47 protein-coding genes (2 of these 47 only partly in view) are annotated in these 57,671 nt (G+C 72.9%); 16 read left to right on the top strand and 31 right to left on the bottom strand.

The window, feature by feature from the left end; all coding sequences use genetic code 11:
• The 3 genes from GPA10_RS30640 to GPA10_RS30630 form a co-directional block, all read left to right on the top strand.
• Positions 1-856: the end of an acyl-CoA dehydrogenase gene (locus tag GPA10_RS30640; RefSeq protein ID WP_157168294.1), read on the top strand. The gene continues 971 nt to the left of window position 1, outside the view; the window shows 856 of its 1,827 coding nt (coding positions 972-1,827); the start codon falls outside the window, past its left edge; it ends in the stop codon at positions 854-856.
• Positions 857-1,179: 323 nt separating this feature from the next.
• On the top strand, positions 1,180-2,484 hold the full coding sequence (locus GPA10_RS30635) for a M18 family aminopeptidase (protein ID WP_157168293.1): 1,305 nt from the start codon (positions 1,180-1,182) through the stop codon (positions 2,482-2,484).
• Positions 2,485-2,562: 78 nt separating this feature from the next.
• Positions 2,563-3,060, top strand: coding sequence for an LURP-one-related/scramblase family protein (locus GPA10_RS30630; RefSeq protein WP_157168292.1), 498 nt, complete (start codon positions 2,563-2,565; stop codon positions 3,058-3,060).
• Positions 3,061-3,079: 19 nt separating this feature from the next.
• Here GPA10_RS30630 and GPA10_RS30625 read toward each other — a convergent pair whose 3' ends face one another.
• Positions 3,080-3,883 carry a carbon-nitrogen family hydrolase gene (locus GPA10_RS30625; protein WP_343041498.1) on the bottom strand — a complete coding sequence of 268 codons (804 nt, stop codon included), beginning with the start codon at positions 3,881-3,883 and terminating at the stop codon, positions 3,080-3,082.
• A gap of 167 nt (positions 3,884-4,050) precedes the next feature.
• Here GPA10_RS30625 and GPA10_RS30620 point away from each other — a divergent pair, with 167 nt between their 5' ends.
• On the top strand, positions 4,051-4,875 hold the full coding sequence (locus tag GPA10_RS30620) for a maleylpyruvate isomerase family mycothiol-dependent enzyme (RefSeq protein ID WP_058850126.1): 825 nt from the start codon (positions 4,051-4,053) through the stop codon (positions 4,873-4,875).
• 72 nt (positions 4,876-4,947) lie between these two features.
• Here GPA10_RS30620 and GPA10_RS30615 read toward each other — a convergent pair whose 3' ends face one another.
• Both GPA10_RS30615 and GPA10_RS30610 read right to left on the bottom strand, forming a co-directional pair.
• Positions 4,948-6,291, bottom strand: coding sequence for an MFS transporter (locus GPA10_RS30615; RefSeq protein WP_157168291.1), 1,344 nt, complete (start codon positions 6,289-6,291; stop codon positions 4,948-4,950).
• Positions 6,288-6,968 (bottom strand): GntR family transcriptional regulator, encoded by a 681-nt coding sequence (locus tag GPA10_RS30610; RefSeq protein WP_058850190.1) that lies wholly within the window; start codon positions 6,966-6,968, stop codon positions 6,288-6,290. Before GPA10_RS30610 ends, GPA10_RS30615 begins: the two co-directional genes overlap by 4 nt.
• A gap of 324 nt (positions 6,969-7,292) precedes the next feature.
• On the opposite strand from GPA10_RS30610, the gene GPA10_RS30605 reads away from it, so the two are divergent.
• A complete protein-coding gene (locus GPA10_RS30605) occupies positions 7,293-8,198 on the top strand; it encodes a D-alanyl-D-alanine carboxypeptidase family protein (protein ID WP_157168290.1) in 906 nt (301 codons plus the stop codon).
• Between the two features lie 128 nt (positions 8,199-8,326).
• Here the strand turns inward: GPA10_RS30605 and GPA10_RS30600 are convergent, their stop codons facing one another.
• From GPA10_RS30600 to pdhA (GPA10_RS30590), 3 genes are read right to left on the bottom strand one after another with little or no spacing between them, the layout of a single operon-like run.
• Positions 8,327-9,832 carry a dihydrolipoamide acetyltransferase family protein gene (locus tag GPA10_RS30600; RefSeq protein WP_343041497.1) on the bottom strand — a complete coding sequence of 502 codons (1,506 nt, stop codon included), beginning with the start codon at positions 9,830-9,832 and terminating at the stop codon, positions 8,327-8,329.
• Positions 9,833-9,844: 12 nt separating this feature from the next.
• Positions 9,845-10,825 carry an alpha-ketoacid dehydrogenase subunit beta gene (locus tag GPA10_RS30595; protein WP_157168288.1) on the bottom strand — a complete coding sequence of 327 codons (981 nt, stop codon included), beginning with the start codon at positions 10,823-10,825 and terminating at the stop codon, positions 9,845-9,847.
• 2 nt (positions 10,826-10,827) lie between these two features.
• A complete protein-coding gene (gene pdhA, locus GPA10_RS30590; RefSeq protein WP_343041496.1) occupies positions 10,828-12,093 on the bottom strand; it encodes a pyruvate dehydrogenase (acetyl-transferring) E1 component subunit alpha in 1,266 nt (421 codons plus the stop codon).
• A gap of 358 nt (positions 12,094-12,451) precedes the next feature.
• Here pdhA (GPA10_RS30590) and GPA10_RS30585 point away from each other — a divergent pair, with 358 nt between their 5' ends.
• Both GPA10_RS30585 and GPA10_RS30580 read left to right on the top strand, forming a co-directional pair.
• Positions 12,452-13,111, top strand: coding sequence for a response regulator (locus tag GPA10_RS30585; RefSeq protein WP_058850120.1), 660 nt, complete (start codon positions 12,452-12,454; stop codon positions 13,109-13,111).
• Between the two features lie 223 nt (positions 13,112-13,334).
• The gene (locus GPA10_RS30580; RefSeq protein WP_157168286.1) at positions 13,335-13,766 is read left to right on the top strand and encodes a pyridoxamine 5'-phosphate oxidase family protein; all 432 of its coding nucleotides are present in this window, start codon (positions 13,335-13,337) and stop codon (positions 13,764-13,766) included.
• A gap of 125 nt (positions 13,767-13,891) precedes the next feature.
• Here the strand turns inward: GPA10_RS30580 and GPA10_RS30575 are convergent, their stop codons facing one another.
• Positions 13,892-15,496: a protein kinase domain-containing protein gene (locus tag GPA10_RS30575; RefSeq protein WP_079086676.1), complete on the bottom strand. Its 1,605-nt coding sequence runs from the start codon at positions 15,494-15,496 to the stop codon at positions 13,892-13,894.
• Between the two features lie 415 nt (positions 15,497-15,911).
• Between GPA10_RS30575 and GPA10_RS30570 the strand changes: the two genes are divergently transcribed.
• Positions 15,912-17,588, top strand: a complete 1,677-nt coding sequence (locus tag GPA10_RS30570) for a protein kinase domain-containing protein (RefSeq protein WP_157168285.1) — start codon at positions 15,912-15,914, stop codon at positions 17,586-17,588.
• 79 nt (positions 17,589-17,667) lie between these two features.
• Here the strand turns inward: GPA10_RS30570 and GPA10_RS30565 are convergent, their stop codons facing one another.
• From GPA10_RS30565 to pdhA (GPA10_RS30520), 9 genes are all read right to left on the bottom strand, one after another.
• Positions 17,668-18,210 (bottom strand): bacterial proteasome activator family protein, encoded by a 543-nt coding sequence (locus GPA10_RS30565; protein WP_157168284.1) that lies wholly within the window; start codon positions 18,208-18,210, stop codon positions 17,668-17,670.
• Between the two features lie 164 nt (positions 18,211-18,374).
• Positions 18,375-18,824: a hypothetical protein gene (locus GPA10_RS30560; RefSeq protein WP_157168283.1), complete on the bottom strand. Its 450-nt coding sequence runs from the start codon at positions 18,822-18,824 to the stop codon at positions 18,375-18,377.
• Between the two features lie 396 nt (positions 18,825-19,220).
• Positions 19,221-20,213: an NAD(P)H-quinone oxidoreductase gene (locus GPA10_RS30555; protein WP_157168282.1), complete on the bottom strand. Its 993-nt coding sequence runs from the start codon at positions 20,211-20,213 to the stop codon at positions 19,221-19,223.
• 139 nt (positions 20,214-20,352) lie between these two features.
• The gene (locus GPA10_RS30550) at positions 20,353-21,465 is read right to left on the bottom strand and encodes a potassium channel family protein (protein WP_058850113.1); all 1,113 of its coding nucleotides are present in this window, start codon (positions 21,463-21,465) and stop codon (positions 20,353-20,355) included.
• The gene (locus tag GPA10_RS30545; RefSeq protein ID WP_246260080.1) at positions 21,462-23,195 is read right to left on the bottom strand and encodes a molybdopterin molybdotransferase MoeA; all 1,734 of its coding nucleotides are present in this window, start codon (positions 23,193-23,195) and stop codon (positions 21,462-21,464) included. The genes GPA10_RS30550 and GPA10_RS30545 overlap by 4 nt, the downstream gene beginning before the upstream one ends.
• Complete coding sequence (locus GPA10_RS42945) at positions 23,192-24,496, bottom strand: DUF6457 domain-containing protein (protein WP_425505838.1); 1,305 nt, start codon at positions 24,494-24,496, stop codon at positions 23,192-23,194. Before GPA10_RS42945 ends, GPA10_RS30545 begins: the two co-directional genes overlap by 4 nt.
• A gap of 54 nt (positions 24,497-24,550) precedes the next feature.
• Positions 24,551-26,254 carry a dihydrolipoamide acetyltransferase family protein gene (locus GPA10_RS30530; protein ID WP_157168281.1) on the bottom strand — a complete coding sequence of 568 codons (1,704 nt, stop codon included), beginning with the start codon at positions 26,252-26,254 and terminating at the stop codon, positions 24,551-24,553.
• Positions 26,254-27,258: an alpha-ketoacid dehydrogenase subunit beta gene (locus tag GPA10_RS30525; RefSeq protein ID WP_157168280.1), complete on the bottom strand. Its 1,005-nt coding sequence runs from the start codon at positions 27,256-27,258 to the stop codon at positions 26,254-26,256. The genes GPA10_RS30530 and GPA10_RS30525 overlap by 1 nt, the downstream gene beginning before the upstream one ends.
• Positions 27,255-28,397: a pyruvate dehydrogenase (acetyl-transferring) E1 component subunit alpha gene (gene pdhA / locus GPA10_RS30520; protein WP_157168279.1), complete on the bottom strand. Its 1,143-nt coding sequence runs from the start codon at positions 28,395-28,397 to the stop codon at positions 27,255-27,257. Before pdhA (GPA10_RS30520) ends, GPA10_RS30525 begins: the two co-directional genes overlap by 4 nt.
• Before the next feature lie 200 nt (positions 28,398-28,597).
• On the opposite strand from pdhA (GPA10_RS30520), the gene GPA10_RS30515 reads away from it, so the two are divergent.
• Positions 28,598-29,098 (top strand): Lrp/AsnC family transcriptional regulator, encoded by a 501-nt coding sequence (locus GPA10_RS30515; protein ID WP_198351745.1) that lies wholly within the window; start codon positions 28,598-28,600, stop codon positions 29,096-29,098.
• A gap of 6 nt (positions 29,099-29,104) precedes the next feature.
• On the opposite strand, the gene GPA10_RS30510 is transcribed toward GPA10_RS30515, so the two are convergent.
• Both GPA10_RS30510 and GPA10_RS30505 read right to left on the bottom strand, forming a co-directional pair.
• A complete protein-coding gene (locus GPA10_RS30510) occupies positions 29,105-29,695 on the bottom strand; it encodes a TetR/AcrR family transcriptional regulator (protein ID WP_058850108.1) in 591 nt (196 codons plus the stop codon).
• Entirely contained in the window at positions 29,692-31,206 is a 1,515-nt protein-coding gene (locus GPA10_RS30505; RefSeq protein WP_157168278.1) for a 3-hydroxyacyl-CoA dehydrogenase, read from the bottom strand. Before GPA10_RS30505 ends, GPA10_RS30510 begins: the two co-directional genes overlap by 4 nt.
• Before the next feature lie 195 nt (positions 31,207-31,401).
• Between GPA10_RS30505 and paaN the strand changes: the two genes are divergently transcribed.
• Positions 31,402-33,093, top strand: coding sequence for a phenylacetic acid degradation protein PaaN (gene paaN, locus GPA10_RS30500; RefSeq protein WP_157168277.1), 1,692 nt, complete (start codon positions 31,402-31,404; stop codon positions 33,091-33,093).
• Positions 33,094-33,192: 99 nt separating this feature from the next.
• On the opposite strand, the gene GPA10_RS30495 is transcribed toward paaN, so the two are convergent.
• The 3 genes from GPA10_RS30495 to GPA10_RS41885 all read right to left on the bottom strand — a co-directional run bounded on the left by GPA10_RS30495 (position 33,193) and on the right by GPA10_RS41885 (position 36,934).
• Positions 33,193-33,966, bottom strand: coding sequence for a TrmH family RNA methyltransferase (locus tag GPA10_RS30495; protein ID WP_343041495.1), 774 nt, complete (start codon positions 33,964-33,966; stop codon positions 33,193-33,195).
• Positions 33,967-34,442: 476 nt separating this feature from the next.
• The gene (locus tag GPA10_RS42940; protein WP_246260078.1) at positions 34,443-35,846 is read right to left on the bottom strand and encodes an HTTM domain-containing protein; all 1,404 of its coding nucleotides are present in this window, start codon (positions 35,844-35,846) and stop codon (positions 34,443-34,445) included.
• Positions 35,825-36,934: a DUF5819 family protein gene (locus tag GPA10_RS41885; RefSeq protein WP_198351744.1), complete on the bottom strand. Its 1,110-nt coding sequence runs from the start codon at positions 36,932-36,934 to the stop codon at positions 35,825-35,827. Before GPA10_RS41885 ends, GPA10_RS42940 begins: the two co-directional genes overlap by 22 nt.
• Positions 36,935-37,268: 334 nt before the next feature.
• Here GPA10_RS41885 and paaA point away from each other — a divergent pair, with 334 nt between their 5' ends.
• The 6 genes from paaA (at position 37,269) to GPA10_RS30450 (ending at position 42,630) form a co-directional block, all read left to right on the top strand.
• Positions 37,269-38,399 carry a 1,2-phenylacetyl-CoA epoxidase subunit PaaA gene (gene paaA, locus GPA10_RS30475; RefSeq protein ID WP_246260076.1) on the top strand — a complete coding sequence of 377 codons (1,131 nt, stop codon included), beginning with the start codon at positions 37,269-37,271 and terminating at the stop codon, positions 38,397-38,399.
• Positions 38,396-38,686 (top strand): 1,2-phenylacetyl-CoA epoxidase subunit PaaB, encoded by a 291-nt coding sequence (gene paaB / locus GPA10_RS30470; RefSeq protein ID WP_058850103.1) that lies wholly within the window; start codon positions 38,396-38,398, stop codon positions 38,684-38,686. The genes paaA and paaB overlap by 4 nt, the downstream gene beginning before the upstream one ends.
• A gap of 89 nt (positions 38,687-38,775) precedes the next feature.
• Positions 38,776-39,444 (top strand): 1,2-phenylacetyl-CoA epoxidase subunit PaaC, encoded by a 669-nt coding sequence (gene paaC, locus GPA10_RS30465; protein WP_157168331.1) that lies wholly within the window; start codon positions 38,776-38,778, stop codon positions 39,442-39,444.
• Positions 39,438-40,037, top strand: coding sequence for a 1,2-phenylacetyl-CoA epoxidase subunit PaaD (paaD, locus tag GPA10_RS30460; RefSeq protein WP_246260074.1), 600 nt, complete (start codon positions 39,438-39,440; stop codon positions 40,035-40,037). Before paaC ends, paaD begins: the two co-directional genes overlap by 7 nt.
• The gene (gene paaE / locus GPA10_RS30455; RefSeq protein WP_157168276.1) at positions 40,037-41,104 is read left to right on the top strand and encodes a 1,2-phenylacetyl-CoA epoxidase subunit PaaE; all 1,068 of its coding nucleotides are present in this window, start codon (positions 40,037-40,039) and stop codon (positions 41,102-41,104) included. Before paaD ends, paaE begins: the two co-directional genes overlap by 1 nt.
• A gap of 311 nt (positions 41,105-41,415) precedes the next feature.
• Positions 41,416-42,630, top strand: a complete 1,215-nt coding sequence (locus tag GPA10_RS30450) for an acyl-CoA dehydrogenase family protein (protein ID WP_343041493.1) — start codon at positions 41,416-41,418, stop codon at positions 42,628-42,630.
• Positions 42,631-42,674: 44 nt separating this feature from the next.
• Here the strand turns inward: GPA10_RS30450 and GPA10_RS30445 are convergent, their stop codons facing one another.
• The 10 genes from GPA10_RS30445 to aepY all read right to left on the bottom strand — a co-directional run.
• A complete protein-coding gene (locus GPA10_RS30445; protein ID WP_079086672.1) occupies positions 42,675-43,022 on the bottom strand; it encodes a rhodanese-like domain-containing protein in 348 nt (115 codons plus the stop codon).
• Between the two features lie 233 nt (positions 43,023-43,255).
• On the bottom strand, positions 43,256-44,278 hold the full coding sequence (locus GPA10_RS30440; protein WP_343041492.1) for a J domain-containing protein: 1,023 nt from the start codon (positions 44,276-44,278) through the stop codon (positions 43,256-43,258).
• A gap of 49 nt (positions 44,279-44,327) precedes the next feature.
• Positions 44,328-45,965: a DUF2252 domain-containing protein gene (locus tag GPA10_RS42935; RefSeq protein WP_246260071.1), complete on the bottom strand. Its 1,638-nt coding sequence runs from the start codon at positions 45,963-45,965 to the stop codon at positions 44,328-44,330.
• A 126-nt stretch (positions 45,966-46,091) separates the two neighbouring features.
• On the bottom strand, positions 46,092-47,153 hold the full coding sequence (locus GPA10_RS30425; RefSeq protein WP_157168275.1) for a hypothetical protein: 1,062 nt from the start codon (positions 47,151-47,153) through the stop codon (positions 46,092-46,094).
• Positions 47,140-48,522, bottom strand: coding sequence for an MFS transporter (locus tag GPA10_RS30420; RefSeq protein WP_157168274.1), 1,383 nt, complete (start codon positions 48,520-48,522; stop codon positions 47,140-47,142). The genes GPA10_RS30425 and GPA10_RS30420 overlap by 14 nt, the downstream gene beginning before the upstream one ends.
• Entirely contained in the window at positions 48,519-49,436 is a 918-nt protein-coding gene (locus GPA10_RS30415; RefSeq protein WP_157168273.1) for a hypothetical protein, read from the bottom strand. The genes GPA10_RS30420 and GPA10_RS30415 overlap by 4 nt, the downstream gene beginning before the upstream one ends.
• Before the next feature lie 60 nt (positions 49,437-49,496).
• A complete protein-coding gene (locus GPA10_RS30410; RefSeq protein WP_157168272.1) occupies positions 49,497-50,807 on the bottom strand; it encodes a biotin carboxylase N-terminal domain-containing protein in 1,311 nt (436 codons plus the stop codon).
• A gap of 90 nt (positions 50,808-50,897) precedes the next feature.
• Positions 50,898-56,402: a non-ribosomal peptide synthetase gene (locus GPA10_RS43835; protein WP_157168271.1), complete on the bottom strand. Its 5,505-nt coding sequence runs from the start codon at positions 56,400-56,402 to the stop codon at positions 50,898-50,900.
• A gap of 27 nt (positions 56,403-56,429) precedes the next feature.
• Positions 56,430-57,590 carry an iron-containing alcohol dehydrogenase gene (locus tag GPA10_RS30400; protein WP_157168270.1) on the bottom strand — a complete coding sequence of 387 codons (1,161 nt, stop codon included), beginning with the start codon at positions 57,588-57,590 and terminating at the stop codon, positions 56,430-56,432.
• Positions 57,580-57,671, bottom strand: partial view of a phosphonopyruvate decarboxylase gene (aepY, locus tag GPA10_RS30395; RefSeq protein WP_343041490.1) — the 3' end only. Its footprint extends 1,159 nt past the window's final position; only the last 92 of its 1,251 coding nucleotides appear in the window; its start codon lies beyond the right edge, outside the window — the gene reads right to left on this strand; it ends in the stop codon at positions 57,580-57,582. The genes GPA10_RS30400 and aepY overlap by 11 nt, the downstream gene beginning before the upstream one ends.

Below are 57,671 nucleotides of genomic sequence, written 5' to 3'. Positions count from 1 at the left end.
CGTGCAGGGCCCCGACCTCGCCCAGTTCATGGACAAGGCCGCGCCTAAGGTGACGATCACTCACCACCCGGACGTGCGCCGCTCCCTGATGACGCAGAAGGCCTACGCGGAGGGCATGCGGGCGCTCGTCCTGCACACCGCGGCCGTGCAGGACGAGATCGCGGTCAAGGAGGCGAACGGCGACGACGCGTCCTCGCTGCACGCGCTGAACGACCTCCTCCTGCCCATAGTCAAGGGATACGGCTCGGAGAAGGCCTACGAGCAGCTGGCGCAGTCGCTCCAGACGTTCGGCGGCTCGGGGTACCTCCAGGAGTACCCGATCGAGCAGTACATCCGCGACGCCAAGATCGACACCCTGTACGAGGGCACCACCGCCATCCAGGGCCAGGACTTCTTCTTCCGGAAGATCGTCCGCAACCAGGGCGCCGCGCTGAACGGTCTCGCCGAGGAGATCAAGAAGTTCCTCGCGGTGGGCACCGGCGGCGAGGAGCTCGCCGGCGCGCGGGAGGAGCTGGCCAAGGCGGCCGTCGAACTGGAGGCCATGGTCGGCGTCATGCTCACGGACCTCGCGGCCACGGAGCAGGACGTGAAGTCCATCTACAAGGTGGGCCTGAACACCACGCGCCTCCTCCTCGCCTCCGGTGACGTGGTCGTCGGCTATCTGCTGCTGCGGGGTGCCGCCGTGGCCGCGGAGAAGCTGGCGGGCGCCGGGGCCAAGGACCAGGCGTTCTACCAGGGCAAGATCGCCGCCGCCAGGTTCTTCGCGGCGAACGTCCTCCCCGGGGTCGCCACCCAGCGCGCCCTCTCCGAGGGAGTCTCCCTGGACCTGATGGAACTCGACGAGGCAGCGTTCTGACCCTCCCGGGCAAGCGACCCGCCGGTGGGCGGGACGGCAATCCCGCCGTCCCGCCCACCGCCCTGCCCGGCATCCGCCGACGGCGGGAAACCCCCACAGGGGGCGCCCACCGCACGGCGGGCTGGAAACGGGCGGGCGGGCGGGAAGGAATCCGCCGCGAAGCGGAGGGACAGGACACACCCAGCACCCGCCGACGGCGAGGAACCCCCACGGGGGGGCGCCCACGACACGGCGGGCCGGAAACGGGCGGGCGGGCGGGAGAGAAGACCCCCCACCGCAGGTGGGCCACGCAGCGGGCCCAGGGGCCTGACTAGGCTGCAGCCATGAGCACTCGCCCCCGCTTCGACCGCGGCCACACCGACGACCTCATCAGCTTCCTCGCGGCAAGCCCCTCGCCGTACCACGCCGTGGCGAGCGCCGCCGAGCGGCTGGAGAAGGCCGGCTTCCGCCAGGTCGAGGAGACCGAGGCGTGGGACGGCGGCACCGGCGGCAAGTATCTGCTGCGCGGTGGCGCGATCGTGGCGTGGTTCGTGCCGGAGGCCGCCGCCGCCCACACCCCGTACCGCATCGTGGGCGCGCACACCGACTCCCCGAACCTGCGGGTGAAGCCGCTGCCGGACACCGGCGCGCACGGCTGGCGCCAGGTCGCCGTCGAGATCTACGGCGGGCCGCTGCTCAACTCCTGGCTGGACCGCGACCTGGGCCTGGCCGGCCGCCTGTCCCTGCGGGACGGCACGTCGCGCCTGGTCAACGTGGACCGTCCGCTGCTCAGGGTGGCGCAGCTGGCCATCCACATGGACCGTTCGGTGCACACCGAGGGGTTGAAGCTCGACAAGCAGAAGCACATGCAGCCCATCTGGGGGCTCGGCGGGGACGTCCGCGAGGGCGACCTCATCCGGTTCGTGGAGGAGGAGTGCGGCCTGGCGCCCGGCGACGTCACCGGCTGGGACCTGATGACGCACTCCGTCGAGCCGCCCGCCTACCTGGGCCGCGACCGTGAGCTGCTCGCGGGCCCCCGGATGGACAACCTGCTGTCCGTGCACGCCGCGACGGCGGCACTCGCGGCCGTGGCCACGGCTCCCGGGGCGGACGCGCTGCCGTACATCCCCGTGATGGCCGCGTTCGACCACGAGGAGAACGGTTCGCAGTCCGACACCGGCGCCGACGGGCCGCTGCTCGGCACGGTCCTGGAGCGTTCGGTGTTCGCACGCGGCGGTACGTACGAGGACAAGGCGCGGTCCTTCGCGGGCACCGTCTGTCTGTCGTCCGACACGGGCCACGCCGTCCACCCCAACTACGGCGAGCGCCACGACCCGACGCACCACCCGCGGGCCAACGGGGGCCCGATCCTGAAGGTGAACGTCAACAACCGGTACGCCACGGACGGCGGCGGCCGGGCCGTGTTCGCCGCCGCCTGCGAGAAGGCGGGCGTGCCGTTCCAGTCGTTCGTGTCCAACAACGCGATGCCCTGCGGCACGACGATCGGCCCGATCACCGCGGCCCGGCACGGCATCAAGACGGTCGACGTGGGGGTCGCCATCCTGTCGATGCACAGCGCCCGCGAGCTGTGCGGCGCCGACGACCCGTACCTCCTCGCGGAGGCGCTGCGGGCGTTCCTCGAGGGCTGAGACCCGGGGGAGGCCGAAACCCGGCCGGAACGGGCGGTCGCGCGAGCGGCTCGTCCGTTCCGGGGTACTCATGGCCGCATGAAGCTACTCGTACGCGACCGCGTGTTCGGCATCGGCGACGACTACTGGATCGAGGACGACCAGGGCCGCAAGGTCTTCCTCGTCGACGGCAAGGCGATGCGCCTGCGGGACACCTTCGAGCTGAAGGACATGCAGGGGCGGGTCCTCATCGACATCCACGCGAAGATGCTCTCCCTGCGCGACACGATGGTGATCGAGCGCGAGGGCGAGCCGCTGGCCAAGGTGAAGCGCAAGCGGCTCTCCCTGCTGCGCAACCACTACCGCGTGGAGCTCGCGGACGGCTCCGAGCTGGACGTCAGCGGCAAGATCCTGGACCGCGAGTTCGCCGTCGAGTACGACGGCGAACTGCTCGCGGACATCTCCCGGCGCTGGTTCAGCCTCCATGACGCCTACGGCGTCCAGATCACCCGCGACGACGCCGACCCGGCCCTCCTGGTCGCGGTGGCGGTCTGCGTGATCCGCCTGGCGGAGAAGGAGAGGGGCGTCGGGGACTGAGGCGGGGGCGGGCCGGGGCCTACGGCAGCCTGCGGTCCTTCAGGGCGGGGAACTGTTCCCGGGTCTCCGCGACCCTGCGGAGGTCGAGGTCCACGGTGAGGACCTCCTCCTCCGCCCCGGCCGCCTCGGCGAGCACCTCGCCCCAGGGATCGACCACCACGCTCGCCCCCGCCTGGTCCACCCCCGCGTGCGTCCCCGCGGTCCCGCAGGCCAGCACGTACACCTGGTCCTCCACGGCCCGCGCCCGCGCGAACAGCGACCAGTGCGAGCGCCGCCGCGCAGGCCACCCCGCGGGCACCACGAACACCTCGGCCCCCGCGTCGACAAGACCCCGGAACAGCTCAGGGAAGCGGAGGTCGTAGCAGGTCGCGAGGCCGAGGACGGCCTCGGGAACCCGGACGGTGGCCAGCTCGGCGCCCGCGCCCATCAGCACGGCCTCGCCCTTGTCGAAGCCGAAGCGGTGGATCTTGCGGTACGAGACGGCGAGCTCGCCCTCGGGCGAGAAGACGAGCGAGGTGTTGTACAGGGCGTCGCCCGCGCCGGAGTCCGAAGCGGCCCGCTCCGGGATCGACCCGGCGTGCAGCCACACCCCGGCGTCCCGCGCGGCCTTGGCCATCACCTCGTACGTGGGTCCCTGGAGCGGCTCGGCCTCGGCGGCGAAGGACTCGTACGCGAACGCGCCCGTCGTCCACAGCTCGGGCAGCACGATCAGGTCGGGGCGCTCCCGCTCGGCGACCTGGCGCACCAGCGAAGAGACGCGCTCCCGCCGGGAATTGACTGGTTCGTCATCATCTACGGCGATCTGGAGGAGAGAGGCGCGCACACTACCACCGTCCTGGCATTCGAGCCGTCAACTAGGCCTACGATCGTCACACGAAAGCACTGCCGGGGTGCCCGCGGGCAGCGTACTGTGCCTTTCCGGGGGTACCCCCCGGGCCCCCGAGCATCCCAAGACACCCACCGCCCGCGTACGACCGCCCGAGGGGTCCCGTGAGTCTCCATCCCAGCCTTCAAACCTACGCCGATGCCTGGACCCACGCAGTGGAAGCGATATCCGAGCTGGTCTCACCCCTCGTGGAGAGTGAGTGGAACCGCGCGACCCCCTGCCCGGCCTGGTCGGTGCGGGACGTCGTGTCCCACGTCATCGGCATGGACTGCGAGATGCTGGGCGACCCGCGGCCGATCCACACGCTGCCCCGGGACCTGTACCACGTACAGACCGAGAGCCAGCGGTACATGGAGATGCAGGTCGACGTCCGCCGCCATCACACCGCGCCGGAGATGACCTCCGAGCTGGAGTACACCATCATCCGCCGCTCCCGGCAGCTGCGGAACGAGAACCGCGACCCGTCGACGAAGATCCGCGGCCCGCTCGGCAGCGAGCAGACCCTGGAAGTGGCCTCGCGGGTGCGGGCGTTCGACGTCTGGGTGCACGAGCAGGACCTGCGCACGGCCCTGAACAAGCCGGGGAACCTCGATTCGCCGGGCGCCTACGTCGCCCGTGACCTGCTGCTCCAGGGCCTGCCGAAGGTCGTCGCGGAGAAGGCGGGCGCCCCCGCGAGCTCGGCGGTCGTCTTCGACGTCGGCGGACCCGTGGAGTTCCTGCGCACCGTGCGTGTCGACGCGGAGGGCAAGGCCACCGTCGACAACGCCCCCTCCCTCGGTCCGCTCGCCACCATCGCCATGGAGTGGGACGTCTACTTCCGCCTCGCCTGCGGGCGGGTGTCGTACGCGGCGGTCAGGGACCAGGTGAAGGTCGAGGGCGACCAGGACCTCGGCGACGCGATCCTGCGGGACTTCGCCGTCACGCCGTAGCCGCCGGCCGGGGGTTCCGGGGCAGGGCCCGGAACCCGGCCGTCGGAGCCGGCCCTTCCGCGTCGCAGCGCGTCACACCGGGACGTGCACCGTCTCCACCCTGCTCGCCACGAGCCGCTCCCGCTCCCGCCGCGCCGCCCGGTTGCGCAGCCGCAGGATCTGGCTGACGCCGATCGCCTCCAGGACGAAGACCGCCGAGAAGGCCACGCGGTAGTTGTCGCCGGTCGCGTCGAGCAGCACGCCGATGGCCAGCAGCGTCGTCATCGAGGCGAGGAAACCGCCCATGTTGGTGATGCCGGACGCCGTTCCCTGCCGCTCCGGCGGATTCGCGGGGCGCGCGAAGTCGAAGCCGATCATCGAGGCGGGGCCGCAGGCGCCGAGCACCACGCACAGCACCACGAGCAGCCACAGCGGCGCGTGGCCGGGGTGGGCGAGCGTGGCCGCCCACATGACCGCCGTGGCCGCCACCGTGCCGAGCGCGAGCGGCAGCCGCGCCGCGTGGTGCCGGGCGACGACCTGCCCGTACACGAGCCCTATCGCCATGTTGGCGAGGACGACCAGCGTGAGCAGGTCCCCCGCCGCGCCCCGGGACAGGCCCTGCGCCTCGACGAGGAAGGGCAGGCCCCACAGGAGCAGGAACACCATCGCGGGGAACTGCGTCGTGAAGTGCACCCACAGGCCGAGCCGGGTGCCGGGCTCCCGCCAGGACAGCGCGATCTGCTCACGTACATAGCCCGGACCCGTGCCGCGCGCCCCCACGCCCGCGCCGGGGCGCGGCGCGACCGGCTCCGGCTCGTGGCCCTCCGGGTGATCCTTCAGGAACAGGGCCATCAGGACGAGGACGAGGACACCGGCGAGGGAGCTGCCCGCGAACGCGGCGGTCCAGCCGACCCCGTGCAGCATGCGGGCGATGACCAGTGTCGAGACCAGGTTGCCCGCCATGCCCACCAGGCCGGCGAGCTGCGCGACCAGCGGCCCGCGGCGGACCGGGAACCAGCGGGTGCCGAGCCGCAGCACGCTGATGAACGTCATCGCGTCGCCGCAGCCGAGGAGCGCGCGCGACGCGAGCGCCGCGCCGTACGAGGGCGAGAGCGCGAAGCCGAGCTGGCCGAGGGTGAACAGGACCACGCCGCACGTGAGGACCTTCTTCGTACCGAGGCGGTCCACCATCAGGCCGACGGGTATCTGCATGCCCGCGTACACCAACAGCTGGAGTATCGAGAACGTCGACAGGGCCGAGGCGTTGACATGGAAGCGGTCGGCGGCGTCCAGACCCGCGACGCCGAGCGAGGTGCGGAAGATGACCGCGACGAAGTAGACGGCGACGCCAACGGACCAGACGAGGACGGCCCGGCGGCCCCCCGGCGGATCCCCCGGCAGGCGCCCCGCGCCGGCCGTCGGCGCGCCGGTGGTCATCGTGCCGCTCCCCGCGCGAGGTTCTGGAACCAGCCGACGTGCCGGGTGACCACGTCGACGGCCGCCTCGGTGTCCTGCGCCGTCAGCGCGGCGAGGATCTCCTCGTGCTCGGTGAGGGTCTTGGCGATGCGGTCGGGGTGGGAGTGCATCACGGCGACGCCCATCCGCAGCTGCCGGTCGCGGAGCTGGTCGTAGAGGCGGGACAGGATGTCGTTGCCGCCGCTGCGGACGATCTCGGCGTGGAAGCAGCGGTCGGTGACCGCCGCCGCGGCGAAGTCCCCGGCCGCGGCCTGCTCCCGCTGCTGTTCGAGCAGCTCGGTGAGGCGGGCGAGCAGTCCGGGCGGCGCGGGCACGGCCTTGCGCACCGAGTGGGTCTCGACGAGCAGCCGGGTCTCCACGACGTCGGCGATCTCCTGGGCGGAAACCGGCAGGACGAGGGCGCCCTTCTTCGGGTAGAGCCGGAGCAGCCCCTCGACCTCCAGCTTGAGCAGCGCCTCGCGCACCGGTGTGCGGGACACCCCGACGGCTTCGGCGAGCTCGCCCTCGGTCAGGAGCGTGCCGCCTTCGTAGCGGCGCTCCAGGACGCCCTCCTTGACGTGGGCGTAGACGCGCTCGGCGGCGGGGGGCTGCTTGAGGGACTTGGCGGGGACCGGGGGTGCGGGTGGGGCTGCTGGCATGCGCACAGCATAGATACAAGACGTATACACGGGGAGTGCGGTCCACGATCCGGACAGGGCGCCACTCCACCGGACGCGCAGGGCGCCGCTCCACCGGACGCACAGGTCGCCGCCCGCGCGGACACGCGGCGACCACCCGCACGGCGCGACCCGCGCACTCCCCCCGTACCACTTGGCCGCATCTTTACCTCGCGAGCGTGCATCCCTTCAGGTCTCTCATGCGTCATCCCTGTGGCGGCTCTCCCATGTCGCCCGCATTTCACGGGAATTTGGGACAAAGATCCGTCAACTACCTCATCAGCAGGGACCAACGGAGTGTTCATCTTGAGAATCCGCACCCCGGGCGTGCGCGTGCGCCGTATAAGCGCGGCCGCCGCCGTCACCGCCGGAGCCGTCCTGACCACGGGCGTCGCGGTGTCGCCCGCCCAGGCCGCCGCGCCGCCCAAGCCGTCGATCGCCGCCAAGGGCGGCTTCCTCATGAACAACGGCTCGGGCAAGACGCTGTTCACGAAGTCCGCGGACACCCGCCGTGCCACCGGCTCGACGACGAAGATAATGACCGCCCGGGTGGTCCTCGGCCAGCGCAACCTCAACCTGGACTCGAAGGTCACGATCCAGAAGGCGTACAGCGACTACATCGTCCGCAACACCGCCTCCAGCGCCCGCCTCATCGTGGGCGACAAGGTGACGGTCCGCCAGCTCCTCTACGGGCTGATGCTGCCGTCCGGCTGCGACGCCGCGTACGCCCTCGCGGACAAGTTCGGCAAGGGCTCGTCCCGCTCGGCCCGCGTGAAGTCCTTCATCGGCCAGATGAACAAGACGGCCAAGGACCTGAAGCTGAAGAACACGCACTTCGACTCGTTCGACGGCATCAGCAACGGCGCCAACTACTCGACGCCGCGCGACCTGACGAAGCTCGCGAGCAACTCCATGAAGTACTCGCTGTTCCGCTCCGTCGTGAAGACGAAGACGTACACGGCGAAGACGAAGACGAAGACCGGCTCCACCCGCACCATGGCGCCGTGGAAGAACACCAATGCGCTGCTCGGCTCCTACCGGGGCGCGATCGGCGTGAAGACGGGCTCCGGTACGGAGGCCAAGTACTGCCTGGTCTTCGCGGCGACCCGCAACGGCAAGACCGTCATCGGCACGGTGCTGACGTCCACGTCGAACTCCGCCCGCATCAAGGACGCGAAGAAGATCATGGACTACGGCTTCAAGGTCGCGTAGCGATCCTTGTCCCCGGTGTACCGGGCACGAGGTGTCCCGGGCACGAGGTGTCCCGGGCGCGAGGACGGGGCCCACCGCCTGTGCGGTGGGCCCCGTTCGCTGTCCGCCCGCTCTGCTGCCCGCGGGCGTTACGACCAGGTCATCAGCCGCTTGGGCTGCTCCAGGATCGCCGCCACGTCGCCGAGCACCTTGGAGCCCAGCTCCCCGTCCACCAGCCGGTGGTCGAAGGAGAGGCCGAGGGTGGTCACCTGACGCGGCTTCACCTTGCCCTTGTGGACCCACGGCTGGAGCTTGATGGCGCCGACCGCGAGGATCGCGGACTCGCCGGGGTTCAGGATCGGCGTGCCCGTGTCGATGCCGAAGACACCGATGTTCGTGATCGTCACCGTGCCGCCCTGCATGGCGCCGGGCGACGTCTTGCCCTCGCGGGCCGTGGACACCAGGTCGCCGAGCGCGGCGGCCAGCTCGGGCAGGGTCTTGTCGTGCGCGTCCTTGATGTTCGGTACGAGCAGACCGCGCGGCGTGGCCGCGGCGATGCCCAGGTTCACATAGTGCTTCTGGACGATCTCCTGGTTCGCCTCATCCCAGGCGGCGTTCACCTCGGGGTTGCGGCGGATCGCCACCAGGAGCGCCTTGGAGATCAGAAGCAGCGGGTTCACCCGCAGGCCCTCGAAGGCCCGGTCCTGCTTCAGTTCCTCGACCAGCTTCATCGTGCGGGTCACGTCCACCGTCACGAACTCCGTGACGTGCGGCGCGGTGAACGCCGAGCCGACCATCGCCTGCGCGGTGGCCTTGCGGACGCCCTTGACCGGGATGCGGGTCTCCCGGGCACCCGCTGCCGCGGGCGCGGGGGCCTCCGGGGCCGCCTGCGCCGCCGCGACGGGCTGCTCCTGGGGCGCCGCCGGCCGCGGTGCCGCCTGCGGCGCGGCCACGGCCGCGTGCACGTCCTCGCGCGTGATGATTCCGTCGGGCCCGGTCGGCGTGACGGCGGCGAGATCGACGCCCAGGTCCTTGGCGAGCTTGCGGACCGGGGGCTTGGCGAGCGGTCGCGCACCGTGTCCGTTCACTCCGGCTCCGGCTCCGGATGCGGCTCCGGCTGCGGATTCGACTCCGCCTCCGGGGGCGACGGCAGCCGCCGGTGCCGGTGCCGTCGTACCCGTGTCGGCCGCGGCTCCCTTGCGGGGGCGCCGCTTGGTCGAGGACTCGGCGACGCCGTACCCCACGAGGACCGGCTGACGCCCGGCTGGCTTCTGCTCCTCCTCCGCGGGAGCGGCGGCCTGCGCCGGGGCGGCAGCCGCGGCCTCCGCGGGCGCGGCCACGGCCTCGGTCTGGGTCTCGGCCTCGGTCTCGGTCGCGGGAAGCGCGTCCCCGGCCCCGCCGACGGTGATGATCACCTGGCCCACATCGACCGTGGACCCTTCCGGGAAGCGGAGCTCCCGCACCGTACCGTCGAACGGAATGGGCAGTTCGACGGCGGCCTTGGCCGTCTCCACCTCGCACACGACCTGTCCGTCGGTGACGGTGTCGCCGGGGGCGACGAACCACTTGAGGATCTCCGCCTCGGTGAGCCCCTCGCCCACGTCGGGCATCTTGAACTCGCGGACGGCCGAGGTGGTGTCAGTCATTGTCGTCACGATCCTCTTCCCTCAGTACGCCAGCGAGCGGTCGACGGCGTCGAGCACCCGGTCGAGGCCCGGCAGATAGTCCTCTTCGACCCGCGCGGGCGGATACGGGGAGTGGAAGCCGCCGACCCGCAGCACGGGCGCCTCCAGGTGGTAGAAGCACCGCTCCGTGATGCGTGCCGCGATCTCCGCGCCGGAGCCGAAGAACACCGGCGCCTCATGCACGACGATCAGGCGGCCCGTCCGCTCCACCGACGCCTGCACCGAGTCGAAGTCGATCGGCGAGACCGAACGCAGGTCGAGGACCTCCAGGGACCTGCCCTCGTCGGCGGCGGCCGCGGCGGCCTCCAGGCAGGTCTTCACCATCGGACCGTACGCCACGAGGGTCGCGTCCGTGCCCTCGCGGACCGTACGGGCCGTGTGCAGAGGGCCGGGGATGGCGTCGGTGTTGACCTCACCCTTGTCCCAGTACCGCCGCTTGGGCTCGAAGAAGATCACCGGGTCGTCGCTCTGGATGGCCTGCTGGAGCATCCAGTACGCGTCCGACGAGTTCGACGGCGAGACCACCTTCAGGCCCGCGACGTGCGCGAACAGCGCCTCCGGGGACTCGCTGTGGTGCTCCACGGCGCCGATGCCGCCGCCGTAGGGGATACGGATGACGACGGGCACCTTGATCTTGCCGAGCGCGCGGGCGTGCATCTTCGCGAGCTGCGTGACGATCTGGTCGTACGCGGGGAAGACGAAGCCGTCGAACTGGATCTCCACGACCGGTCGGTAGCCGCGCAGGGCCAGGCCGATGGCCGTGCCGACGATGCCCGACTCGGCGAGCGGGGTGTCGATGACGCGGTTCTCGCCGAAGTCCTTCTGGAGGCCGTCGGTCACCCGGAACACGCCGCCGAGCTTGCCGACGTCCTCGCCCATGACGACGACCTTCGGGTCCGCGTCGAGCGCCGTGCGCAGGGATTCGTTGATCGCCTTCGCGAGCGGAAGTTTCTTCACCGTCATGACTACTTGGCCTCCCCGCCCGTAGCAGCGTTCACCGGCTCGTCCGCGAACGACGCCTCGTAGGCGGCGAACTCGGCGCGCTCCTCGTCCACGAGCGCGTGACCGTCCGCGTAGACGTTCTCGAAGATCGACATGGCATCGGGGTCCGGCATCGTCCGCACCACGTCCCGCACTCGCTTGCCCAACGTCTCGCTCTCGGCCTCGAGTTCCGCGAAAAATCCCTCATCCGCGTGACCCTCGGACTCCAGGAACGCCCGCAGCCGCTTGATCGGGTCCTTCGCCTCCCACGCCTCGCGCTCCTCGTCGCGCCGGTAACGCGTCGGATCGTCGGAGGTGGTGTGGGCGCCCATGCGGTACGTGAACGCCTCGATGAGCGCCGGGCCCTCGCCCGCGCGCGCCCGCTCCAGGGCCCACTTGGTGACCGCGAGACAGGCGAGCACGTCGTTGCCGTCGACGCGGACACCGGGGAAGCCGTAGCCCTGCGCGCGCTGGTACAGCGGCACCCGGCTCTGCTTCTCCGTCGGCTCGGAGATCGCCCACTGGTTGTTCTGGCAGAAGAACACCACCGGCGCGTTGTAGACCGCGGAGAACGTGAACGCCTCGGCGACATCGCCCTGGCTGGTGGCGCCGTCGCCGAGGTAGGCGACCACGGCGCTGTCCGCGCCGTCGTAGGCCACGCCCATCGCGTAGCCCGTGGCGTGCAGCGTCTGCGAACCGATGACGATCGTGTACAGCTGGAAGCCGTTGGTGTTCGGGTCCCAGCCGCCGTTGTTCACACCGCGGAACATGCCGAGGAGGAGCGTCGGGTCGACGCCCTTGCACCAGGCGACGCCGTGTTCGCGGTAGGTGGGGAAGACGTGGTCGCTCTCCCGGGTGGCGCGTCCCGAGCCGACCTGGGCGGCCTCCTGGCCGAGCAGCGACGGCCACAGGCCCAGCTCGCCCTGGCGTTGCAGGGTGACGGCCTCGGCGTCGAAGCGGCGGGTGATGACCATGTCCCGGTAGAGGGCACGCAGGTCGTCCGGGGTGAGGTCCGCGACATAGCTGTCGTACGCGGCGTTCTCCACCCGTACCCCTTCGGGCGTGAGCAGCTGTACGAGCTCGGGCTCGCCGCTGCCTGCCGCCCCGCCCTTGCCCCGGGCGGTGCTCTTCCCTCGCGGGGTCCCCCGGCCCGGAGCGGAGTCCTTCTTGGCGCTCACAGTCTTGGCGGCGCGCTTGCTGCCGCTGCCTGCGCTGCGCGGTGTGCGCGCGGCGGTGCTCTCCACGGTCACGTGTGCTCCTCCGTCGGTCCGGCCCCCGGGGTCCACCGGCAGGCCAGTACGGCTCGCCCGATTCCGGCCCGTCGCACGGGGTGGGTGCGGCTCGGCCGGGACAAGGCGTGACAGTTGCTCCGGCGAGCCCCTTCTCCAAGCACGTTACCCAGTGTCTCCCAAAACTGTGAAACCCCGTCTGACCTGCAATTTTGCTTGGATTTCCAAGTAAGCTGCACTAGGAAATCCAAGTAAATCGAGAAACGCGGAAACACTGCCTGGTCACAGCACTGAACACAGCCTGGCAGGGGGCCGGAACACCGGCACGTTATCCCGGCTGGCTAGGGCACGGGAAGAGTCGATGTGTGACACTGACAGAGTGCGCGAAGAAGGAAAAATCACGGTATTCCTGCTCGACGATCACGAAGTCGTGCGGCGCGGAGTCCATGAGCTGCTCTCCGTGGAGTCGGACATCGAGGTGGTCGGCGAGGCCGGCACGGCGGCCGACGCCCTCGTCCGCATTCCCGCCACCCGCCCCGATGTGGCGGTACTGGACGTTCGCCTTCCGGACGGCAGCGGAGTCGAGGTCTGCCGCGAGATCCGTTCCCAGAACGACTCCATCAAATGCCTGATGCTGACGTCGTTCGCAGATGACGAAGCCCTCTTCGACGCCATCATGGCCGGTGCCTCGGGCTATGTGCTGAAAGCCATTCGCGGCAATGAACTCCTGTCGGCGGTGCGCGACGTCGCCGCCGGGAAATCCCTGCTGGACCCGGTCGCCACGGCCCGCGTCCTGGAGCGCCTGCGCGACGGCAACAACGCAAAGGGCGACGACCGGCTCGCCAGCCTCACCGAGCAGGAACGCAAGATCCTCGACCTGATCGGCGAGGGCCTCACCAACCGCGTCATCGGTGAACGGCTGCACCTCGCCGAGAAGACGATCAAGAACTATGTCTCCAGCCTGCTGTCCAAGCTCGGCATGGAGCGCCGGTCGCAGGCGGCTGCGTACGTGGCGCGGATGCAGGCGGAGCGGCGCTGAGGCCGGGTGCGCGGCGGTGAGGCGGCGTTGAGGCCGGCCTCCCGGCTGAGCCGCGTTGAGGCTGGCCGCGCGGCTGAGCCGCGTTGAGGCCGGCCGCGTGGCGCTGAGGCGGGCGCTGCGCGCCCGTGGGCAGCGTGTGCGTGGCTCACACGGGACTTATGGCCCCCTTCTGGGGGGCCGGCGGCCCTTCTTCCCGCACGGCCCCGTGCCGGAGGGTGGGGGGATGCCGACCGAAGAACAGCTCGCCTTCGCACTGCTCCGGCGCACCGACTACGGCCGGGTGGCCACCAGCATGCGGGCCCTCCCCTTCCTCGCGGTGGCCCGGCACGTGGTGGTCGACGGGCGGATCCTGCTGCGTATGCACGGCGGTCTCGGCTACCACCAGGCGTGCGTCGGCAGCGTCGTCGCGTACGGGGCGGACAACATGAGCACCGGGACGGCCCGGGAGGGCCAGTGGACCGTCCAGTTCCTCGGCATGTGCGAGCCAGCCGACCCCACCCCCGCCGATCTCGACCTCTTCGCCCCGGCCCCCGACTACGTGGACGGCGAGGACTACGCCCCGGTCTACCTCCGCATCACCCCGCAGACAGCGAGGGTGCACACGCTGACGAGCCTCAGTGCCGCCTGTACGGAGCTGGGCTTCGAGCGGAGCTGAGCCCCCGGGCGGGGCTCGGACCCGAGCAGCGCGGAAACCGAGCAGCGCGGAAAGCCGAGCCGCACAGAAAGCCAAGCCGCACAGACACCCGGGCGGGGAGCCGCGTCATGCGACTCCCCGTCGGTTCACTCCGGATCCCCCTCGCCGCCCTGCGCGGTCCCCTCGGTGCCGCCGCTCTCGTCCGGCGGGTCCGTGGGGTCCGGCGGATCGGTCACCGGATCGGTCGTCTCGGACGGCGGATCGGACGGCTCGGTGGGCGGATCCGTCGGATCGGTCGGCTGATCGGTCGGATCGGTGGGCCGGTGCGTCGGCTGGGTGGGCTGCTGCGAGTCCTGCGTCGGCCGCCCGGTCCAGTCGCCGGTCTGCCCGCCGGTCCCGTCCCCGCCACCGGGCTGCGTCGTCCCGTCGGGGGTCTCTTCTTCCTTGCTGCTCTTGCTGGGCGACTTCTCCTGCGACTGCTTCGTCGACGGCGTCGTCGGCGTCTTGTCCTTCTTGCCGCCGTTGTCGTCACCCGCGGACAGCGCGAACGCCACCCCCGCGGCGATCGCGATCACGGCGAGCACCGCGAGGATCCACACCTTGCCCCGACCGCTCCCGCCTCCGTCCCGGTGACCGCCGTCGAAGCCGCCGTCGTCGCCGCCCGGGGGCCGCAGCATCGGCCCGGGGATCTGCTGGGTGCCGGAGTCCCCGGGGTGCGGCATCGCGGCCGTGCCCCCGACGCCCATCGCGGGGGTGTGCGCGCCCTCGTGCATACCGGCGAGCGCGACGGGCCCGGTGTTCCACGTACCGGTGTGGCTGCCCTGCTCGGCCAGCATCTGCAAGCCGTACTGGACCAGGCCGCGCATCTCCTCGGCCGTCTGGAACCGGTCGTCCGGGTCCTTGGCGAGGGAGCGCATGACGAGGCCGTCGAGCTCCGGCGGCGCCGCTTCGGCAACCTCGGAGGGCGGCACGGGAATGTCCTGGACGTGCTGGTAGACCACGGACAGCGGCGTCTCACCGGTGAACGGGGGCCGCAGCGCGAGGAGTTCGTACAGCAGACAGCCGGTCGCGTACAGGTCGCTGCGGTGGTCGACGGCCTTGCCGAGCGCCTGCTCCGGCGAGAGGTACTGCGGGGTGCCCATGACCATGCCGGTCTGCGTCATCGTCGACTGCGCCCCGTGCAGGGCGCGCGCGATACCGAAGTCCATCACCTTCACGGCACCGGTATGGGTGATGCTGACGTTCGCGGGCTTGATGTCGCGGTGCACGATCCCGTGCTGGTGCGAGTAGGCGAGCGCCTCGAGGACACCGGAGACGATGATCAGGGCCTGCTCGGGGCCCGGGGCCTCCGCGTTGATCAGCAGGTCGCGGATGGTGCGGCCCTCGACGAGCTCCATCACGATGTACGGCACGGAGTTGCCGTTGATGACGTCCTCGCCGGAGTCGTAGACCCCGACGACGGCGTGGTGGTTCAGACCGGCGACCGACTGGGCCTCACGCGTGAAGCGGGCCTTGGACACCGGGTCCTCGGCGAGGTCGGAGCGCAGCAGTTTGACCGCGACCGTACGGCCGAGGCGTACGTCTTCGGCCGCGAACACCTCGGCCATGCCGCCGCGGCCGAGCCGCCGCGTCAGGCGATACCGGCCGTCGCCGACAAGACCGCCGTTGCCCCACATCTCAGGCACGTCCGACATACCGCCGCCAGCCGCCTCGGGGTCGGACGGGCCCTGAGCGGGGTGCGTCTGTGCCATCAGTCCTCGCCGTCGTTTCTGATCATGGGCCGCCGCGGCCCGTGCGCCGCCATGGCCGCCGTGTACATGATGTACAGGGTGTACGTGGTGTAAAGCGTGTACCGGTTACGTGATAGAGCGGTACGGGGTACTCCGGCGTGCCACGCTACAGCCTTCCAGGGGCCGACCGGTCCGGCGTGGGCCCCTCGGCAAACCCTCCGGGGGCTTGACGAGGCGAACTTGTAACGCTTCCGAGACTCTTCTTGCGCGTACGGTCACGGAACGGGCACCGAGCTTGACGTGTCGGGGCCCTCGGGCAGACTTGGCCAGGAATAGCGGATCGATCAGCGTCTTCAAGACGTCCTCGGTCGCACCCGTAGCCACAGTCACAACCGCGGCGCCGTCTCGCGTCCGCGCCGATGGGGGACGCACGAACATGAGCCAGGACGGCGCTCAGGGCCGGTACGCGGGCAGTTCACTGGCCGGCGGCCGCTATCAGCTGCGCGATCTGCTCGGCGAGGGCGGTATGGCGTCGGTGCACCTCGCGTACGACACCGTGCTCGACCGGCAGGTCGCGATCAAGACACTCCACACCGAGCTGGGCCGCGAGCAGTCGTTCAGGGAGCGCTTCCGGCGCGAGGCCCAGGCCGTGGCCAAGCTCACGCACACCAACATCGTGTCGGTCTTCGACACCGGCGAGGACACGCTGACGATCGGCGGCTCCGCCGCGGACGGCGGGGCGCCCATGCCCTACATCGTCATGGAGTACGTCGAGGGCAAGCCGCTCGGCTCGGTCCTGGACGCGGCCGTCCGCCAGCAGGGCGCGATGCCGACCGACCAGGCCCTGAAGATCACCGCCGATGTGCTCGCGGCCCTGGAGATCAGCCACGAGATGGGCCTGGTCCACCGCGACATCAAGCCCGGCAACGTGATGATGACCAAGCGCAACGTCGTCAAGGTCATGGACTTCGGCATCGCCCGCGCCATGCAGTCCGGCGTCACGTCGATGACGCAGACCGGCATGGTCGTCGGTACCCCCCAGTACCTCTCGCCCGAGCAGGCCCTCGGTCGCGGCGTGGACGCCCGCTCCGACCTGTACTCGGTCGGCATCATGCTGTTCCAGCTGGTGACGGGCCGCCTCCCGTTCGAGGCCGACTCGCCGCTCGCCATCGCGTACGCGCACGTCCAGGAGGAGCCGGTCGCCCCCTCCTCGATCAACCGTTCCCTTCCGCCCGCCGTCGACGCGCTCGTCGCCCGCGCGCTGAAGAAGAACCCGAACGAGCGCTTCCCGACCGCCGAGGCCATGCGCGACGAGTGTCTGCGCGTCGCCCAGTCCTTCCAGGCGTCCCTCTCCCAGGCGCCCAGCATCGTGCCGGGCGCCCCGACGGCGAGCGGCGCGGGCGTGGGCTCGGCCGTGTTCCCGCCGGTCGACACCGCCGCGCCGGCCGCGGGCAGCGTCCAGACGCCGTACCAGCCGGGTGCCTACGGCCCGCCGACCCCGGCCCCCACCCCGACGCCGGGCTACGGCTACCCCCAGCAGGGCTACCAGACACCGGGACCCACGGGCGCCTACGCCCCGCAGGCGTCCCAGACGCCGCCCCCGTACAACCTCGCCCCGCAGCACGCGACGGCCGTACCCGCCGGTTCCGGCGGTCACGGCGGCTCCGGTGGCTCCGGCGGTGGCAAGCGCAACATGCCGGTGATCGTCGGCTCCATCGTCGTGGCGCTCCTCGCCATCGGCGGCCTCATCGCGGCCGTCTCGCTGAGCGGCGGGGGCGACGAGGGCGGCGACAGCGCCAAGGAGTCCAAGAAGCCGGTGGCGGGCCACCGGGGGCCGGACCGGACGAACACCGTCGAGAAGACGGTGTGCACGGAGCCGGAGACGGCCACCAACGACCCGAAGAAGATCAAGATGCCGGACTTCGCCTACAAGGACTGGCGCTCGGTCCTCTCCTGCCTCCAGGCGTCCGGCTGGCACTATGACAAGAACCCCGTCGACGAGAACACCTACGGCGAGGACACGATCATGCGGACCCTGCCGAAGGCGGGCGAGGAACTCGACCCCAAGAGCGTGGACATCCAGTTCGACATCTCCACGGGCAACCCGGCCTGACGCCGACCACGCCACGCGGGGCCCGGTACGCGCATCGCGTACCGGGCCCCGCGGACTTTCCGGGCTCTTCCGGGCTTCTTTAGAGGTAGGGGCCGCCGCTGCGGCCCGCGATGCCGCCGACCTCCTCGGCGCCGTCGTGACCGCCCACGCCGGGCGGGAGCGCGCGGCGCATCTGCTCCAGCTGGGCCCGCGCGGCCATCTGCTGGGCGAACAGGGTCGTCTGGATGCCGTGGAAGAGGCCTTCGAGCCAGCCCACCAACTGGGCCTGCGCGATGCGCAGTTCCGCGTCGCTCGGGGTGCCCTCCTCGGTGAAGGGCAGCGAGAGCCGCTCCAGCTCCTCGACCAGCTCCGGGGCGAGCCCATCCTCGAGCTCCTTCACCGAGCTGGCGTGGATCTCCTTGAGTCGCACCCGGCTCGCCTCGTCCAGAGGCGCCGCCCGCACTTCTTCGAGCAGCTGCTTGATCATGCTGCCGATGCGCATGACCTTGGCGGGCTGCTCGACCATGTCCGTCACCGGGAGCTCACGGGACTCGTCGTCTCCGCCCCCGAGAGCCATTCCGTCCTGACCCACGACCAGGACCTGGGGATTTTCCGGCGACCGTTCGTTCCTCGGCATCTCCATACGGCCATTCTCTCGCACCTGCTGCTCACACCTCCGTGGTGCCCCCGTCAGACGTTGATCCACCGTGTACGAGGGCGTCGTTCCTGTCTTGTGTACGAGGGCCTCGTACCTGTCCGAGTACGTCGTTCCTGTTCGAGTACGAGGAGCGTCCTCCCTGTCCGCCGTCACCCCCGGCGCAGCCGCAGGCCGAGGAAACCGAGGCCCAGGCCGATCAGGACCATGCCCGCGCCCAGCGGCAGCACCCGCAGGCCGGGGAACGGCGGCCCCTCGGCGGCCCGCTCCCTGGGCTCGTCGGCGGTGCCCGGTACGGACGGCACCGGTACGGGCGCGGTCGGCCTGGTCTTGTCGGGGCGGCGCACCTCCCGGGGCGGGGGCGGCAGGGGGCGCCAGACGCCCGGGGCGGGCACGGACTCCGGCTCCTCCCCGCGCCCGGGACGCCGCCGCCCCTCGCCCGCGCTGCTGCCGGCCAGGGAGCCGGTGCCGTAGTAGGGGGCGGGGTCGGAGGGCGGCGGGGCGGGGGACGCCGCCGCCGTACCGAACCCCACGGGGAGCAGCACCGCGAGCAGAACCAGGGGGAGCGCCGGGCGGAGCGCGCCCCGCAGCCGTGATGTCACCGCGCTGGCCCCCTCCCGGTGCCGGGTTGTCGCCGAGTCCGCAGAACGCCCGGCCACGGACGCACGTCCACACGTACGCGAGGGCCAAGGGGCGTACGGCCAGCGTCACATGAGCCGGGGCATCCGGCATCTCGGAGGAGACGTGACGGGTGCACGGGCCCGTGACGGGCGCACGGGGGCGTGATGGGTGCGCGGGTGCATGAGGCCGTGACGGGTGCACGGGTGCATGAGGCCGTGACGAGTGCACGGGTGCATGAGGCCGTGACGAGTGCACGGGTGCATGAGGCCGTGACGAGTGCGCGGGGGCGTGATGGGTGCGCGGGGGCGTGGTGGGTGCGCGGGGGCGTGATGGGTGCGCGGGCCCCGGGCGGCTTGGCCCGGGGCTCCGCGCCGGGGTCACGCCGGGGCGGCGTCCCTGGTCAGGAGGACCTTGCCGATGTGGCCGCTCTCTTCGAGGACCCGGTGGGCGGCGCCCGCGTCCCGCATCGGCAGGGTGCGGTCGACCACCGGACGGACCTGGCCCGCGCCGATGAGGGGCCAGACGTGTTCCCGTACCGCCGCGACGATCGACGACTTCTCGGCGACGGGACGGCCGCGCAGCGAGGTCGCGGTGACGGCGGCGCGCTTGTTGAGCAGCGCCGCGATGTTCAGCTCGCCCTTCACGCCGCCCTGCATGCCGATGATGGCGAGGCGCCCGTTGACAGCGAGGGCGCGCACGTTCCGGTCCAGGTACTTGGCGCCCATGATGTCCAGGATGACGTCCGCGCCCGCCCCGCCGGTGGCCCGCTCGACCTCCTCGACGAAGTCCTGCTCGCGGTAGTCGATGAGCACGTCGGCGCCCAGTTCCTGGCAGAACGCCAGCTTCTCCTTGCCGCCGGCCGTCACGGCCACCTTGGCGCCGACGGCCTTCGCGAGCTGGATCGCCATGGTGCCGATGCCGCTCGCTCCGCCGTGCGCCAGCAGGGTCTCCCCCGGGCGCAGGTGCGCGATCATGAACACGTTCGACCACACCGTGGCGGTGACCTCGGGCAGCGCCGCCGCCGTGACGAGGTCGACGCCGTCCGGTACGGGCAGGACCTGCCCCGCGGGCACGGCGACGCGCTCCGCGTACCCGCCGCCCGCGAGCAGCGCGCACACCTCGTCGCCGACCGCCCAGCCGCCCACCCCCGGGCCGAGCGCGGCGATGCGGCCCGAGCACTCCAGGCCGGGGTAGGGCGACGACGCGGGCGGCGGATCGTAGAACCCCTGCCGCTGCAGCAGGTCGGCACGGTTCACGGCACTGGCGACGACATCGATGAGGACCTCGCCCTCACCTGGTACGGGATCGGGGACCTCGGCCCACTGAAGCGCCTCGGGTCCGCCGGGTTCGGGGATCGTGATCGCATACATGCGGGCGAGGCTACTCCGGGGTGGACCGGACCGGCCTGTTGGTGAACGCCGCGGGTCCGGGGCGGCCGGTCGACCGGGGCGGCCGCTCCTCAGAGCCCGGGGCGGCCGCTCACCAGGTGCCGGGCCCGGCGGCCGGTCCTCAGGGCCGGGGCGGTCGTCGGGGGTCCGTGCCGCCCGTCGCAGGGGTCGGCGCCGGATGCGGGGAGGCCCGCACGATGGTGATCAGGCGGTCCGTCAGCTGCAGCTTGCCGATGGCCGGGTCGTCGTAACCGAGCACCCGGTGGCCCCGTACGACACTGACGATGAGGTCGGCCGTCTCCCGCACCCCCTGCCCGACCTCGGCCTTTATCACCGGTCGCTCGACAAGGTCGAGCCCGCTGCCCTGCTGGATCAGGTCCTCCATCACCAGGCCCGCGCTCGGGCTGAGCACCGAGAGTCCGAGCAGCCGACCTGCCGCGCTGGCGCTGGTGATGACGGCGTCGGCGCCGGACTGGCGCAGCAGCGGCGCGTTCTCCTCCTCGCGCACCGCCGCCACGATCTTCGCCCCCCGGTTCAGCTGGCGCGCGGTCAGCGTGACCAGGACGGCCGTGTCGTCGCGCTGGGTCGCGATGATGACCTGCCGGGCCCGCTGCAACTCGGCGCGGAGCAGGACGTCGCTGCGCGTCGCGTCGCCGACGACTCCGGCGAACCCTTCGGCCGTGGCCGCGTCCACCACCTTCGAGCTGGGGTCGACGATCACGATCTGTTCGGGCTTGAGACCGGTCGCCTGCAAGGTCTGCACCGCCGACCGGCCCTTGGTGCCGAATCCGACGACGACGGTGTGCTCACGCAAGTTGGACCTCCAGCGGGAAAGCCGCCATTCCTCGCGGGTGCGTTCGGTCAGCACTTCGAGGGTGGTGCCGACGAGGATGATCAGGAAGAGCACGCGCAGCGGCGTGATCAGCAGAATGTTGACGAGCCGCGCGCTGTCGCTGTGCGGCACGATGTCGCCGTAACCGGTGGTGGAGAGGGTCACGGTGGCGTAGTACGAGGCGTCGAGCAGGTCGACCGTCTCGTTCGCGTTGTCGTGGTAGCCGTCCCGGTCGATCCACACGATGAAGATCGTCAGAACGAGCACGAACAGCGCCATCAGCAGGCGCTTGCCCACTTGCCGCAGCGGCCTCTCCACCACCCGCCTGGGCAGTTTCACCCGGTGTGTCACCAGATGTTCGTCGGCTTGGCGCGCGATGGCGTCATGGCCGGGAAGTTTCACGTGAAACACACCTCGCCGTCGGCGCCGGGGGCGCCCAACTCACCGTGCATTCCGCCCGGTTCCGTCCAGGGCAGATCGAGAAGCTCCAGCTCCTGCCGACGGCTCGCACCCTGCGGAGGGATCACCGCGAGCCCGTCGGCGACCGCGATGCTGCGCAGCATCGCGGGGCCGTTGTAGTGCAGCGGCACCGCGTACTCCCCGCGCAGGGCGACGGGCACGAGCCGCGTGTCCTGCGGGTGGCCGGGTACGTCGTCCTTGACGGGCGCGGTGTACGGCTCCGCGGCCGGGCGGCCCCCCAGCCCGCGCAGCAGGGGCTCGGCCAGCGTCAGCAGACCCGAGACGGCGGCGAGGGGGTTGCCGGGCAGCCCCACGAGGTGCCGCGTGCGGCCGCCGTCGGCGGTGGCGGGCAGCCGGGCGAGCAGCATGGGGTGGCCCGGCCGCACCGCGACGCCGTCGACGAGCAACTCGGCATCGAGACGGCGCAGGGTGGGGTGGACGTGGTCGACGGGCCCGGACGCGGTGCCCCCGGTCGTCACCACGACATCGGCCGTGGCCGTGGCGAGAGCCTCGTGGAGCGCCTCGGCGTCGTCGCCGAGGCGGCGGACCGCGGTCACCTCCGCGCCGAGCGCCCGCAGCCACGGCGGCAGCATCGGCCCGAGCGCGTCCCGGATCCGGCCCTCCTGGGGCAGCCCGGAGGCCAGCAACTCGTCCCCCAGGACCAGCACTTCGACACGCGGGCGGTCGGTGACGTACAGCGCGTCGTACCCGGCCGCCGCCGCGAGGCCGAGCACCGCCGGGGTCACCGGGGCGCCGGGCGGCAGGAGTTGCTCGCCCACCCGGCACTCCTGGCCGCGCGGGCGGATGTCCTGCCCGGGGGCGACCTCGCGCCGCGCGTACAGATGTCCCTTGTCGTCGGCGTGGCCGTGCTCGCTGCGGATCACGGCCGTGGTGTCCCGCGGGATCCGGGCCCCGGTCGCGATCGGCACCGCCTCGCCGTCGCCCAGGGGCTCGGGGCTGTCCTGTCCGGCGAGGATCCCTGGCGAACGGTCATCGGTACCGGACAGCAGGTTCCATGGTCCCGGGCCCGCCACGGCCCACCCGTCCATCGCCGAGGTGTCGAAGGAAGGGAGGTCGGTGAGCGCGGTCAGGGGGGTCGCGAGGGTGCGGCCGAGGGTGTGGGGGAGCGGGGTCGCCCGCGCCTCCGACGGCACTGCGGCCCGCGCGGCCGCGACACCGGCGCGGCGGGCGATGGCACGGGCCTCCACCCAGCGGGTGGCGTTCGGCGGCGCGTGCGGGCCTTGCGGGGCGCGCGGAAAGGGAGAAGCGGGGTTGGGGTTGGGGAGCAGGGCGGTGGGGGTGTCTGCCGGGGGCGGTGTGCCGGGGGCGGCGGTGCCCGTGCCGGTTCCGGGGCGGGCACCTCGATCGGTGGCGGTGCCCGTGGCGGTGCCGCGAACCGTGGCGGAGCCCGTGCCGGTTCCTGGAGTGGTGGCGGCAGCCGTGCCGGTACCTGGAGTGGTGGCGGCCTCCGTGCCGGTGCCTCGACCCGTGCCGGAGCCCGTGCCGGGACCGGCGGCGGCGCCGGTGCCGTCCCCCTTGCCCGTGCCGGTGACCGCATGCTCGTCCGCCGTCTTACGTGCGAGGTGCGCGGCGCTCGTCCCGGCCCGGTCCCGGTCCTCGTTCACCAGGGCGAGTGCCTCGTCGAGTTCGGCATCGGCCGCGTTGCCGCTCATGGGGTGTCCGGGCGGGTGTCGGAGGGGGCGGGGGCGGATCCGGAGGTCTGGGCGGGCCCGGACGCCTGGGCGGGCCCGGAGGTTGGGGTTTCGGAGGTTGGGGTTGCGGAGGACGGTGCCGCGTCGTCGGTGCCGGGCTTCGGCGTCACGGTCCGCTCGTCCGGCTGGTCCTCGTCGGCCCACCGGGCCGCCAGCACGGCAGCCTTGCGCGCCGCCTCCGCCACGGCCTGCGGACCGCCGCCGCCCGCTCCGGCCTGCGCTGCCGCGTACCCGACGAGGAAGGTGGTCAGGGGTGCGGCCGGCCTGGCCACGCCGTGTGCTGCGTCGCGGGCGAGGTCGAGCAGGATGCCGGTGTCGACGTCGAGCTCGATGCCCAGTTCGTCCTTGACTGCGGTAATCCATTCATCCAACACGTGCCCATGCTCCCTGATCCGCGCGCGGGCCGTCGCGATGTCGCCCCAGGTGTCGCAGTCGAACGCGGCGAGGGGTTCGGCGACGCGCACCATGTCGAGCCGGTCGACGAGCCGCCGCAACGGGATACCGGCGAGGCCATGCCGTGCTTCTCCCCGCCCAGCCGTGCCGGGCCCCGCCTGCGCGTCGGCGTCGACGCTCTCGGCGAGCCCCCGAAGGGCCGCACGGAGGGGCGCGGCCCGGTAGACCGCCACGAGCGGCTGGTCCCTGCCGTCGGGGTCGACCAGCATCGCGCCATCGGGGTCGACCAGCATGGCGCCGTCGACGGACTTCGCGCCGTCCGCACCGCCGGGGCCATCGTCGGCAGGCCACGCGCCACCCGCAGCCCCCGGACCGCCGTCCCCGCCTTTGACGCCACCCACAGCGTCCGGGCCGCCCCATACGTGGTTGGCACCGCCCAAAGCGTCCCGACCAGGGTCTGGGCCGGGGCCCGGCCCGGGGGCGAGGCCGTGTCCACCGTCCTGGCCGTCCGCCCAGGACACCGCGGCGATCAGGCGGTGCACGGTCCGCTCCCGCAGGAACGGCAGGTCGGCCGAGAGCACCACGACCAGTTCGGCGTTCGTACGGCGCAGCCCCGCGTCGAGCGCGGCCAGCGGCCCGCCGCCCGCCGGGCTCTCGCGCGCCCACACCACGGGCCGCGGGGTGGGCCGGGGCGCCGCCACGACGACGGTGGTCCCGGCGCCCGCGCACGCGGCGAGCACCCGGTCGAGCAGGGCCCGCCCACCCACCCGCACACCGGGCTTGTCCGCGCCGCCGAGCCGCGCGGCCCGGCCGCCCGCCAGCACGACGGCGTCGAAGGGGGCGGCGTCCGGGGCCGGGCGTGAGTTCACCCCACGAGTATGGACACAGCCCCGATCAGCGCCACCCCCACGGGGGTGTCCGCGTCACACCGACCGCAACAGCACCGCCGGCTGCTCCACACAGTCCGCGACGAAGCGCAGGAAGCCGCCCGCCGTGCCGCCGTCGCACACGCGGTGGTCGAAGGTCAGGGAGAGCTGCACGACCTGACGCACCGCCAGCTCTCCCTGGTGCACCCAAGGCTTGGGCACGATGCGGCCGACACCGAGCATGGCCGCCTCGGGGTGGTTGATGATCGGCGTGGAGCCGTCGACGCCGAACACGCCGTAGTTGTTCAACGTGAACGTGGACCCCGTCAGTTCCCCCGGTGTCAGCGTGCCCGTGCGGGCGGCCTCCGAGAGCCGCGCGAGTTCGGCGCTCAGGGACTCGGTGTCCCGGGCGTGCGCGCCCTTGACGACCGGTACGACGAGCCCGCGCTCCGTCTGTGCGGCGAAGCCGAGGTGCACCTCGTCGAGCTGGACGACCTCCCGTGCGTCCATGTCCACCGTGGAGTTGAGCTCCGGATGACGGGCCAGAGCGGCCGTGCAGACGCGGGCGAGGAGCGCGAGCAGGGAGACCTTCGGCCCTCCGGCCGCGTTCATCGCGGCGCGCGCGTTCATGAGTTCCGTCGCGTCGGCGTCGACCCAGCACGTCGCGTCCGGAATCTCACGGCGGCTGCGCGCCAGCTTGTCGGCGACGGCACCGCGGACACCGCGCAACGGGATCCGCTTGCCCCGGGTACTGCCCGTACCGCCACCGCCCGTACCGCCCGCACCCGCACCGCTCGCACTCGTACCGCTCGCGCCCGCGTCGGAAGCCCCCCGCGTGCCCGCACCGGCCGTCACCGTCGTCGCACTCGCACCCGTACTCGCACTCAAGCTCGCATTCGTCCCCGTGGCCCTGAAGGTGCCCCCGATGCCCGGCACCGGTCCCTCCGTCGCCGTGGATACCGGGCCCGACGCGGGCACCGGGCCCGCGACCGACGCGACCACGGTCGCGGCGGCCCGTACGGCGTCCTCCACGTCGGCCCGCAGGATCAGCCCGTCGGGGCCGGAACCGACGAGCTGCCGCAGGTCCACGCCGTTCTCCCGCGCCAGTCTGCGGACGAGTGGGGAGATCACGGGGACGGGCCCGTCACCTCGCGCGGGGGCCGCACCGGCCTCCGGGACCTTGCTCCCCCGAGGAGCGGAACGGGCTGCGTTCCGCTGCCCAGGGTCCTCCGAGTCTCCAGGGCCCCCCGGGCCCCGCAGGCTCGCGTCGCCCGTGCCGCGGCCAGCGGCACCGGCACCGGCACCGGCCCCCGTGGGCGCCCCGGAAACCTCCGGCGGCCGCACCCTGCGGCGCCGCGCGGGCGGCGCCGTCGTGCCGTACCCGACGAGGACGTTCCCCGAGGCGTCGTCCCCCGCCGCCGCGGCACCGCCGCCGACCGCGCGGGCGTCAGGGTCGCCGGAGCCCTGATCCGCGGCAGGGCCGCCGGCCACGGCGCCGTCGAGGTCCCCGGCGGGGGCTCCGACGGCGACCGTCAGGAGTGGCGCGCCCACGGGCAGTTCGGTGCCCTCCGCGCCGAAGCGGGCCGTCACCACGCCCCCGTACGGGCACGGCACCTCGACCATGGCCTTGGCCGTCTCGACCTCGACGACCGGCTGGTCGACCTCCACGACGTCGCCGACCTCCACCAGCCAGCGCGTGATCTCGGCCTCCGTGAGCCCCTCACCGAGGTCGGGCAGCTTGAACTCCAGGACCTGCGCCATCAGCTGCCCGCCTCCCACTGCAACCGCGCCACCGCGTCCAGGATCCGGTCGACACCCGGCAGGTGGTGCCGCTCCAGCATCGGCGGCGGATAGGGGATGTCGAACCCGGCGACCCGGAGCACCGGCGCCTCCAGGTGGTGGAAGCAGCGCTCCGTCACCCGCGCGGCGATCTCCCCGCCGGGGCCGCCGAAACCGCCCGACTCGTGCACGACCACCGCACGGCCCGTGCGCCGCACGGACGCGTCCACCGTCTCGTCGTCGAAGGGCACCAGCGAACGCAGGTCGACCACTTCGAGGTCCCAGCCCTCGGCCCGCGCCGCCTCGGCCGCCTCCAGGCAGACGGGCACGGACGGGCCGTACGTGAGGAGCGTGGCGCTGCGGCCCGCACGGCGCACCACGGCCCTGCCGATGGGGTCGACGGCGGTCGGCGCGTCCGGGTTCCAGTCGGCCTTGGACCAGTAGAGCCGCTTCGGCTCCAGGAAGACGACGGGGTCGTCGGAGGCGATGGCCGCCCGCAGCAGACCGTACGCGTCGGCGACGGTGGCCGGGGTGACCACGTACAGCCCCGGCGTCGCCATGTAGTACGCCTCGGAGGAGTCGCTGTGGTGCTCGACGCCGCCGATACCGCCGCCGTAGGGCACCCGGATGGTGAGGGGCAGCGCGAGGCCGCCCCGGGTGCGGTTGCGCATCCGCGCCACATGCGAGATCAGCTGCTCGAAGGCGGGGTACGCGAACGCGTCGAACTGCATCTCGACGACGGGCCGCAGCCCGTACATCGCCATGCCGACGGCCGTCCCCAGGATGCCCGCCTCCGCGAGCGGGGTGTCCGTGCAGCGCGTCTCGCCGAACTCCGCGGCGAGGCCGTCGGTGACCCGGAAGACACCGCCGAGGGTGCCGACGTCCTCCCCGAGGACGTGCACGGTGGGGTCGTCGGCCATCGCGTCGCGCAGCGCGCGCCCGAGGGCCTGGCCCATGGTGGCCGGTTTCACGGCGACAGTGGTCATCGTCCCGCTCCGTGCGCCTCGTCCTCGGCCTCCAGCTCGGCCCGCAGCCGGGCCGCTTGTTCGCGCAGTTGGGTGGTCTGTTCCGCGTACACGTGTGTGAACAGGTCCATGGGGTCGAGGGCCGGTTCCCCGTTCATGCGCTCCCTGAGGTCCGCGGCCATCGCCTCCGCGGACGCGCGCACCGCGCTCCGGTGCTCCTCGTCGAGCAGGCCGCGCTCGGTGAGCTCGCGTTCCAGGAGCACGATCGGGTCGTGGTCGCGCCAGGCGTCGACCTCCGCGTCCTGGCGGTAGCGCGTCGCGTCGTCGGCGTTCGTGTGCGCCTCCATGCGGTACGTGACGGCCTCGACGAGCGTCGGGCCGCCACCCGCGCGGGCGCGCCGCACCGCGTCGGCGAGGACCTCGTGCACCGCGACCGCGTCGTTGCCGTCGACCAGGCGGCCCGGCATGCCGTACCCGACGGCCTTGTGGGCCAGGGAGGGGGCGGCCGTCTGCTTGGCGAGCGGCACGGAGATCGCGAAACCGTTGTTCTGTACGAGGAAGACGACGGGGGCCTGCCAGACCGCGGCGAAGTTCAGGGCCTCGTGGAAGTCGCCCTCGCTGGTGCCGCCGTCGCCGACCAGGGCGAGCGCGACCACGTCGTCGCCCTTGAGGCGGGCGGCGTGCGCGAGGCCCACGGCGTGCGGCAGCTGGGTCGCGAGGGGGGTGCACAAGGGGGCTATGCGGTGCTCGCGCGGGTCGTAGCCGGTGTGCCAGTCGCCGCGCAGCAGGGTGAGGGCGGCTACAGGGTCGAGGCCGCGGGCGACCGCGGCGAGCGTGTCCCGGTAGCTGGGGAACAGCCAGTCCTGCTCGCGCAGGGCGAACGCCGCGGCGATCTGGCTGGCCTCCTGGCCGGTGCTCGACGGGTAGACGGCTAGCCTGCCCTGCTTGGTGAGGGCCGTCGCCTGCGTGTTGTACCGGCGGCCGCGCACCAGTTCGCCGTGGAGGCGCAGCAGCAGGTCCTGGTCCACCGCGCGGGCGGCCCGGGTGCCCAGGACGCGATATGGCTCCGCGTCCGGAAGCAGCGGTGCGGGATCCGTCCTGGGCTGCCATGCGGGGGGCGGGGCGGGCTGGTAGGCGCCCCGCTGCTCCATGACCGTCATTACGGCACCTCCTCGAAGAACTCGGAGAAGAACGTGCTCCTCGTGGGAGCGGTGACGAGGTGCGTCGACGTGATGCGCCTCACCTACCGATTGTTCGGTCGTCGGCACATTTTGGCTACAGGCACCTCCAGGCTGTGGACAAACGGTTCTCCACAGCCTGGGATGGATGCAGTACGTCCATGGTAAGGAGGCGGGGGGACATGGCACCTGAACGAATGGCCGACGGAGGCTCCAGGGACCGCCCGGAGCCCCAGCCGCGCCCGCTGGACTCCATCGACCGCGATATTTTGCAGATCCTGCACTCGGACGGGCGCGCCTCGATACGCTCCGTGTCCGAGCGCGTCCACGTCTCCCGTGCCAACGCCTACGCGCGCATCAACCGACTCATCGACGACGGCGTGATCCGCGGCTTCGGTGCCCGCATCAATCACGAACGAGCAGGTCAGGGTGCATCCGCCTACATCACCCTGAAGATCGTCCAGAACAGCTGGCGCACCGTCCACGAACAGCTGCGGACCCTGCCGGGGGCCTCCCACATCGCGCTGGTCAGCGGCGACTTCGACGTACTGCTTCTGGTGCACACGCCGGACAACCGCGCCCTGCGGGAGCTGGTGCTCACCCGCATCCAGTCCATCCCGGAGGTCCTCAGCACGCGTACGCTGCTGGTCTTCGAGGAGGACGACCTGGAGGCGGACGGCTGACCCGGGTCAGCCGTCGGTGCGCAGCCCCGCGAACGCGAGCCGCACCACGGCGTCGGCGACCTCGGTGCCGCTGGCGGCGTTGCGGGCCTCCGGCTTGTACCACTCCACGATGGAGTTGATCATTCCGAAGAGCAGCCGGGTGGCGAGCCGCAGCTCGACGTCGGAGCGCAGGTCGCCGTCCGCGACGGCTTCCTTGAGCAGTCCGGCGACCTGGTGGTCGAACTCCCTGCGCCGCTCCAGCGCCCAGCGCTCGGTGTCGGTGTTGCCGCGCACCCGCAGCAGCAGCGTCACGTAGGGCAGTTCGGCGATGAGGACCTCGACGGTGCGCCGGGTCACGTACTCCAGGCGTCGCACCGCGTCGCCCTCGCGCGCGTGCTCCTCGGCGAGGATCCCGAAGAGCCCGTCGAGCGCCCGGCTCACAGCGCGGCGCAGCAGCTCCTCCTTGCCGGACACATGGTGGTAGATCGACGACTTGGAGATGCCGGCGGCCTTGGAGAGGTGCTCCATGGACGTGCCGTCGTAACCGCGCTCGTTGAAGACCCGCACGGCGACGTCGAGGAGGGTCTCGGGGGTGTAGGTGTCACGCCGGGCGCTCATGCGTGGTCCTCCTTCGCGGCGGCGCGGCGCAGCCCCTGGGATGCGGCGTAGCGCCCCGTGGGGTACTCGTCGTGCAGGTGGTCGAGGACCTCCGTGACCCAGTGCAGGCCGAGGCCCGCGCCCCAGGAGAGCGGTCCGCGCGGGTAGTTGACGCCCAGGCGCATGGCGGTGTCGATGTCGTCGGGACCGGCCACGCCGCGTGCCACGGCGTCGTACGCGAAGTCCACGAGCAGGGCGACCGTACGGGCCACGATCATCCCGGGGGTGGCGCCCACGACGCTGACCTCCTTGCCGAGCGCCTGGAAGAGGCCCACCGCCTCGCCGAGGGCCCGCTCGTCGACGCGGGCCGCGGGGGCGAGGGCGATCCGGGTGGCCGTCGCGTAGTCGAGGGCCAGGTCGAACTGGACGGTGGGCTCCGCGGCGGCGTCGGGGGACGAGCCGTCGGCGAGCGCGAGGCGGGTGCCTCCGGGAAGTTCGATCCAGCCCGGGAAGTCCGGGTGCGCGGACTTCCCGCGCCCGACCCTGACACCGGCGCCCTCGATGAGCGGGAGCAGGGCCGCGGCCTGGAACAGCTCACCGTGGAGGGTGACGGACGCGGGAGCGTCCGCGGGGCCCGCGGTGTGCGGCCGGGGCTGCTCGGCGCCCTCTTCGTAGGCGAACCATCCCCGGCCCGACTTGCGGCCGAGGCGCCGGGACTCGACCAGGCGCCGCTGGGCGAGTGACGGCGTGAACTTGGGGTCCTGGAAGAACGCGTCCCACACCGAGCGGGTGACGGCTTCGTTCACGTCCTGGCCGATGAGGTCGGTCAGCTCGAAGGGGCCCATCCTGAAGCCGCCGGATCCGCGCAGGACCGCGTCGATCGTCGCGGGGTCGGCGGCGCGCTCCTCGTGCACGCGCAGCGCCTCGGCGTAGAAGGGCCGCGCTATGCGGTTGACGAGGAAACCCGGAGTGTCGGCGCAGCGGACCGGCGTCTTCCCCCAGGCCCGCGCGGTGTCGTACGCGCGCGTGGCCGCCGCCTCGTCCGTGGTGTGGCCGCTGACCACCTCGACCAGGGGCAGCAGCGGCGCGGGGTTGAAGAAGTGCAGGCCGACGAAGCGGCCGGGGTGCCGGAGCGCGCCCGCGACGGCGGTGACGGACAGGGACGAGGTGTTCGTGGCCAGCAGGCAGTCGTCCGCCACGACCTCCTCCAGGTCCTGGAACAGGCGCTGTTTCACGTCCAGTTGTTCAAGGACGGCCTCGACGACCAGGTGGCACCCGGCGAGCGCGGGCAGGTCGTCGACGGCTTCGAGGCGTCCGGCCGCGGCGTCCCGGGCGGGCGCGTCCAGGCGGCCCTTCTCGACGAGGCGGTCCAGGCGGGCGGTGATCGCGGCGGCCGCCGTGCGCGCGAGGCCCGGCGCGGCGTCGTACAGCCGCACGGGGTGGCCCGCCACCAGCGCGACCTGGGCGATGCCCTGGCCCATGGTGCCGGTGCCGACCACGGCAACGGGGCTGTCGAGATCGAGTGCTGTCATGCTCGCGATCCTCCCGCACAAGGGTGCCGGCCAAGGGTCCGGGGTGGCCGGGGAAGGTTTTCCACAGGTTCGGCAGACCCTCTTGTCCCGACCGATCGTTCGGTTACTCTAGCTCTGTCCAGGTGTTCCTGCCCACTGCCCCTGCCCAGCTCGCCAGCTCGAAGGAGAGCTGACTCGACGAGGAGTTGGTCCCCCATGGCCGCCGAACTCACCGCGCACCAGCTGATCGAAAAACACCGGCCCACCCTCGACCAGGCGCTGGAGACGATCCGCACACGCGCGTACTGGTCGCCGCACCCCGAGCACCCCAAGGCCTATGGGGAGAACGGCAGCCTGAGCCTCCCCGAGGGCAAGGCCGCCTTCGAGGCCCTCCTGAACCAGCGCTTCGACCTCGACCAGCCGGGCACGGACGACTGGACGGGCGCGGAAGTATCCCCCTACGGCCCCGAGTTGGGCATCACCTACCCGCACCCGGACGTGGACGCCCTGCTCCCCGCCATGCGCGCGGGCACGGCCGCCTGGCGCGACGCCGGTCCCGACGCGCGCGCCATGGTCTGTCTGGAGATCCTGGCCCGCGTCAGCGCGCGCACGCACGAGTTCGCACACGCCGTCATGCACACCAGCGGCCAAGCCTTCATGATGGCGTTCCAGGCGGGCGGCCCGCACGCCCAGGACCGCGGCCTCGAAGCGGTGGCGTACGCGTACGCGGAGCAGACCCGCACCCCCGGCACCGCGGAGTGGACCAAGCCGCAGGGCAAGCGCGACCCGCTCGCCCTGACCAAGCGCTTCACCCCGGTCGGCCGCGGCGTCGCCCTCCTGATCGGCTGCAACACCTTCCCGACGTGGAACGGCTACCCCGGCCTCTTCGCCTCCCTCGCCACCGGCAACCCCGTCCTGGTCAAGCCGCATCCGCGCGCGGTGCTGCCGCTCGCCCTGACCGTGCGCGTCGCCCGCGAGGTCCTCGGCGAGGCGGGCTTCGACCCGAACCTGGTGGCGCTGGCCGTCGAGCGTCCCGGGGAGGGCATCGCCAAGACCCTGGCCGTCCGCCCCGAAATCAAGATCATCGACTACACGGGCTCGACGTCCTTCGGCGACTGGCTGGAGACCAACGCCCGGCAGGCCCAGGTCTACACGGAGAAGGCGGGCGTGAACACGGTCGTCGTCGAGTCGACCGACAACTACAAGGGCATGCTGTCCAACCTCGCCTTCTCCCTGTCGCTGTACAGCGGCCAGATGTGCACGACCCCGCAGAACCTCCTGATCCCCCGCGAGGGCATCCGGACGGACGCGGGCGCCAAGTCCTACGACGAGGTGGTCACGGACCTCGCGGGCGCCGTGGACGGCCTGCTCGGCGACGAGGCCCGGGCGAACGGCATCCTCGGCGCGCTGGTCAACCCGGACGTGCGCACGCGTCTGGAGGCGGCTCCCGGGCTCGGCGAGGTGGCCCTCGCCTCCCGCGAGGTGACCAACCCGGAGTTCCCGGACGCCGTGGTGCGCACGCCGGTGATCGTGAAACTGGACGGCGCCAAGCCGGACGCCGAGGCGGCGTATCTGAGCGAGTGCTTCGGCCCGGTCTCCTTCGCCGTCGCCGTCGACTCGGCCGCGGACGCGGTGAAGCTGCTGCGGCGCACGGTCCGCGAGAAGGGCGCGATGACGGTCGGGGCGTACACCACCTCGCCGGAGGTCTCCCAGGCCGTGGAGGAGACCTGCCTGGAGGAGAGCGCCCAGCTGTCGCTGAACCTCACGGGCGGTGTGTATGTGAACCAGACAGCGGCGTTCTCCGACTTCCACGGCTCGGGCGGCAACCCCGCCGCGAATTCCGCGCTGTGCGACGCCGCGTTCGTCGCCAACCGCTTCCGGGTGGTGGAGATCCGCAAGGAGATGTGAGCCGGGTGCGAGCCGGGTGACATGTCTTGGGCCCGTTCCCCTCCACGGGGACGCGGACGCGGACCCACGCCCCCGTGAGGCCTCCTCGGGGGTGTGGGCTCAGGCCTCCGGCTGCCGGGCGGTCAGCCGGTCCGGCCGTCCGGACGACCAGTGGAACAGCGTCATGCCGACGCTGGTCGCGAGGTTGTAGCTCGACACCTGCGGCCGCATCGGCAGCGACACCAGATGGTCGGCGCGGGCCCGCAGCCCGGCGGAGAGACCGCTGCGCTCCGAGCCGAACGCGAGCACGGCATCGTCGGGGATCTCGAGCCCGCGGACGTCCTCGCCCTCGGCGTCGAGGGCGAACAGCGGGCCCGCGGGCAGCCCCGGGACGTCGACGCGCTCCACCGCCGTGGCGAAGTGCAGGCCCGCGCCGCCGCGTACGACCGTGGGGTGCCAGGGGTCGAGCGTGCCGGTCGTGACGACCCCCGTCGCGCCGAAGCCCGCGGCGAGCCTGATCACCGCCCCGGCGTTGCCCAGGTTGCGGGGGTCGTCGAGGACCACGACCGGTGCGGACCTCGGCGCCCGCTCCAGGACCCCGAGGTTGGCGGCACGGGAGGGACGTACGGCAAGGGCGGCCACGGCCGTGGGGTGCAGCCGGGGCACCAGGGCGCGCAGCGTCACCTCGTCGGTCTCGGCGAGCAGCACGTCCAGGGCCGCCGTCACGTCCGGCGCCAGGTCCTCGGCGAGCGCGAGGACGGCGGGCTTGTCCGCGGTCAGCGCCACGGGGATGCGGGCGTCGAAGCGCAGGGCGTGCTTCAGGGCGTGGAAGCCGTCGAGCAGCACATGGGAGCCGGCGAGCCCGCGCCAGACCCGGACCGGATCCTCGGCCACACCCGCCCTCGACGGCCGGCCGCGCCCCGCTACGGCTGCGCCGTCCGCCACCTCGGGCCTTGCGAGTGCTTCGGGCGCTGCCGCCGCTTCGGGGCCTGCCGCCGGCTCGGGTCCTGCCGCCGCCTCGGGTCCTGCCGCCAGCTTGGGTCCTGCCGCCGCCTCGGGTCCTGCCGCCGCTTCGGGTCCTGCCGCCAGCTCGGGCCTTACGACTGCCTCGGGATCTGCTGCCGCCTCGGGTCCTGCGACTGCTTTGGGTCCTGCGACTGCCCCGGCCCCTGCCACCGCCACCGCCGCAGCTCCTGCCCCTGCCCCTGCCCCTGCCCCTGCTCCTGCCTCAGGTGCTGTCGCTGTCGCTCGCTGCGGCGGTCTGGCGTCGCCCTGGGCCGTCGCCACGGTCCGCTGAGGCCTGGCATCGTCCGCGCCGTCCGCGCCGTCCGCGCCGTCTGCGCTTTCTGCGTCCTCAGCCGTGCTGCCGCTCATGCGCCGAAGCCTACGCGCGCCCGCTCGGTGGCCTCGCCGACCTGCGGCTCTTCCTTCGGACGTGCCGAACGTACCGGACGCGCCGACGGCACGAACGTGCGCGGCAGCCGCGGCACCCGCGCGAGCAGGCCGTCACGCGTGCGTGCCACCCGGCCGCCGAGGCGGCGCAGGAACGAGGTGGGCAGGAAGACCGCGTCGGCCGCGATCATCGCGAGCGAGAAGAAGGGCAGCCCCAGGATGACGGCGATGGCCGCGTGCTCGAAGATCATCACAGCCAGCAGCACATTCTTGACGCGCCGGTTGAACAGGGTGAACGGGAAGGCGACCTGCACGGCGACCGTCCCGTAGGTCACCAGCATCACCAGCACCCCGTGCGAGGACAGCAGATCGGCGAGCGCGGGCCAGGGCGAGAAGTAGTCGAGCTGGAGGGGGTAGTAGACGGCGGTACCGTCCTGCCAGCGACTGCCCTGGATCTTGTACCAGCCCGCCGTGGCATAGATCAGGCAGGCCTCGACCATGATCACCAGCAGAGCGGCATTGTGCGCGAGGTTGGCGACGACGTCGAGCAGCAGCCGGGCCTCGCCGTCCGGGGCCCGGCGACCGGCGAACCACCACAGGCCCTGCGCGAGCCACAGCCCCCAGAAGAGCACCGGCCAGTACCCGTTGAGCTCCCCCATGAACGTGACGACGGACAGCGCGAGCCCGAGAACCCACCACAGCACGGGCCCGACCCGGTCCTGGCGGGCGGTGCGGTCCGGCTGGGCGGTGCGGTCCGGCTGGGCGGTGCGGTCCGGCTGGGCGGTGCGGCCCGGCTGGGCGGTGCGGCCCGGCTGGGCGGTGCGGCCCGGCTGGGCGGTGCGGCCCGGCTGGATGGCGCGGTCCGGCTGGGCGGCGCGTGCCGCCCGACGCGCGTCCAGGGACCAGACCTGGCCGCACCGCGTGAACACCAGGTAGATCGCCATGAGGTGGATGACGTTGTCACCGCCGTCACCCATGAAGATGCTGCGGTTCTGAAGCGACAGCACGCCGATCATGAACAGTACGGACATGGTGCGGGTGCGCCAGCCCACCAGGAGCAGGGCACTGGAGAGGATCGCCAGGAAGTAGACGATCTCGAACCACACATGCCCGTCCGACCACATCAGCGCGGTGAAGGCGTCGTTGGCGGAGATCAGCCGCCGGGCCATGTCCCAGCTCCAGGGGCCGTCGGGCCCGTACAGCTCGTGCCGGTGCGGCAGTTCGCGCAGCAGGAACAGCAGCCAGGTGGCGGCGAAGCCGATGCGGACCGTCGCGGTCTGGTACGGGCCGAGGGCCTGTGCCGTGACGCGCTGCACGCCCCGGGCGAGCGGGTCGAGACGGGGGCGGAGACGGAGACGGGTCACCGGACGGCTTCCTTCCATTCGGCGGCCACGTCCCTGCGCGCCCGGTCCTCGTCCGCGAGCGGGAGGTCAGGCGGGGTCACCGACCACCACGGAAGGACCCGCTGCACGGGCTTGGTGTTGATCTTCTCGTCACTCCACCGCGGTGGTGGCACCGGTGTGGTCCGGGACCTGACCTGCACCTGGTCGAAGGCCTCACCGCGGGCGAGCGGCTCGTGCCGGTCCAGGCGGAGCAGCGCGATGCGGCGGACGTAGCGCTCGGACAGCTCGCCGCGCAGACCGGTGGGACGATTCTGCGCGTCGTGGGTGGCGACGAAGAAGTCCCAGCCTCTGCGGAGTTCGTTCTGCTGGGTGTGGCTCGGCAGCGGGTTGTGGTCGATGGCGGCGCCGTCCTGCGCGGACAGGTTGTACCAGCGGGTGGTCCTCGTCGTCCCGTCGGACCTGCGGATCTGCGCCCGCACCTCCACCGCGACGTTCTGCTGGAGCGGATTGGGCGCGAACAGCTTCCAGTTCTGCTCGAACTCCGGATAGATCCAGTCCTCGACCGTCCGGCCGTGCTCCTTGGTCACGGTGTTCGACGGCGCGACGTGCAGGAACAGCATGCCGACGTGGACACAGACGGTGGCTACGACCACGGCGAGGACGAGGGCGGCGACGAGTCGTGGCCCTCGGGAGAGGGCGGCGATGCCGGACGAGGGGCGGGGCGGGGGGAGGTCTGCGCCCGGGCCCCGGTCCGGATCGGCACCCCCGTCCGGATCGGCACCCCCGTCCGGGTCGGCGCCCTGGTCCGGGGCCGGGCCCGGCAGCGGCTCGGCGGAGACGGCGCCGGGCCCCCGGCCCCGGGGCGTGGGCGCGGTCTGCGGGAGCTTGGCGTCCGGCCAAGCGGGTTTCGAGGCCGGACTGGCGGGTTCGGTGACCGACCCGGCGGACTCCGCTCCCGGCACAGAGTGCTCCGGACCCGGCTCGGCGGGTACCCGGCCCTGCTCGGCGGGTGCCCGGCCCTGCTCGGCGGATGCCCGGCCCTGCTCGGTGGGCGCCCGGCCCGGCTCGGACGGGTCGGAGGCGTGGTCGGCGGGCTCGCCGCGCGGACCCTTGTCGTACCCGTCCATCTCGCCCCGTTCCTCGACCTCGACCGGACCCTGCCGCCGGAACGGTACTCAGGCCCGCCCGCCAGGCCCAGGCGTCCCGGAGGTTATCCACAGGGTTGACACCTTAAGGCGAGCCACCGCACCATTGAATTCATACGAACCGAACGATCGGTCGGTTGGTCGCATGATCGGCCGCTTGATCGGCCGCCGGATTCCTGGACTCGTGGGAGCCGGACCAAGACCGAGGTCGAGGGGGACCGAGATGGCGACAGCTCACCGGCCCGTGAGCACGGTGGACACCGCGAGGGCCCCGGGGACCGCGAGGACCTCGGACAGGGAAGGGACTGCCGGATCCATGGAAACAGCAGCACCCAGGGACACGGCAGCGGCGAGGGGCACGGCGGCAACCGCGGACACGGCGGACGCGACCGCGGCGGACCGGGCGGCGGACGCGAAAGCGGCGGACCAGGCGGCGGACGCCGCCACGCTCCAGGCCGCCTTCAACGCGGCCGTGGCGGCCGACGAGCGCATCGAGCCGCGCGACTGGATGCCGGACGCCTATCGCTCCACGCTCGTGCGCCAGATCGCGCAGCACGCCCACTCCGAGATCATCGGCATGCAGCCGGAGGCGAACTGGATCACGCGGGCGCCGTCGCTGCGCCGCAAGGCGATCCTGATGGCCAAGGTGCAGGACGAGGCGGGCCACGGCCTCTATCTGTACAGCGCGGCGGAGACGCTCGGCGCGAGCCGCGACGACCTGCTCGACAAGCTGCACTCGGGCCGCCAGAAGTACTCCTCGATCTTCAACTACCCGACGCTCACATGGGCGGACGTGGGCGCCATCGGCTGGCTCGTGGACGGCGCGGCGATCACCAACCAGGTCCCGCTGTGCCGGTGTTCGTACGGCCCCTATGCCCGCGCGATGGTCCGGGTCTGCAAGGAGGAGTCCTTCCACCAGCGCCAGGGGTACGAACTGCTGCTCGCCCTCAGCCGGGGCACAGAGGCCCAGCACGCGATGGCGCAGGACGCGGTGGACCGCTGGTGGTGGCCGTCCCTGATGATGTTCGGCCCCCCGGACGCGGAGTCGTCGCATTCGGAGCAGTCCATGACCTGGAAGATCAAGCGGCATTCGAACGACGAGCTGCGCCAGCGATTCGTGGACATCTGTGTCCCCCAGGCCGAGTCGCTCGGCCTGACCCTGCCCGACCCGGACCTGAAGTGGAACGAGGAACGCGGGCAGCACGACTTCGGAGCCATCGACTGGAGCGAGTTCTGGTCGGTCCTGAAGGGGAACGGCCCGTGCAACGAACAGCGCATGACCCAGCGCAGGCGGGCCCACGAAGAGGGTGCCTGGGTGCGCGAGGCGGCGGCTGCCCACGCCGCCAGACACAGCGAGCGCGAGCGCGCCACCGGGGACAGCGAGCGCGCCATCGAAAACAGCGAGCGCGCCGCAGAGGACAGCGAGCGCGAGGAGGCGACCGCATGAGCAGCTCGACCGAATGGCCGCTGTGGGAAGTGTTCGTGCGCTCGCGGCGCGGCCTGTCCCACACCCACGCGGGCAGCCTGCACGCACCGGACGCGGAGATGGCCCTGCGCAACGCCCGCGACCTGTACACCCGCAGGAACGAGGGCGTCTCCATCTGGGTCGTCCCGTCCGCCCACATCACGGCCTCGTCGCCGGACGAGAAGGACTCCTTCTTCGAGCCGTCCGCCGACAAGCCCTACCGCCACCCGACGTTCTACGACATCCCGGAGGGAGTGAAACACCTGTGACCACCCACTCCGCCTCCACCTCGCCCTCCGCCGCCACTTCCGCCCCCGCCTCGTCGACGGCCGCCGCCCTCCCCCTCGGTGACGACGCCCTGGTGCTCTCCCACCGCCTGGGAGAGTGGGCGGGGCACGCCCCCGTCCTCGAGGAGGAAGTGGCCCTGGCGAACATCGCCCTGGACCTGCTCGGCCAGGCCCGAGTGCTGCTCTCCCTGGTCGGCGACGAGGACGAGCTGGCGTATCTGCGGGAGGAGCGCGCCTTCCGCAACGTCCAGCTGGTGGAGCAGCCGAACGGCGACTTCGCCCACACCATCGCCCGCCAGCTGTACTTCTCGACGTACCAGCACCTGATGTACGGCCAACTCGCGGCGAGTGACAGCCCCTTGGCACCGCTGGCAGCGAAGGCCGTCAAGGAGGTCGCCTACCACCAGGACCATGCCGAGCAGTGGACGCTCCGTCTCGGTGACGGCACGGCGGAGAGCCATGAGCGGATGCAGCGCGGCCTGGACGCGCTGTGGCGGTTCACGGGCGAGCTGTTCGAGCCGGTGGCCGGTCTCGACCTCGACCGGGAGGCCCTGCGCGAGCGGTGGACGGCCATGGTCACGGCAGTGATCGGGAAGGCGACCCTCACCGTCCCCGAGGGACCGCAGAGCGGGGCGTGGACAGCCGGCGCCGGACGCGAGGGCCTGCACACCGAACCGTTCGGCCGGATGCTCGCGGAGATGCAGCATCTGCACCGCAGCCACCCGGGGGCGTCATGGTGACCACAGCCGCCTACACCCCTCACACCGCCCACAACACTCACACCGCCCACACCGCCCACGCCGCCCACGCCGCCCACACCGACCACACAGCTCACGCCCCCAGCACCCCCACCCCCCTGGAAGCCGAACTCCGCGCTCTCGCGGGCTCCGTGCCCGACCCCGAGCTGCCCGTCCTCACCCTGGGCGAACTGGGCGTGCTCCGCTCCGTCCACGTCAGCGGCACGGGCCACGTCGACGTCGAGCTCACCCCGACGTACACGGGCTGCCCCGCCATAGAAGCCATGTCCGCCGACATAGAGCAGGTGCTGCGTGAGCACGGCCGGCACGACGTCACGGTGCGCACGGTGCTCTCCCCCGCCTGGTCCACGGACGACATCAGCGCCGAGGGCCGCCGCAAGCTCGCCGAGTTCGGCATCGCCCCGCCGCGCCCGCACACGGCCGACGGACCGGTCCCCCTCTCCCTCACGGTCCGCTGCCCGCACTGCGGCTCGACCGACACGGAGCTGCTCAGCCGCTTCTCGTCCACGGCCTGCAAGGCGCTGCGCCGCTGCGTCGCCTGCCAGGAGCCCTTCGACCACTTCAAGGAGCTGTGATGGCGCGCTTCCACCCGCTCCGCGTGGCGGCGGTCGAGCAGCTCACCGACGACTCCGTGACGCTGACGTTCGCGGTGCCGCCCGCCCTGCGCGAGGAGTACCGGCACGCGCCGGGCCAGCACCTCGCCCTGCGCCGCGTCGTCGACGGCCTGGAGATCCGGCGCACGTACTCGATCTGCTCCCCGGCACCGGACCCGAAGGCCGCCGATGAGCCCGGACAGCTGCGAGTGGGTGTGCGGGTGGTGGAGGGCGGCGCCTTCTCGACGTACGCGCACAAGGAGGTAGTCGTCGGTGACGAGCTGGAGGTGATGACCCCGGCGGGACGGTTCACGCTGGAGCCGGCTCCGGGACGGTATGCCGCGGTGGTCGGCGGCAGCGGCATCACCCCGGTGCTCTCCATCGTCACGACGCTCCTGGAGCGCGAGCCGCGCGCCGAGTTCTGTCTGATACGCAGCGACCGCACGGCGGCGTCGACGATGTTCCTCGACGAGGTCGCCGACCTCAAGGACCGCTGGCCGCACCGTTTCCAGCTGGTGACGGTGCTGTCCCGGGAGGAGCAGCAGGCGGGCCTCACCTCGGGGCGGCTCGACGAGGAGCGGCTCGGGCGGCTGCTGCCCGCGCTGCTGCCGGTCGGGGAGGTCGACGGCTGGTTCCTGTGCGGTCCCTACGGGCTCGTGCAGGGGGCGGAGCGGACGCTGCGAAGGCTCGGGGTGCAGCGGCGGCGCATCCACGAGGAGATATTCCACGTGGACGATGTGCCGACGACGGCGCCGGCCGTGCCCGCCCCGCAGGACAGCACGGTCACGGTCACCCTCGACGGGCGGTCGGGCACCTGGCCGGTGCAGGCGGGGGAGTCGCTCCTGGACACGGTGTTGCGCAATCGCGCGGACGCGCCGTTCGCCTGCAAGGGCGGGGTGTGCGGCACCTGCCGGGCGTTCAAGGTGTCGGGGGAGGTCCGGATGGACCGGAACTTCGCGCTGGAGCCGGAGGAGACCGAGGCCGGTTATGTGCTGGCGTGCCAGTCGCATCCGACGACGGGCAGGGTGGAGCTGGACTTCGATCGCTGACTGGGCTTCGAGCACTGACTCGGCGGCGACCGCTGACTGGGCTTCGAGCACTGACTCGGCGGCGACCGCTGACTGGGCTTCGAGCACTGACTCGGCGGCGACCGCTGACTGGGCTTCGAGCACTGACTGGACGGCGCCTGCTGACTGGACGGCGCCTGCTGACTGAACCTCGACCGCTGACTGGACTGCGAGTGCTGAGCGGGATCTCGGGGCCCCGCGGAGACCCGGGGCCGGCTGTTCCCTGTTCCCTTTCACTGGAACTTGTTCTACCTTGACGACCCGTCAGAGCTGGGCCGGCGAAGGGACGAGCTGTGGACTTCAGCTTCACCGAGGAGCAGCAGGCGGCGCTCGAAGCGGCGCAGGCGGTGTTCGCCGATGTCGCGCCGGACGGGGTGCCCAGCCCCGCCCTCACTCCGGGGGCCGTGGCCGAGGGCTTCGACCGGGCGCTGTGGGCCAGGCTCGCCGGGGCCGATCTGCTCAGCCTGATGGCGGCGCCGGAGTACGGGGGGTCGGGGCTCGATCCGATCGCGCTCTGTCTGGTGCTGCGGGAGTCGGCGAAGGTGCTTGCCCGGGTTCCGCTCCTGGAGAGCAGCGCTGCGGCGTACGCCGTACAGGCCTATGGCGGAGCGGAGTTGAAGCAGGCCCTGCTGCCCGGGGCCGCGCGGGGGGAGACCGTCCTGACCGTGGCGGCGAACGGGCGTACCGGTCACGACGACGCCGCCTTGGCCGTCACCGCGCGCCCCGACGGCGGGAACGGTGACGGCAACGGCAACGGCAAGAACGGCGACGGTGGTGGTGGCGGCGGGTGGGTGCTCGACGGGGTGCAGAGCGGGGTGCCCTGGGTGTTCGACGCCGACTTCGTGGTAGTTCCGGCGACCTCGCCCGAGGGGCGGGCGGTCCTCGCGCTGGTGCCGTGCGCGGGGCCGGGTGCGGCGGCGGGGCTGTCCCTCGCCGAGCAGTTCTCCACCAGCGGGGAGCGGCTCGGGGAGGTGCGTCTCGACTCGGTGCGGATCGGTGCCCGGGACGTCGTCACGGCGGAGGGGGCGTGGGACCACCTGCGTGATCTGCTTACGACGGGGACCTGTGCGCTGGCGCTCGGTGTTGGCACGAGGGTGCTCGGGATGACGAGTGAGTACACCGGCAAGCGGGAGCAGTTCGGGTTTCCCGTCGCCACGTTCCAGGCGGTGGCGATGCAGGCGGCGGACCGTTACATCGACCTGCGGGCCATGGAGGTCACGCTCTGGCAGGCGGCGTGGCGGCTGAGCGGGCCGGGGCGCGGGGCCGCGGGTGACGGCGGGCCGCTGCCCGCGTCGGGGGATGTGGCGGTGGCGAAGATCTGGGCGTCGGACGGGGTGCGCCGCGTCGTCCAGACCGCGCAGCATCTGCACGGCGGCTTCGGCGCCGACGTCGACTACCCCCTGCACCGGTACCACGCCTGGGCCAAGCACCTGGAGCTGGCGCTCGGCCCGGCCGCGGCGCACGAGGAGGCGCTGGGGGATCTGCTGGCCGCGCATCCGCTCGGCTGACCGGCCCTGGGGCCGCGTCCCTTCCGGGAGGGGGCGGGAGGGGGTCAGACCACCGTGCCCGGCTGGCCCTTGTCGTCCACGACGGGGCGGCCGGAGGCCTCCCAGGCCTGCATGCCGCCGTCGACGTTCACGGCGTCGATGCCCTGCTGGGCGAGGTACATGGTGACCTGGGCGGAGCGGCCGCCGGAGCGGCAGATGACGTTGACCTTGCCGTCCTGCGGGGCGGCCTCGGTCAGCTCGCCGTAGCGGGCGACGAAGTCGCTCATGGGGATGTGCAGCGCGCCCGCCGCGTGGCCCGCCTGCCACTCGTCGTCCTCGCGGACGTCGAGGAGGAAGTCTCCGTCAGTGAGCGCGTCGACGCCGACCGTGGGCACACCAGATCCGAAATGCATGCTCCGACGCTACCCGACCGACGGAACCTGCCGCCGCCCACCCGTCGGCCACGCCCCCCGCCGGACCCCGGCCACGAGCTTCGCCGGACCCCGGCCACGCCCTCCGCCGGACCCAGCCACTAGCTTCGCCGGGCCCCGGCCAGACACTCGGCCGCGCCCTCGGCCGGACCCCGGCCCCGCGCCCTCGGCCGCGCACTCGGCGGGGCACCGGATCACGCCATCGGCCGCGAGGCCTACGCGCCGGCCCGCTCCAGCTCCGCCTCGCGCTCCGCGATCTGCGCCAGGAGCTGTTCGGCGATCTCGTCCAGGAGGCGGTCCGGGTCGTCGGGTGCCAGCTTGAGCATCGAACCGATCGCGCTCTCCTCCAGGTCGTGGGCGACGACCGCGAGCAGCTCCTTGCGCCGGGCGAGCCACTCCAGGCGGGCGTACAGCTCCTCGGCGGGCGTCGGCTGCTGCTCCTCCGGGGCGGGGCCCGCGTCCCACTCGCCGAGCAGCTCCCGCAGCAGCGTCTCGTCGCCGCGGCCGTACGCGGCGTTGACCCGCGTGATGAACTCGTCGCGGCGCTCGCGCTCCTGCTCGTCCTGCGCGAGGTCGGGGTGGGCCTTGCGGACGAGCTCGCGGTAGAGCTTGCGGGCCTCGTCGCTCGGGCGGACCCGCTGCGGGGGCCGCACCGACTGGTCGGTGAGCATCGCGGCGGCCTCCGGAAAGAGGCCCTCGCCGTCCATCCAGCCGTGGAACAGTTCCTCGACGCCCGGCATCGGCAGGACCCGGGCCCGCGCCTCGTCCGCCTTGCGCCGGTCATCGGGGTCGCCGGAGCGCGCCGCCACGGCCTCGGCGATCAACGCGTCCAGTTCGTCGAGGCGGGCGTACATCGGGCCGAGCTTCTGGTGGTGCAGCCGGGAGAAGTTCTCCACCTCCACCCGGAACGTCTCGACCGCGATCTCGTACTCGATCAGGGCCTGCTCGGCGGCGCGCACCGCCTTTTCGAGCCGCTCCTCGGGGCGTTCGCCGGGCTGCCCTGCGGGTTGCTCCCCGGACCGCGCCTCGGGCTCCCCCGCGGGCTGCTCCCCGGGCCGCGTCCCGGGCTGTTCCTCCAGGCGCTTGAGCCGCTCCTTGAGCCGCTCCTTGAGGCGCCCGCCGTCCTGCTCGGGCCGCCCGCCGTCCTGCTCGGGCCGCCCGCCGTCCTGCTCGGGCCGCCCGCCGTCCGGGGCGGCGGGCGTCTCAGGGTTCGTGGGCTCGGCTTCCGGGGTCGTCACCGGTCCAGCGTAGGCCACGGCCCGGTAGGGCCCCAGGCTCGGCCGTCGCCTAGGCCTCCGCCCGCAGCCGCCCCTCCCGTACCGCGGCGAGCAGGCGGTCGTGGTCGGCCTCGGTGCGGTCCGCGTACGTCACGGCGAAGTCCGCCACCGCCTCGTCCAGCTCGTCGTTCTTGCCGCAGTACCCGGCGATCAGGCGCGGATCGGCGCTGTGGGCGTGGGCGCGGGCGAGCAGGGCGCCGGTCATCCGGCCGTAGTCGTCGAGCTGGTCGGCGGCGAGGGCGGCCGGGTCCACGCTGCCCTTGCGGTTCCTGAACTGCCTGACCTGGAAGGGACGGCCCGAGATCGTCGTCCAGCCGAGCAGGAAGTCGCTGACGACCTGCATCCGCTTCTGCCCGAGCACGACCCTGCGGCCCTCGTGGCCCGCCGAGCCCCCGTGGCCGCCGCCGTCCCCCTGCTCCTTGAAGCCCGCCACCGGCAGATGCGGCAGCAGAGCCGAGGGGCAGGCCTCCTTGACCTGGAGGACCAGCGGCTCGCCCCGGTGGTCCAGGAGGAGGACCACATAGGAGCGGAGACCGACGCTGCCGGTGCCGACGACGCGGAAGGCCACGTCCTGGATCGCGTACCGGGCGAGGAGGGGCAGGCGGTCCTCGGTCAGGGTGGCGCGGTAGGGGCCGAGGGCGGCGGCGACCGCGGCGGCCTCGGCGTCCGGCACCCGCCGCAGCACCGGGGGCGCGTCGACGAACCGGCGCGCCGTGACGCGCCCCGCCGTGACGCCTGCCCGGCCGTCGAAGCCATCGGCACCGCCCGAGCCATCGGCACCGCCCGAACCGCCAACACCGCCCGAACCGCCAACACCGCCCGAACCGCCAACACCGCCCGAGCCGCCAACACCGCCCGAGCCCTCGTAGGCGTCGGGGACGGGCTCGGTCGCCTTGGCGGCGAAGCGGGCGCTGGTGTTCTGCCGGGCCTTCTCGGAGACCCGGTCGAGGGTGCCGAGCAGGTCGCGGGCGTCGGTGTGGGAGACGAGTTCCTCGTCGGCGATCGCGTTCCACGCGTCGAGCGCGGGCAGCTTGGCGAGGAGCCGCATGGTGCGGCGGTACGCGCCGACGGCGTCGTACGCGGCCTCCTTGCAGGCGTCCTCCTTGGCGCCGCCCTCGCGTCCCGCGAGGACCAGGGAGGTGGCGAGGCGCTTCACGTCCCACTCCCAGGGGCCGTGCACGGTCTCGTCGAAGTCGTTCAGGTCGATGACGAGGCCGCCCCGGGCGTCTCCGTAGAGCCCGAAGTTGGCCGCGTGGGCGTCGCCGCAGATCTGGGCGCCGATGCCGGTGAGGGGGGTGCGGGCCAGGTCGTACGCCATCAGGCCCGCGGCGCCCCGCAGGAAGGCGAAGGGGGACGCGGCCATCCTGCCGACGCGCAGCGGCGCGAGTTCCGGTATCCGGCCGCGGTTGGTCTCCTCGATGACCTGTACGGGGTCGGGGCGGTGGTCGTCCGGCGCGTACCGGGCGTGCGCGGAGCGCGGGGTGTGGGAGCGCAGGGCCTTGCCCTCGTGCTTGGGGCGGGCGGGGCCGGGATCTCCCGGCCCCGGGAGACGGGCGAAGCCGTCCACGTGCGGGAGGCGGCGCGCTGCCCCGCCCGCGCCGCGGGGCGCGGCTCCGCCTGCCGCCGCAGCCCCTGCTCCGGTCTCCATACGTATCGCTTCAGCGTCGGCGTCAGCCATTTTTCCCCGCCCCCCGGTCACGAACATCAGTGCGGGACGAAGGTACCGCCGGTGGACCGTGCCGCCCACCCCCGGCCCGGCCCTACGGAATCAGCCCTACGGAACCGCCCCCACCCGCGTCCGCCGGAACCCCTCCGTACGGAACCGCCCCGCGAGCTCCGCCTCCGCGCCGGCACCAGCTCCGGCTCCGGCTCCGGCACCGGCACCGGCACCGGCACCGGCACCCGCGAGGATCAGCAGATCGTGCCCCGGCCCAGCCGCCCCGACCTCGGGCCAGGTGGGCGCCGTCCCCGCGTGCCGCCCCCACGTCACCACGAGCGCCGGATCCGACAGCGACCGCAGGCTCAGGAACTTGTCCACGTGGCCGCCGCCGAGCTTCGGCGTGAGCACCTGGGCGGGTACGGGGGCGAAACCGAAGCGGGTCTTGAAGTTGAAGAGGCCCGGCTGGACGACATGGCCGAAGAGCGAGGGGTCGTTGCCCAGCGAGGCGTACGTGAGGCCCTGTTCACGGGCGAACTGGAGGGCCTCCGCGTACGCCGCCCGCATCACCCGGCCGGACCGGGCGTCCGCCGCCGACGCCGAGTAGCGCATCTGGAGCACCGACTCCTCGCGCCGTATCCACCACAGGGAGCCGACCAGCATGGCGCCGTCACGGGTGGTGACGCAGACGCTGACGTGCTCGTCGGCGCCCGCGAGCAGCCGGTCCCGGCCGCGCCGCGCGAAGTTCCGGCCCCGCGGCATACCGGCGATCTGCCGCTCGTACAGGACCAGGAACTCGTCCACCAACTCCTCGGTCAGGCCCACCCGGACGTCGAGCCGCAGCTCCTCGTCCTCGACGAAGCGGGTACCGAGGCGGATGTTGCGCCGCTCCGTGCCGGAGAGTCCCGCCTCGAAGGCGGCCCGGGACTCCCGTACGGGGGCGCACCAGTTCAGCCACTTCGGGCGGGCCACGAAGCCGAGGTCGGCCAGGCCCGCGTCGAGCCGCCCGGACGGGTCGGTGTCGGCATCGGCGAGCCGCACGATGTCGATCGGCGGCCCGTCCTCCGCCGCCCCCTGCCCCGTCCCCGTCCCCGTCTCCGCCGCCTTCCAGGCGTGGCTCTCCGCCTCCGCCCGGTCGACCGTGGCGATGACGAGGTGGTCCTGCTCAGCGATCTCCACTGGTGACTCCTTCTACAGCTGTGGACGCTCCTTGAGGGGTTTCCGTCCGCTGAAGGGCTTCGGGCCCCTGAGAGGCTTCCGTCCGCTGAAGGGCTCCGGGCCCCTGAGGGGTTTCCGGCACCCCCCGGCCCAACGGGCTCGCCCCCCGCCGCACATGTACCGCCCAGATCACGTTCGCCGTGGCCCAAAGACCCAGCGCCGGCAGCCAGTACCAGTAGCCGTCCAGGCGGCTGGCCCAGGCGTAGAGGAAGCCGGAGAGAGGAGCGGCCCCCGTGATGAACATGCGGATCGTGGCGTTGGCGCGGCCCGCGACATCGGCCGGGATGGTCTCCTGGCGGTAGGTGATGGACGCCACGTTGCTCACGGCGACGGCGAAGCACTCCACCATGAAGCCGACGACCCGTACGGGAAGGACCGGTACGGCGATCAGCGCCAGGCCCCCGAAGCCGATCAGCTGGCAGACCAGTATGCGGCGTTCGGGCGTCCACACGGGCAGGAAGTGCGGGGCCACCCGGCTCGCCCCCGCGCCCGTGAGCAGGCCGATCGCCATCACCGCGGAGATCACGGTGGTGTTCATGCCCTGGTCGCCGAACTCGGTGATCAGGGCGGGTTCCAGCTGCCCGATGGCCAGATTGGTCATCGACATGGTCACGACGAGCCAGAGGATCTCGCGCTTGCCGACCCAGCGGAAACCGATCGCGAGGTCACGGCGGATGTTGATTTTCTCGGGGCTCGCGGCGACCGCGGGCAGCAGCAGCGCGACACAGCCCGCGACCACGTACAGGAGCGCGATGCACAGCGTCGCGGCGGCGGGCCCGAGCAGGGTGAAGCCGACGCCGCCGAGGACCAGGCCGATGACCTTGGACAACTCGATGGCGGAGTTCAGCTTGGCCACGGCGACCGGTCTGCCGGGAGCGCTGATGAGCTTGGGGATCAGGACGAACTGCCCGGTGATCGCGCTCGCGACGCCGCCCACGCCGGAGAGCAGCACGAGCACCGCCACCGACACCTGACTGGACAGCGTGGCCGCGAGGAACACCAGGCACAGGGCCTGCTGGAGCTGCGCGAGCACGAAGATCAGGCGCTTGTCGAAGCGGTCGATGACCGAACCGAGGAACGGCGAACCCACGTAGGTGACCCCGCGCAGCGCGAAGGAGACGAGGGACAGCGCGACGGAGTCCGACTCGGCGAGGACCGCGAGCGGGATCACGATGCCGAGCTGCCAGTCCGCGACCTTGGAGACCATCGACGAGGTGATCAGGACGCGCAGGATCCGCTTGTCCCGCGGCGCCGGGGACTCGGGCGGGGTCGGAGACGGCGGCGGGGCCGGGGGCGGAGACGGAGGCGGGGTCGGAGGCGATGCCGTCATGCAGTCACGTCGCCGGGTCGCTCGGGACCGCCCAGGCGGCGGGCCAGCTCCGGGTGGGCGCACAGGGCGGCGAGGCCGCGGGCCGTGTTGGCCTCCACGCCGCCGTCGTCGACCTGGTGCACGATCCAGCCCCAGGAGTCCGCGTACTCGCGGAACAGCTTGGCCGTCTCGTCCTGCATCCGGCTGAACGACTCCTCGCTGCGCTCGCCCGCGGGACCGTAGTCCTCCAGGGCACCGACGGCGCCGTTCTGCGCGGTCCGCCAGCGGTACGCGTACGAGGACGGGCCGTCGACGAGGATGCCGACGTCGGGACGGAGCAGCGACGAGCCGAAGACCAGGTCGAGGAGGCCGCGCAGGGTGCGGGTCAGCTCGCCGACCGCGGCGGCGGCCGGGTCGCCGCCCTCGCCGCCCTCCCCCGTGCCGCCCTCCGCGGCCAGCCGCTCGGCGACCGCGAGTTCCTTCAGGACGTGCTTGATCGGGTACGACTCCTGGACCACGATCGCGCCCCTGGCCAGGGCCTTGCGGGTCACCTCGGAGGCGAGCAGCACATTGCCCGCGATCTCCACGAACGCGGCGGCGAGGGCGCCCGAGGCCTTGTTGCCCATGACGGGCTCGGCGGCGAGATGGCGCTCCCAGTCGTTGTCGCGCCAGTCGTCGTAGCCGCGGGGGATGTCCAGCGGCTCGCCATCGCGCAGACCGGCGCCGTACAGGGTGCGGAAAGACTCCAGCCAGAGCTGCTGGAGCGGCACCGCGGGCCAGGGCCCCGCGGTCTCCTCCAGGGCGGACCGCCAGGTGACGGTCACCACCTCCTGGCCGCTGCCGCGTACGCGCTCCTCGAAGGCGCGGCACAGCGTGCTCTTGCCGATGCCGTCGATGCCGAGGAAGGCGACGGTCAGGCCTTGGCTCTGGCTCATGGGGGTCTCTCCTAGTGTTCGTGGTACGGCGTCAGCAGGCGTCGCGCGGGTGGTACGGGCTCAGCACTCGTCGTCGAGCTGCCGCGTGATCTCCTCGACGTAGCAGCGCAGGCCCGTCACGCGGGCGCCGTCGACGGCCTTGCGCACGAGGCGGGCGGCGGCGGCGCGCGAGGTGTCCGCCGCCAGGGCCTGGGCGAGGATGAGTTCGTAGGTGACGGGGCGCGCGGAGTCCACCGACCAGGCGTACGTGACGCCGTCGACGTCGGGCAGTTCGAACCGGTCGAGCGTGCCCACGTCCGGGAAGTCGCCCAGCTCCTGCGGGTGGACGAAGAGCCGGGCCTCCAGGCAGTGCCGCGTACGGTCCACGGGGTGCGCGGCGGGGGAGACGGACTCGCCCCGGGCGATGCGGAGCTGGAGCTCCACGAGGTCGACCCGGCCCGTGCGGTCGCCGGAGCCGGTGAGGTCGCCGGAGCCGGTGGGGCCGGTGTCCAGCTGGCTCTCCGACATTCGATAGGCCAGCGGCAGCCTGCCGTTGACCTCCAGGAAGTAGTAGCGGTCCGGGCCGACGATGAACTCCACCGTCATGACGTTGGTCAGCCCGAACTCCCGTGCTACCAGGGCCGCGTCGGCACGCATGGCCGCGAGCACCTCCGCGTCGACGCCCGCGACGGGCGACGCCTCAAGGAGCTTCAGGCCGTCGGCCACGAGCAGGCTCTCGCGCTCGCCGAGAGGAAGGACGGTGCCCTCGTGGTCCACGGCGAGGGTGACGCCGACGACCTGGTTCACGGGCAGGTACTTCTCGACGTACCAGGAGGTCCCCTCAGGGCCCCCCGCGACCGCGCGCTCGATGTCGGCGTCGGTGTGGGCGATGCGCACGGCCTGTCCCCCGTAGCCGAACTCCGGCTTGAGGACGACCGGCAGGCCCATCCCGCGGACGTGCGCCCGCACCTCGTCGAGGCCCCGGCCCGAGGCGTGCGGGAGCACCGGGACGCCGATGCGGCGCGCGGCCTCGGCGGCCGCGGCCTTGCTGCCCGCGAGCCGCAGCGCCGCCGCCGACGGCCCCACGAAGGTGACGCCCTGCTCCTCAAGACCGGCCACGAAGTCGGCGTTCTCGGCGAGGGAGCCGTAGCCCGGATACACGGCGTCGACGCCGCAGCGGTCCACGGCGTCGAGGACCCGCTCGGCCGAGTCGTAGGTGTCGGGCAGGCCCCACCCGTCGACGGCGACCTCGGCGTCGGCCGCGGCGGCGTGGACGCCGGCCTGGGTGTCGGTACGGGCCGTGAGCGCGGTCGTGCGCAGGCCGAGGCCGCGGCAGGTCCGCGCGGCACGCACCGCGATCGCGGCGCGGTTGGCTATGAGGATGTGCTGCATGGGGTCGGGTCTCCTGTCGGGGCCGTCAGTGGCTGTCGGGGCCTGCCGGGGCCTGTCAGTGCCTGTGGGGGCCGGGCCTGTCAGTGCCTGTCAGTGCCTGTAAGGGGCAGCCGTGGGGCGGGCCAGGCGCTGGAACAGCCGCCCGCAGGACGTCGCGACGCGCCGGATCCGGGACTCGTCGTCGACGTCGGCGCTGTACTGCCACTTCAGCCGTACGGTGTCGGCGGCCGTCTCCGCGTAGACCTTGATGCGGTACGGCTGGGTGCGGTCGAGGGTCATCTCGGTGCCGACGTCGCCGTGGCGCGGCCGGAACGGGCCCGCGGTCTCCAGTTCGTGCATGTGCGAGCCGAGGAAGTTCAGATAGACGTCCGGGGCGGGCAGCGCGGCGAGCCGGTCCCGTACGGCCGCGTCGTCGTGCAGGTGGCGCAGGGCCCCCCAGGTTTGCTCCATGGCGCGGATCTCGGTGATCTGCGCCCGCAGCGCGGCGGCCGTCCGGGCGTCCCGGTCGCCGGGGTCGTCGGGGTCGCCTCCGGGCCGGACGGGGTCGTCGGGGTCACCTCCGGGGCCGTCGGGGTCGCCGGGGTCGCCGGGGCCAACCGGATCGTCGGGGCCGTCCGGATCGTCGGGGTCGTCCGGGTCGCCGGGGTCGTCGGGCAGGGCGAGGACGTACGGCGTGATGCTGTTGAGCCAGCCGACCGCGTCGAAGTGGCCGGGCCCGCCGGTGAGGTCGTTGCGGCCGTGGCGGCACACCTCGACGGCGCCGCCGCGGGTGCCCGACTCCTCGGCGAGGGCCGCCGCGAGGGCCGAGATCAGGAGTTCCTCCTGCTGCGCGGCGCTGCTGCCCGCGGGCAGCGGGACCTCCGTGTCGAAGGCCCTGATGTGGCTCAGGTGCATGCTGCCGCCGGGGCGGTCGGCGGGCAGCGGGGCACACCGCGACCAGGGCAGGGCCTCCCAGCGGCGTACGAAGAACGCGTCGAGCGGGCCGTTCGCGAACCGGCGCAGCGTGCCCGCGTGCGCGGCCCACGAGGACGCGGGGGCGGGCGAGACCGCCCCCTGCTCGGCGCCGACGGCCGCCGCGTACAGCACCCCGAGGTCCCGCGCGAGGATCTTCAGGGACATGCCGTCGGCGATGAAGTGGTGCAGGACGAGCAGCAGCCGGTGGCTCTCGTGCCCCGCGAAGAAGGCCGCCCGCCAGACGGGTCCTTCCCGCAGGCTCAGTGACTGCTGGAGGCGGTCGGCCTCCTTCAGGAAGGCCCGCTCGACAGCCCCTTCGCCGTCACCGGTGCCGGGGAGCTCGTGCCAGGTCAGGGGCGCGCGGGCCGTCCGGTCGGTGACCGGTACGGGCGCGTCGGCGGGCCCCGTGAGCCGGAGCCGCAGCGCGGGGTGCCGCTCGGCCAGCGCGTCCAGTGCCTCGCGCAGCGCGTCCCGGTCCACGGTGTCCGCGACGTCCAGGAGCAGCGAGACGTTGTAGTGGTCGGCGTCCCGGTAGTCCCACTCCAGGAAGCGGAGCTGCGCCGGGGACAGCGCGGTCGGCAGCTCGGCGGCGACCGCGGGGGTGGCGGAGGCGGAGGCGGCGGGTCCGCGCGCCTCGACCGTGTCCGCCAGTTCGCCGAAGGTCCGCGCACCGTACAGATCGGCGACGCGCAGCACGATGCCGAGGTCGCGGGCCCTGATGGTCATCTCCATCGCGCTGAGGCTGTCGCCGCCCAGCGCGAAGAAGTTGTCCTCGGCGGTGACGTCGGCGACGCCGAGGACGTCGCGCCACACCCCGGCGAGCCCGTCGGCCCCGGTGGACCGGGGCCGCGCCGCCTCGCGCAGCGCACGGCGGTCGGTCTTGCCGTTGGGGCTGAGGGGGATCTCGGGGACGGCGACGATGCGGTGGGGCAGGGCGTGGGCGGGCAGATGCCGGGCGAGGTGGGCACGCAGGCCGGCGCCGACGCCGTCCCCGACGCCGTCCACACCGCGCGCGCCCGGGTCCACACCGTGCGCGTCCGGGTCCACAGCGTGCGCGTCCGGGTCCACAGCGTGCGTGCCCAGGTCCACACCGAGCACGCCCACGTCCAGGCCCGCGCCCTCCGCGGACACGACATACGCCACGAGCCGCAACGCATGGTGCCCCCGCTCAGCGACGACAGCGGCGGCGCGGACCGACGGATGCCGCAGCAACCAGCCCTCCACCTCGGCCGGTTCGACCCGGTGCCCGCGGATCTTCACCTGGTCGTCGGCGCGCCCCTCGTAGGCGATCCGGCCGTCGGGCAGCCTGCGGCCCAGGTCGCCGGTGCGGTAGAGGCGCTCGCCGGGGCGGAACGGGTCGGCCGGGAAGCGTTCGGCCGTCAGCTCGGGCCGGTCGAGGTAGCCGAGGGCCAGACCGGGGCCGCCCAGGTGGATCTCGCCGGTCTCGCCGTCGGCACAGCGCTCGCCGTGGCGCAGGATCTCCACGACGGTGTGCGGCACGGGCCTGCCGATGGTGATGTCGGAACCGGACGGAGCGCCGATGGTGCTGTCGGAACCGGAGGGCGCACCGATGGTGGTGACGTCGGAACCGGACGGTGCTGTGCCGGGGCCCCCGGACGTGGGCACCCGCTCGTACAGCGAGAAGACGGACGTCTCGGTGGGTCCGTAGATGTTCCACAGCGCGCCCGCGGGCGCGAGGGCCTCCGCGAGGGCGGGCGGCAGGCTCTCGCCGCCCGAGACGATGCTGATCCCGCGCGGCGGCCGCCAGCCGTACGCGGTGAGCGCGGCGAACATCGACGGCGTACCCATCACGAACGAGGCCCGGCGCGCGTCGAGCGCCGCTTCGAGCAGTTCGGGGTCGCGGGCGACGGCCCGGTCGACCAGGTGCACCGTACCGCCGCTGATCAGCGGGAGCAGCAGTTCCAGTTGGGCGAAGTCGAAGGAGAACGCGGCCATGGCGAGCACCGAGTCGTCCGCCGTGAAGCCGAACGCGTCCCTGCTGTGCCGCAGGATGTTGACGATGCCGCGGTGGGCGAGGACGGCGCCCTTGGGGGTGCCGGTGGAACCGGACGTGTAGATGACGAAGGCCGGTCGGTCGGGGGCGCGGCCCACCGGCGCGGGCCCGGTGTCCGCCCCGGAGGGCGTACCCGGCGCGTCGTCGACGTGTACGAGCCGCGTCCCGTCCCCGTGCGCGGGCTCCGGCAGGCCCCGGCGCGTGAGGACGGCCGTCGGCCCGGCGTCCTCGATCATGAAGCGGAGCCGGTCGGCCGGGTACTCGGGGTCGAGCGGCAGATACGCGCACCCGGCGCGCAGCGCCGCGAGCAGCCCCGCCACCAGGTCGCGCGTCCGGTCCAGGTGGATGCCGACCCGGTCGCCTGGCCGCACCCCGGCCCGGCGCAACAGCACGCCGAGATCGTCCGCGCGGGCGAGCAGTTCGGCGTACGTCCAGGAGCCCGCCGCGTCCCGCACGGCGACGCGCTCGGGCGCACCCGCCGCCTGGGCGGCGACCAGCCCGTGCACGGTCTCCTCCGCGGCTCCCGGCACGGTCTCCGGCCCGGTCTCCGGCACGGTCTCAGGCACGGTCTCCGGCCCGGTCTCCGGCACCCCGAACGCCTCCCGGAACAGGGCGAGTTCCGCCTCCACCCCCGCCACGATGGAACCGGCCCGCTTGAACCCGTGCCGCTCGCCCTCGAACACCAGGTGCCGGTACGGCGCCGCCTCGGCCCGCACCCCCGCCAGGAACCGCTCGGCCTGCGCAGGCGGGCAGATCGGATCGGCACTGCCCTGGAGCAGCAGGAACGGCACGTCGACACGGTCGGCGGCGTGCGCGGGCGAACGCGTCAGATAGTCGTCCTCGGCCTCGGGCCAGGGGCCGACGAGGGTGTCCAGATAGAACGCCTCGAAGCCGTGGTTCTGGGTGTTCCGCCAGGTCACGGGGTCGAGGACGGGATAGTGCAGCGCCGCGCAGCGGTAGGTGTCGAGGGTGGTCAGAGAGACGGCGGCGGTCCAGCCGCCCGCGCTCGCCCCGCGGATGGCGAGCCGCTCGCGGTCGGCGGCGCCCTCCGCCGCGAGGGCCTCGGCGACCAGGGCGCAGTCCGCGACGTCGGCAATGCCCCAGGCGTGCCGCAGCCGTTCGCGGTACTGCCTGCCGAACCCGGTCGACCCGCCGTAGTTGACGCCGACGACACCGATCCCGCGGCTGGTGAGGAACGCGATCCGCAGGTCGTACGCCATGGGGAAGCGGCTGGTGGGGCCGCTGTGCGCGAACACCACGTACGGGGGCAGCTCACCGGGCGCGCCGGTGAAGCGGGGGTTGCGCGGCGGGAAGACGACGGCGTGCACCGGTCGCCCGTCCGGGCCGTGGAAGGTCCGGGCCTCGGGCACCGGAAGCAGGTCCGGGTGCACGGTGGCACGCGGCTCGGACAGGATCGTGTACGCACCGTCGGAGACGACGGAAGCGACGGAAGCGACGGAAGCGGCGGAAGCGGCGGAGGCGACGGAGGCAGCAGAAGCAGCGGAAGCAGAAGCAGCAGCAGAGGTGTCGACGCACACAGCAGTGAAGTCGCGGTCGGCCCGCGCGCCGATCGCGATCAGCCGGTGCCCGTCGCTCACGAGCAGCGGCTCCCACTCGGTGAACGGACAGGGCAGCGCCGTGAGTTCCCCGGTCGCGGGGTCGAGTACCGACAGGGCCGTGGAGTGGGTGCCGTGCAGGACAGCGAGGCGCCCGCCGGGCAGCGGGGCGCACCAGCTGAGCCCGATCTTCGTGAGCGCCCCGGCGAACTCCTCCTCGCGGGGGCACACCGCGGTCACGGACGCGCTGCCGCCGTCGAGGTCGGCCCGGTGCACGTTCCACCAGCCGGAACGGTCGGTGATCACGTAGAGGGAGCCGTCGTCGGTCCACTCGACCTGGGCGACGGACTCCCCGGACCCGCCCGCGACGACGCGCGCGGCGGCCAGGGTGCCGTCTGCACGGATCTCGGCGACGCAGGCCTCACTCGCGTCCCACGGCATCCGGGGGTGGTCCCAGCCGATCCAGGCGACGTGGCGCCCGTCCGGCGCGATCCGCGGCCCGGTCAGGAAGTCGTGCCCGGCCGCGAGTGTGCGCAGCGGACCGCCGTCACCGGCGGCCGAACCGTCCAACGGCACCGCCACCAGTTCCCGCACGGGAACCCCACCCGGAGCGGTCCGCTCCCGTACGCACCAGACCTCCGTCAGGGCCTGCCCCGCGGCGGCGGGCAGCACCGGGTCGACGAAGGCCGCCGCGGCCCCGGGCGCCGCCGGGGGCGTGAGCGGGCGCGGGGCGGCGTCGGGTGCGGCCGGGTCGTGGCGGTAGAGCCGCTGGTCGTCGGCGTGCACGAAGACGATCAGCGGGCCGTCCGCGGTGGCCGCGCCCGCCCAGGCCCGGCCGCCGTACTCCATGACCCGGCTGCGCACGTTCCACGGCGCGGGCAGGACGCCGCGCGCCCCGCCGCCGGGTTCGGCGCGCATGAGCGTCGTGCGCCCGCCCTCCTGGGGCAGCCGCTCCGACCACCAGATCTCGTCGCCGACGAACCCGGGCCAGTTCGGGTGACTGTCCGTCGCCGCGACGTCCGCCGCCGAAACGGGTGAACTCCATGCCCCGTAGGGAGCGGCCTGCCTCATGACTGCTTCCTTCCGCTTCCTACCGCGTCAGCGCACGGCGCGGAGCGCCCTCAGCACCAGCGATTCGTCCAGTCGTACGGGGTTGTTGGCGGCCCGCGCGGTCGAGCCGAGGCCCGCCGCGACGTAGTCCGGCAGCTCCCGCTCGGACAGGCCGTAGTCGGAGAGCCGCGGCGACCAGCCCGACTGCGTGAGCAGTTCGCCGAGCCCGGCGGGCACGTCCGCGACGTCGCGGCCGAAGGCCGCCGCCACCGCGTCGAGTTGCGCGCGGACGTGGGCCGGGCCCCGGTCGTCCTCGCAGTGGCTGCCGTACCGCTCGGTGTTGTACGCGAACAGCCACTGGAGGTTGAGCAGGCAGGCCACGCCGTGCGGCACGCCGTAGTGGCTGGTCAGCCGGTACGCGAAGGCGTGCGCCGCGGTGGTGCGGGTGACGTTGATGGCGCGGCCCGCGTCGATCGCCGCCCGTGCGAGCCGCTCCCGTACGGCGGGCGACGTGTCCTTGACGCCGTCACCGAGCGGGCCGGTGAGGGCGTCGAGGGCACGCAGCGCGTCGGTCCGCGAACCGGCCACCGAGCGGCGGGCCCACAGCGACTCGACGGCGTGGCACAGCGCGTCCATGGCGCAGCTCGTCGTGACCTCGGCCGGGCAGGTCGCGGTCAGCTCCGGGTCCACGACGGAGCGCGTCGCGGCGGCCGACGGGTGGTCGAAGGAGAACTTGCGCTCCCCGTCGAAGACCGTCGCGAACTGCGTCACCTCACTGCCGGTGCCGCTGGTGGTGGGGACCAGGACGAGGTCCCCGGCCACCGGCAGCGGGTCGGCGCCCGCGCCCAGGCAGGCACGGGCCGCGGCGGGGTCGGCGGGCAGGGCGCGCACCATCTTGGCGACGTCCATGGCGCTGCCGCCGCCGAGCCCCACGACGAGGTCGGGTTCGACGCGGTCGCGCAGGGCGCAGCCCGCCAGGACGTCGTCGAGCGCCGGGTTGGGCCGGAAGCCGGAGAACAGGTGGTGGCGCGGGGAGCCCAGCCAGTGCCCGAAGCCCGCCCGGCGCAGGCCGCCCTCGGTGGCCACGACCAGGACGCGGCGCGCGCCGGCGGAGTCGACCAGGGTGTCGAGTCCGCGCACCGCGCCCGCCCCGAACACCACCTCCACGCCTCCGGGTGCGTCCGGCGACACGGCCGGATCAGCCCCCACCGGAGTGCTCCTCGCCCCGCAGCCGTGCCGCGAAGCCCTCGCGGATGTCGGTCGTGGTCATGGCGGCCGTGGCCCGGGAGA

Source organism: Streptomyces typhae (assembly GCF_009755605.1).
Taxonomy (GTDB): Bacteria; Actinomycetota; Actinomycetes; order Streptomycetales; family Streptomycetaceae; genus Streptomyces; species Streptomyces typhae.
The sequence above is the reverse complement of the archived record's forward strand: the minus strand, read 5'-3'. Positions and strand labels throughout refer to the sequence as shown.

Coding starts and splice junctions, on each gene's coding strand:
- GPA10_RS30635 (WP_157168293.1), top strand. CDS start 1,180: ATGAGCACTCGCCCCCGCTTCGACCGCGGCCACACCGACGACCTCATC.
- GPA10_RS30630 (WP_157168292.1), top strand. CDS start 2,563: ATGAAGCTACTCGTACGCGACCGCGTGTTCGGCATCGGCGACGACTAC.
- GPA10_RS30615 (WP_157168291.1), bottom strand. CDS start 6,291: ATGACCACCGGCGCGCCGACGGCCGGCGCGGGGCGCCTGCCGGGGGAT.
- GPA10_RS30610 (WP_058850190.1), bottom strand. CDS start 6,968: ATGCCAGCAGCCCCACCCGCACCCCCGGTCCCCGCCAAGTCCCTCAAG.
- GPA10_RS30595 (WP_157168288.1), bottom strand. CDS start 10,825: ATGACGGTGAAGAAACTTCCGCTCGCGAAGGCGATCAACGAATCCCTG.
- GPA10_RS30580 (WP_157168286.1), top strand. CDS start 13,335: ATGCCGACCGAAGAACAGCTCGCCTTCGCACTGCTCCGGCGCACCGAC.
- GPA10_RS30575 (WP_079086676.1), bottom strand. CDS start 15,496: ATGGCACAGACGCACCCCGCTCAGGGCCCGTCCGACCCCGAGGCGGCT.
- GPA10_RS30570 (WP_157168285.1), top strand. CDS start 15,912: ATGAGCCAGGACGGCGCTCAGGGCCGGTACGCGGGCAGTTCACTGGCC.
- GPA10_RS30565 (WP_157168284.1), bottom strand. CDS start 18,210: ATGGAGATGCCGAGGAACGAACGGTCGCCGGAAAATCCCCAGGTCCTG.
- GPA10_RS30555 (WP_157168282.1), bottom strand. CDS start 20,213: ATGTATGCGATCACGATCCCCGAACCCGGCGGACCCGAGGCGCTTCAG.
- GPA10_RS30545 (WP_246260080.1), bottom strand. CDS start 23,195: ATGAGCGGCAACGCGGCCGATGCCGAACTCGACGAGGCACTCGCCCTG.
- GPA10_RS30530 (WP_157168281.1), bottom strand. CDS start 26,254: ATGGCGCAGGTCCTGGAGTTCAAGCTGCCCGACCTCGGTGAGGGGCTC.
- GPA10_RS30525 (WP_157168280.1), bottom strand. CDS start 27,258: ATGACCACTGTCGCCGTGAAACCGGCCACCATGGGCCAGGCCCTCGGG.
- pdhA (WP_157168279.1), bottom strand. CDS start 28,397: ATGACGGTCATGGAGCAGCGGGGCGCCTACCAGCCCGCCCCGCCCCCC.
- GPA10_RS30515 (WP_198351745.1), top strand. CDS start 28,598: ATGGCACCTGAACGAATGGCCGACGGAGGCTCCAGGGACCGCCCGGAG.
- GPA10_RS30510 (WP_058850108.1), bottom strand. CDS start 29,695: ATGAGCGCCCGGCGTGACACCTACACCCCCGAGACCCTCCTCGACGTC.
- GPA10_RS30505 (WP_157168278.1), bottom strand. CDS start 31,206: ATGACAGCACTCGATCTCGACAGCCCCGTTGCCGTGGTCGGCACCGGC.
- paaN (WP_157168277.1), top strand. CDS start 31,402: ATGGCCGCCGAACTCACCGCGCACCAGCTGATCGAAAAACACCGGCCC.
- GPA10_RS42940 (WP_246260078.1), bottom strand. CDS start 35,846: ATGGAAGGAAGCCGTCCGGTGACCCGTCTCCGTCTCCGCCCCCGTCTC.
- GPA10_RS41885 (WP_198351744.1), bottom strand. CDS start 36,934: ATGGACGGGTACGACAAGGGTCCGCGCGGCGAGCCCGCCGACCACGCC.
- paaA (WP_246260076.1), top strand. CDS start 37,269: ATGGAAACAGCAGCACCCAGGGACACGGCAGCGGCGAGGGGCACGGCG.
- paaB (WP_058850103.1), top strand. CDS start 38,396: ATGAGCAGCTCGACCGAATGGCCGCTGTGGGAAGTGTTCGTGCGCTCG.
- paaD (WP_246260074.1), top strand. CDS start 39,438: ATGGTGACCACAGCCGCCTACACCCCTCACACCGCCCACAACACTCAC.
- paaE (WP_157168276.1), top strand. CDS start 40,037: ATGGCGCGCTTCCACCCGCTCCGCGTGGCGGCGGTCGAGCAGCTCACC.
- GPA10_RS30445 (WP_079086672.1), bottom strand. CDS start 43,022: ATGCATTTCGGATCTGGTGTGCCCACGGTCGGCGTCGACGCGCTCACT.
- GPA10_RS42935 (WP_246260071.1), bottom strand. CDS start 45,965: ATGGAGACCGGAGCAGGGGCTGCGGCGGCAGGCGGAGCCGCGCCCCGC.
- GPA10_RS30420 (WP_157168274.1), bottom strand. CDS start 48,522: ATGACGGCATCGCCTCCGACCCCGCCTCCGTCTCCGCCCCCGGCCCCG.
- GPA10_RS30415 (WP_157168273.1), bottom strand. CDS start 49,436: ATGAGCCAGAGCCAAGGCCTGACCGTCGCCTTCCTCGGCATCGACGGC.
- GPA10_RS30410 (WP_157168272.1), bottom strand. CDS start 50,807: ATGCAGCACATCCTCATAGCCAACCGCGCCGCGATCGCGGTGCGTGCC.
- GPA10_RS43835 (WP_157168271.1), bottom strand. CDS start 56,402: ATGAGGCAGGCCGCTCCCTACGGGGCATGGAGTTCACCCGTTTCGGCG.